Origin of the sequence: Bacillus halotolerans (assembly GCF_001517105.1) — a bacterium.
GTDB classification, from domain to species: Bacteria; Bacillota; Bacilli; order Bacillales; family Bacillaceae; genus Bacillus; species Bacillus halotolerans.
On the sequence record NZ_LPVF01000002.1, the window covers coordinates 1 to 55,557 of the forward strand.

At 42.8% G+C, this 55,557-nt stretch carries 59 protein-coding genes, 2 tRNA genes and 1 rRNA gene; 61 read left to right on the forward strand and 1 reads right to left on the reverse strand.

Annotation, left to right across the window (positions count from 1 at the left end):
• Positions 1-232 precede the first annotated feature (232 nt).
• The 13 genes from AU387_RS02105 (at position 233) to rsmI (ending at position 9,521) form a co-directional block, all read left to right on the forward strand.
• The gene (locus tag AU387_RS02105) at positions 233-427 is read left to right on the forward strand and encodes a sigma factor G inhibitor Gin (protein ID WP_024123601.1); all 195 of its coding nucleotides are present in this window, start codon (positions 233-235) and stop codon (positions 425-427) included.
• 141 nt (positions 428-568) lie between these two features.
• The gene (locus AU387_RS02110) at positions 569-1,183 is read left to right on the forward strand and encodes a 5-bromo-4-chloroindolyl phosphate hydrolysis family protein (RefSeq protein WP_059334650.1); all 615 of its coding nucleotides are present in this window, start codon (positions 569-571) and stop codon (positions 1,181-1,183) included.
• Between the two features lie 17 nt (positions 1,184-1,200).
• Positions 1,201-2,358, forward strand: coding sequence for a toxic anion resistance protein (locus AU387_RS02115; RefSeq protein WP_059334652.1), 1,158 nt, complete (start codon positions 1,201-1,203; stop codon positions 2,356-2,358).
• 83 nt (positions 2,359-2,441) lie between these two features.
• A complete protein-coding gene (locus AU387_RS02120; RefSeq protein ID WP_059334654.1) occupies positions 2,442-3,881 on the forward strand; it encodes an aminotransferase class I/II-fold pyridoxal phosphate-dependent enzyme in 1,440 nt (479 codons plus the stop codon).
• Complete coding sequence (gene tmk, locus AU387_RS02125; protein WP_024123605.1) at positions 3,878-4,516, forward strand: dTMP kinase; 639 nt, start codon at positions 3,878-3,880, stop codon at positions 4,514-4,516. The genes AU387_RS02120 and tmk overlap by 4 nt, the downstream gene beginning before the upstream one ends.
• Positions 4,517-4,590: 74 nt before the next feature.
• The gene (gene darA, locus AU387_RS02130) at positions 4,591-4,920 is read left to right on the forward strand and encodes a cyclic di-AMP receptor DarA (RefSeq protein ID WP_003218295.1); all 330 of its coding nucleotides are present in this window, start codon (positions 4,591-4,593) and stop codon (positions 4,918-4,920) included.
• A gap of 12 nt (positions 4,921-4,932) precedes the next feature.
• Positions 4,933-5,373, forward strand: coding sequence for a YaaR family protein (locus AU387_RS02135; protein WP_024123606.1), 441 nt, complete (start codon positions 4,933-4,935; stop codon positions 5,371-5,373).
• A gap of 11 nt (positions 5,374-5,384) precedes the next feature.
• Entirely contained in the window at positions 5,385-6,374 is a 990-nt protein-coding gene (gene holB / locus AU387_RS02140) for a DNA polymerase III subunit delta' (RefSeq protein ID WP_044153513.1), read from the forward strand.
• A 2-nt stretch (positions 6,375-6,376) separates the two neighbouring features.
• Positions 6,377-7,204 (forward strand): competence/sporulation regulator complex protein RicT, encoded by an 828-nt coding sequence (gene ricT / locus AU387_RS02145; RefSeq protein WP_010332686.1) that lies wholly within the window; start codon positions 6,377-6,379, stop codon positions 7,202-7,204.
• A gap of 14 nt (positions 7,205-7,218) precedes the next feature.
• Entirely contained in the window at positions 7,219-7,578 is a 360-nt protein-coding gene (gene yabA, locus AU387_RS02150; RefSeq protein WP_010332687.1) for a replication initiation-control protein YabA, read from the forward strand.
• A gap of 60 nt (positions 7,579-7,638) precedes the next feature.
• Complete coding sequence (locus tag AU387_RS02155; RefSeq protein WP_044153511.1) at positions 7,639-8,382, forward strand: tRNA1(Val) (adenine(37)-N6)-methyltransferase; 744 nt, start codon at positions 7,639-7,641, stop codon at positions 8,380-8,382.
• Complete coding sequence (locus tag AU387_RS02160; protein WP_010332689.1) at positions 8,369-8,668, forward strand: GIY-YIG nuclease family protein; 300 nt, start codon at positions 8,369-8,371, stop codon at positions 8,666-8,668. Before AU387_RS02155 ends, AU387_RS02160 begins: the two co-directional genes overlap by 14 nt.
• Positions 8,643-9,521, forward strand: coding sequence for a 16S rRNA (cytidine(1402)-2'-O)-methyltransferase (rsmI, locus tag AU387_RS02165; RefSeq protein WP_059334656.1), 879 nt, complete (start codon positions 8,643-8,645; stop codon positions 9,519-9,521). Before AU387_RS02160 ends, rsmI begins: the two co-directional genes overlap by 26 nt.
• 49 nt (positions 9,522-9,570) lie before the next feature.
• On the opposite strand, the gene abrB is transcribed toward rsmI, so the two are convergent.
• Complete coding sequence (gene abrB, locus AU387_RS02170; RefSeq protein ID WP_003226760.1) at positions 9,571-9,861, reverse strand: transition state genes transcriptional regulator AbrB; 291 nt, start codon at positions 9,859-9,861, stop codon at positions 9,571-9,573.
• A 496-nt stretch (positions 9,862-10,357) separates the two neighbouring features.
• Between abrB and metG the strand changes: the two genes are divergently transcribed.
• From metG to AU387_RS02410, 48 genes are all read left to right on the forward strand, one after another.
• A complete protein-coding gene (gene metG, locus AU387_RS02175) occupies positions 10,358-12,352 on the forward strand; it encodes a methionine--tRNA ligase (RefSeq protein ID WP_059334658.1) in 1,995 nt (664 codons plus the stop codon).
• A 78-nt stretch (positions 12,353-12,430) separates the two neighbouring features.
• Positions 12,431-13,198, forward strand: coding sequence for a TatD family hydrolase (locus AU387_RS02180; RefSeq protein ID WP_059291676.1), 768 nt, complete (start codon positions 12,431-12,433; stop codon positions 13,196-13,198).
• A 245-nt stretch (positions 13,199-13,443) separates the two neighbouring features.
• Positions 13,444-14,667: a G5 and 3D domain-containing protein gene (locus AU387_RS02185; protein ID WP_232460832.1), complete on the forward strand. Its 1,224-nt coding sequence runs from the start codon at positions 13,444-13,446 to the stop codon at positions 14,665-14,667.
• 144 nt (positions 14,668-14,811) lie between these two features.
• A complete protein-coding gene (gene rnmV / locus AU387_RS02190; protein ID WP_059334662.1) occupies positions 14,812-15,372 on the forward strand; it encodes a ribonuclease M5 in 561 nt (186 codons plus the stop codon).
• Positions 15,365-16,243, forward strand: a complete 879-nt coding sequence (gene rsmA, locus AU387_RS02195; protein ID WP_024123614.1) for a 16S rRNA (adenine(1518)-N(6)/adenine(1519)-N(6))-dimethyltransferase RsmA — start codon at positions 15,365-15,367, stop codon at positions 16,241-16,243. Before rnmV ends, rsmA begins: the two co-directional genes overlap by 8 nt.
• 161 nt (positions 16,244-16,404) lie before the next feature.
• A complete protein-coding gene (gene prtG, locus AU387_RS02200) occupies positions 16,405-17,277 on the forward strand; it encodes a sporulation-specific protease PrtG (protein WP_024123615.1) in 873 nt (290 codons plus the stop codon).
• Positions 17,278-17,478: 201 nt separating this feature from the next.
• Positions 17,479-17,739 carry a biofilm formation stimulator Veg gene (gene veg, locus AU387_RS02205; RefSeq protein ID WP_024123616.1) on the forward strand — a complete coding sequence of 87 codons (261 nt, stop codon included), beginning with the start codon at positions 17,479-17,481 and terminating at the stop codon, positions 17,737-17,739.
• Between the two features lie 161 nt (positions 17,740-17,900).
• Positions 17,901-18,086 carry a small, acid-soluble spore protein, alpha/beta type gene (locus tag AU387_RS02210; protein ID WP_010332697.1) on the forward strand — a complete coding sequence of 62 codons (186 nt, stop codon included), beginning with the start codon at positions 17,901-17,903 and terminating at the stop codon, positions 18,084-18,086.
• 147 nt (positions 18,087-18,233) lie between these two features.
• Complete coding sequence (gene ispE / locus AU387_RS02215) at positions 18,234-19,103, forward strand: 4-(cytidine 5'-diphospho)-2-C-methyl-D-erythritol kinase (protein ID WP_044153497.1); 870 nt, start codon at positions 18,234-18,236, stop codon at positions 19,101-19,103.
• 55 nt (positions 19,104-19,158) lie between these two features.
• Positions 19,159-20,016 (forward strand): pur operon repressor, encoded by an 858-nt coding sequence (purR, locus tag AU387_RS02220; protein ID WP_024123618.1) that lies wholly within the window; start codon positions 19,159-19,161, stop codon positions 20,014-20,016.
• Positions 20,013-20,390: a 2-iminobutanoate/2-iminopropanoate deaminase gene (gene ridA, locus AU387_RS02225; protein ID WP_003226738.1), complete on the forward strand. Its 378-nt coding sequence runs from the start codon at positions 20,013-20,015 to the stop codon at positions 20,388-20,390. The genes purR and ridA overlap by 4 nt, the downstream gene beginning before the upstream one ends.
• 194 nt (positions 20,391-20,584) lie before the next feature.
• Positions 20,585-20,878 (forward strand): septation regulator SpoVG, encoded by a 294-nt coding sequence (gene spoVG / locus AU387_RS02230; RefSeq protein ID WP_003218346.1) that lies wholly within the window; start codon positions 20,585-20,587, stop codon positions 20,876-20,878.
• Positions 20,879-21,069: 191 nt separating this feature from the next.
• Positions 21,070-22,440 carry a bifunctional UDP-N-acetylglucosamine diphosphorylase/glucosamine-1-phosphate N-acetyltransferase GlmU gene (glmU, locus tag AU387_RS02235; protein ID WP_024123619.1) on the forward strand — a complete coding sequence of 457 codons (1,371 nt, stop codon included), beginning with the start codon at positions 21,070-21,072 and terminating at the stop codon, positions 22,438-22,440.
• Positions 22,441-22,462: 22 nt separating this feature from the next.
• The gene (locus tag AU387_RS02240; protein ID WP_003218353.1) at positions 22,463-23,416 is read left to right on the forward strand and encodes a ribose-phosphate diphosphokinase; all 954 of its coding nucleotides are present in this window, start codon (positions 22,463-22,465) and stop codon (positions 23,414-23,416) included.
• 84 nt (positions 23,417-23,500) lie between these two features.
• Complete coding sequence (locus AU387_RS02245; protein WP_044153494.1) at positions 23,501-24,118, forward strand: 50S ribosomal protein L25/general stress protein Ctc; 618 nt, start codon at positions 23,501-23,503, stop codon at positions 24,116-24,118.
• Between the two features lie 105 nt (positions 24,119-24,223).
• The gene (gene pth, locus AU387_RS02250) at positions 24,224-24,790 is read left to right on the forward strand and encodes an aminoacyl-tRNA hydrolase (RefSeq protein ID WP_059334664.1); all 567 of its coding nucleotides are present in this window, start codon (positions 24,224-24,226) and stop codon (positions 24,788-24,790) included.
• A gap of 60 nt (positions 24,791-24,850) precedes the next feature.
• Positions 24,851-25,081, forward strand: a complete 231-nt coding sequence (fin, locus tag AU387_RS02255) for an anti-sigma-F factor Fin (RefSeq protein ID WP_024123622.1) — start codon at positions 24,851-24,853, stop codon at positions 25,079-25,081.
• Positions 25,082-25,150: 69 nt separating this feature from the next.
• The gene (gene mfd / locus AU387_RS02260; protein WP_059334665.1) at positions 25,151-28,684 is read left to right on the forward strand and encodes a transcription-repair coupling factor; all 3,534 of its coding nucleotides are present in this window, start codon (positions 25,151-25,153) and stop codon (positions 28,682-28,684) included.
• Between the two features lie 135 nt (positions 28,685-28,819).
• Complete coding sequence (spoVT, locus tag AU387_RS02265) at positions 28,820-29,356, forward strand: stage V sporulation protein T (RefSeq protein WP_024123624.1); 537 nt, start codon at positions 28,820-28,822, stop codon at positions 29,354-29,356.
• Positions 29,357-29,537: 181 nt separating this feature from the next.
• On the forward strand, positions 29,538-31,136 hold the full coding sequence (locus AU387_RS02270) for a putative polysaccharide biosynthesis protein (RefSeq protein ID WP_059334667.1): 1,599 nt from the start codon (positions 29,538-29,540) through the stop codon (positions 31,134-31,136).
• The gene (gene yabN, locus AU387_RS02275) at positions 31,126-32,595 is read left to right on the forward strand and encodes a bifunctional methyltransferase/pyrophosphohydrolase YabN (RefSeq protein WP_059334669.1); all 1,470 of its coding nucleotides are present in this window, start codon (positions 31,126-31,128) and stop codon (positions 32,593-32,595) included. The genes AU387_RS02270 and yabN overlap by 11 nt, the downstream gene beginning before the upstream one ends.
• Before the next feature lies 1 nt (position 32,596).
• Positions 32,597-32,857 (forward strand): RNA-binding S4 domain-containing protein, encoded by a 261-nt coding sequence (locus AU387_RS02280; RefSeq protein WP_024123627.1) that lies wholly within the window; start codon positions 32,597-32,599, stop codon positions 32,855-32,857.
• Positions 32,858-32,935: 78 nt separating this feature from the next.
• Positions 32,936-33,238, forward strand: a complete 303-nt coding sequence (gene yabP, locus AU387_RS02285) for a sporulation protein YabP (RefSeq protein ID WP_024123628.1) — start codon at positions 32,936-32,938, stop codon at positions 33,236-33,238.
• Positions 33,235-33,870, forward strand: coding sequence for a spore cortex biosynthesis protein YabQ (yabQ, locus tag AU387_RS02290; protein ID WP_059334671.1), 636 nt, complete (start codon positions 33,235-33,237; stop codon positions 33,868-33,870). Before yabP ends, yabQ begins: the two co-directional genes overlap by 4 nt.
• 17 nt (positions 33,871-33,887) lie before the next feature.
• The gene (gene divIC, locus AU387_RS02295) at positions 33,888-34,265 is read left to right on the forward strand and encodes a cell division protein DivIC (RefSeq protein WP_010332711.1); all 378 of its coding nucleotides are present in this window, start codon (positions 33,888-33,890) and stop codon (positions 34,263-34,265) included.
• A gap of 80 nt (positions 34,266-34,345) precedes the next feature.
• On the forward strand, positions 34,346-34,732 hold the full coding sequence (locus AU387_RS02300; protein ID WP_059334673.1) for a S1 domain-containing RNA-binding protein: 387 nt from the start codon (positions 34,346-34,348) through the stop codon (positions 34,730-34,732).
• Positions 34,733-34,899: 167 nt separating this feature from the next.
• A tRNA-Met gene (locus tag AU387_RS02305) sits at positions 34,900-34,976 on the forward strand.
• A 9-nt stretch (positions 34,977-34,985) separates the two neighbouring features.
• Positions 34,986-35,057 (forward strand) — tRNA-Glu (locus AU387_RS02310).
• Between the two features lie 199 nt (positions 35,058-35,256).
• The gene (gene spoIIE / locus AU387_RS02315; protein ID WP_044153485.1) at positions 35,257-37,740 is read left to right on the forward strand and encodes a stage II sporulation protein E; all 2,484 of its coding nucleotides are present in this window, start codon (positions 35,257-35,259) and stop codon (positions 37,738-37,740) included.
• 84 nt (positions 37,741-37,824) lie between these two features.
• Positions 37,825-38,562: a vWA domain-containing protein gene (locus AU387_RS02320; protein ID WP_063623099.1), complete on the forward strand. Its 738-nt coding sequence runs from the start codon at positions 37,825-37,827 to the stop codon at positions 38,560-38,562.
• Entirely contained in the window at positions 38,528-39,550 is a 1,023-nt protein-coding gene (locus AU387_RS02325) for a protein kinase domain-containing protein (protein ID WP_059334677.1), read from the forward strand. The genes AU387_RS02320 and AU387_RS02325 overlap by 35 nt, the downstream gene beginning before the upstream one ends.
• Positions 39,551-39,653: 103 nt before the next feature.
• Complete coding sequence (gene tilS / locus AU387_RS02330; protein ID WP_059334679.1) at positions 39,654-41,066, forward strand: tRNA lysidine(34) synthetase TilS; 1,413 nt, start codon at positions 39,654-39,656, stop codon at positions 41,064-41,066.
• Between the two features lie 2 nt (positions 41,067-41,068).
• On the forward strand, positions 41,069-41,611 hold the full coding sequence (gene hpt, locus AU387_RS02335; RefSeq protein WP_038954341.1) for a hypoxanthine phosphoribosyltransferase: 543 nt from the start codon (positions 41,069-41,071) through the stop codon (positions 41,609-41,611).
• Between the two features lie 97 nt (positions 41,612-41,708).
• Positions 41,709-43,625 carry an ATP-dependent zinc metalloprotease FtsH gene (ftsH, locus tag AU387_RS02340; protein ID WP_059334681.1) on the forward strand — a complete coding sequence of 639 codons (1,917 nt, stop codon included), beginning with the start codon at positions 41,709-41,711 and terminating at the stop codon, positions 43,623-43,625.
• Positions 43,626-43,813: 188 nt separating this feature from the next.
• Complete coding sequence (locus tag AU387_RS02345) at positions 43,814-44,590, forward strand: type III pantothenate kinase (RefSeq protein ID WP_044153475.1); 777 nt, start codon at positions 43,814-43,816, stop codon at positions 44,588-44,590.
• Between the two features lie 11 nt (positions 44,591-44,601).
• Positions 44,602-45,477 (forward strand): redox-regulated molecular chaperone HslO, encoded by an 876-nt coding sequence (gene hslO, locus AU387_RS02350; protein ID WP_044153473.1) that lies wholly within the window; start codon positions 44,602-44,604, stop codon positions 45,475-45,477.
• A gap of 48 nt (positions 45,478-45,525) precedes the next feature.
• A complete protein-coding gene (locus tag AU387_RS02355) occupies positions 45,526-46,419 on the forward strand; it encodes a peptidyl-prolyl cis-trans isomerase (protein WP_059291665.1) in 894 nt (297 codons plus the stop codon).
• Positions 46,420-46,494: 75 nt separating this feature from the next.
• Positions 46,495-47,421 carry a cysteine synthase A gene (gene cysK / locus AU387_RS02360; protein WP_010332721.1) on the forward strand — a complete coding sequence of 309 codons (927 nt, stop codon included), beginning with the start codon at positions 46,495-46,497 and terminating at the stop codon, positions 47,419-47,421.
• A gap of 163 nt (positions 47,422-47,584) precedes the next feature.
• A complete protein-coding gene (locus AU387_RS02365; RefSeq protein ID WP_059334683.1) occupies positions 47,585-48,994 on the forward strand; it encodes an anthranilate synthase component I family protein in 1,410 nt (469 codons plus the stop codon).
• Between the two features lie 13 nt (positions 48,995-49,007).
• Complete coding sequence (gene pabA / locus AU387_RS02370) at positions 49,008-49,592, forward strand: aminodeoxychorismate/anthranilate synthase component II (RefSeq protein WP_059291664.1); 585 nt, start codon at positions 49,008-49,010, stop codon at positions 49,590-49,592.
• Positions 49,592-50,440 (forward strand): aminodeoxychorismate lyase, encoded by an 849-nt coding sequence (gene pabC, locus AU387_RS02375; RefSeq protein WP_059334685.1) that lies wholly within the window; start codon positions 49,592-49,594, stop codon positions 50,438-50,440. Before pabA ends, pabC begins: the two co-directional genes overlap by 1 nt.
• Positions 50,441-50,454: 14 nt before the next feature.
• Positions 50,455-51,312 (forward strand): dihydropteroate synthase, encoded by an 858-nt coding sequence (gene folP / locus AU387_RS02380; protein ID WP_044153463.1) that lies wholly within the window; start codon positions 50,455-50,457, stop codon positions 51,310-51,312.
• Positions 51,305-51,667, forward strand: a complete 363-nt coding sequence (folB, locus tag AU387_RS02385; protein ID WP_044153461.1) for a dihydroneopterin aldolase — start codon at positions 51,305-51,307, stop codon at positions 51,665-51,667. The genes folP and folB overlap by 8 nt, the downstream gene beginning before the upstream one ends.
• Positions 51,664-52,167, forward strand: coding sequence for a 2-amino-4-hydroxy-6-hydroxymethyldihydropteridine diphosphokinase (gene folK / locus AU387_RS02390; RefSeq protein WP_059334687.1), 504 nt, complete (start codon positions 51,664-51,666; stop codon positions 52,165-52,167). The genes folB and folK overlap by 4 nt, the downstream gene beginning before the upstream one ends.
• On the forward strand, positions 52,119-52,337 hold the full coding sequence (locus AU387_RS02395) for a helix-turn-helix domain-containing protein (protein ID WP_024123645.1): 219 nt from the start codon (positions 52,119-52,121) through the stop codon (positions 52,335-52,337). Before folK ends, AU387_RS02395 begins: the two co-directional genes overlap by 49 nt.
• A 13-nt stretch (positions 52,338-52,350) precedes the next feature.
• Positions 52,351-53,352, forward strand: coding sequence for a tRNA dihydrouridine synthase DusB (dusB, locus tag AU387_RS02400; protein WP_024123646.1), 1,002 nt, complete (start codon positions 52,351-52,353; stop codon positions 53,350-53,352).
• A 91-nt stretch (positions 53,353-53,443) separates the two neighbouring features.
• Positions 53,444-54,943, forward strand: a complete 1,500-nt coding sequence (lysS, locus tag AU387_RS02405) for a lysine--tRNA ligase (RefSeq protein ID WP_059334689.1) — start codon at positions 53,444-53,446, stop codon at positions 54,941-54,943.
• A gap of 305 nt (positions 54,944-55,248) precedes the next feature.
• A 16S ribosomal RNA gene (locus tag AU387_RS02410) occupies positions 55,249-55,557 on the forward strand; the annotation flags it as partial.

A 55,557-nucleotide genomic window follows, 5' to 3' on the forward strand; every position in this document is an offset into this window, starting at 1 on the left:
GCGCCGATGGTAGTCGGGGGGTTCCCCCTGTGAGAGTAGGACGCCGCCAAGCAAGGGTAAAACCCAGCTCATTGAGCTGGGTTTTTTGTTTGTCCAAATACAAGTGAAATCAAAACAATACAAACACCGACAGCTTATATAGCCCATATACTGATCTCAAGATTCCAAAAGATCTAAATAATGTATACAATAACAGGTTTCAGGAAAGGCTAATTGTACGGAGGTGGGGACGATGGACGAAACGGTTAAACACCATCAAACATGTATTATTTGCGAACAAGAGAAAAGCAGAGGGATTCATCTTTATACAAAATTCATATGCTTAGATTGTGAGAGAAAAGTAATTTCTACAGCAACTTCCGATCCTGACTATGCCTTTTATGTCAAAAAACTAAAGAGCATTCATACACCGCCATTATATTCTTAGACCTGAGAAGGTCTTTTTTTGTACCATTTTTCACTTTATATAAAGCAGTGGATACGATAAAAGAACATGAAACTTGTTTAGGGACTAAACGTAGTAGATAATAATGTTAAATATGAAATACACACAGGAGTCGATGAAGTGATGCATAGATTTCTTCAATTTTTGATATGGAGTTTCACAAGCAGTGCGACTTTTGTTTTCATAGGATTATTGAGTTTTTTTGGTTTTAACCAATCACTCTTTTTATCTTTTGTATATGGCGTCTCATCAGCAGCTCTCGTATACACAGCGGGTTTGTGGAATTCGAGACGGTTATTTCTTAAAAAACATGAACTGACGGGAAGAGAATATGCGTACATCAAGAAAAACCTTGAGGAAGCAAGGCAAAAAATAATCCGTCTTAGAAAAGCTTTATTTCAGGCAAAAAGTATCCAGATGTTTAAGCAAAATGCAGAGATGCTGAGACTTGTCAGAAGGATCTATATATTAACCAAAAAAGAGCCAAAACGGTTTTATCAGGCTGAGCGTTTCTTTTATCAGACTCTAGATTCTGTTGTGGAACTGACTGAGAAATATGCTTTTCTTTCTTCCCATCCGAAAAAAAACAAAGAGCTTTCGATGTCGTTGAGTGAAGTGCGTATCACACTTGCTGAATTGACGAAGCGTTTAGAAGAAGATTTAACTCAATTAATGGGCGACGAAATTGGTGAACTGCAATTTGAATTAGATGCAGCGAAGCATTCTTTGAAAAAATAACGGAAGGGGTAAGGACGGTGAATAAGGATCGAAGCGAACTTCAAATGGACGGATTGTTGGCAGACCCTTTTGGGGATATCGAAATACCAAAGGGGGAGGCTGTCGAATCAGAAAAGCAGTCAGTGCGGCTTGTCGATGTTCTGCCAGAAGAAAACAAAGAAAAAGCATACCAGCTGGCTGAACAGATTAATCATAACAATATGAACAGTATTGTCTTATACGGTTCACAAGCTCAGTCTAAGCTGCTGAATTTTTCTCATACGATGATTGATCATGTTCAAAAGAAGGATGTCGGTGAAATCGGTGAAATCCTTGGTGAGCTGATGAAAAAGCTGGAGCAAGTAAATCCAGATGAACTGCAGTCTAAGAAAAAAGGTTTCTTGGCACGCATGTTTGGGAAAGTGTCTCATTCTCTTCAGGAGGTACTGTCAAAGTATCAAAAGACCAGTGTGCAGATAGATAGAATCAGTTTAAAACTTGAGCATTCAAAAAATGCATTACTCAGTGATAATAAGCTGTTAGAGCAGTTATATGATAAAAACAAAGAATATTTTTCTGCACTGAATATTTATATTGCTGCTGGGGAATTAAAGCTGGATGGATTAAGAACGAAAACAATTCCTGAACTGAAACGACAGGCCGAATCAAGTGAACATAATCAAATGGCCGTTCAAGAAGTAAACGATTTGATCCAATTTGCTGATCGACTGGATAAAAGAGTGCACGATTTGCTCTTGAGCAGGCAAATTACCATACAAAGCGCTCCGCAAATCAGGTTAATTCAAAATACGAATCAGGCATTAGCTGAAAAAATCCAGTCATCCATTGTAACCGCAATCCCGCTTTGGAAAAACCAAGTAGCGATTGCATTGACACTCTTACGGCAGCGAAACGCTGTGAATGCCCAGCAAAAAGTATCCGATACAACAAATGAACTTTTGCTAAAAAACGCGGAGCTTTTAAAAACCAATACAATTGAAACAGTGAAAGCAAATGAACGAGGGCTTGTTGATATTGATACGTTAAAGAAGGTACAGGAAAGCTTAATCAGTACGCTTGAAGAAACGCTGACGATTCAAGAAGAAGGGCGGCTTAAACGCCGACAGGCTGAAGAAGAGCTCATGATGATGGAAGGCGATTTGAAGCAAAAGCTGCTTGCGATAAAGGAAAGATAGTTTACCAGTAAGTCTTAGCTTTAAGTTCTGTCATAGGAACGATATAATAAAGAGTAAGAATACACATTCAAGGGATTGTTTTAATGAACACACCTTTATATCATGCACTGATTCAACATGCGAGAAGAAATTCTCATTCATTTCACGTTCCGGGACATCACAATGGAGATGTCTTTTTTGATGAGGCTAAGACCATATACAACCCGCTTCTTACAATTGACCTGACTGAACTATCGGGGCTTGATGATTTGCATCATCCTTCAGGTGTGATTAAGGAAGCCCAAGATCTTGTCAGCCAATTGTATGGATCGGCAGAAAGTTTTTTTCTTGTGAACGGCACGACTGTCGGAAACTTAGCGATGATTTTATCAGTTTGTGATCCTGGAGATACGATCCTGATCCAAAGAAACTGCCATAAATCTGTCTTTCATGCTGTTGATTTGGCTGGAGCTGAGCCGGTTTATCTCGCACCTGACATTGATGAAATAATGCATGTGCCTACGCATGTTCCGCTTGGTACGATAAAAGAAGCTTTAAAGGCATATCCAAATGCGAAGGGGTTGGTGCTGACCAATCCCACATACTATGGACATAGCGCGGATTTGACTGAAATCATTTCAGAGGCCCATCAATACGGGATTCCTGTGCTGGTGGATGAAGCGCATGGCGCACACTTTGTTTTAGGGGAGCCTTTCCCGGCTTCAGCATTGCAAATGGGAGCAGATATTGTTGTTCAGTCGGCGCACAAAACACTGCCTGCCATGACGATGGGGTCTTATTTGCACCTCAATAGCAACAAAATTGAACGGAACCGGGTAGCGGATTACTTGAATCGTTTACAAAGCAGCAGCCCGTCTTATCCGATAATGGCTTCATTGGATCTTGCCCGCGCTTATCTGCAGTATATGATAGAGGAACAAAAGCTTCCTGACGTTCTGCAGCATATTCAATCGATTAAACAAACGTTTGATTCACTTGGATATGCTGAAGCGGTTGAACCGGCCAATCAACGGATTACAACGGATCCGCTGAAACTCACCATTCGTTCCAAATGTGGCCATTCAGGTTTTACACTGCAAAAAATATTAGAGCGTGTCAACATATTCACAGAGCTTGCCGATGAAAATCAGGTTTTGCTTGTTCTCCCTTTGGGAGGAAAACAGAGAATCGATTCTGAAACAATTAAGAAAATTGATCATGAAATCGAAAAGACTCCAACGGACCAGATGAATGTTTCTCCAGAATGGGAAGCACAGCCTATTACTGTAATGCCTTATCCGAAAAAGGTTTTAAACACGTTACAGAAAGAATATGTGGGTTTTGATAAAGCGGCAGGCCGGCTGAATGCAGAGGATGTTATACCTTATCCGCCGGGAATTCCGATGATTATGGCAGGCGAAAGAATCACAAGGGAAAGCGTGCAAAAGCTCAGCCGCTTGATCAGCATGAAAACGCATGTTCAAGGGAATATGAAAATCAATGAGAAGCAATTACTTGTTTATATAGAAGAGGAGAAATCATGAGCGGTTTATTTATTACATTTGAAGGTCCTGAAGGCGCGGGAAAAACGACTGTATTGCAGGAAATAAAAAAGATACTGGCAGCAGAAGGCCTTCAGGTTACAGCAACACGGGAACCAGGCGGCATAGATATCGCAGAACAAATTCGAGAAGTTATTCTAAACGAGAACAACACGTTAATGGACCCAAAAACAGAAGCTCTCTTATATGCAGCTGCAAGACGTCAGCATTTAGTTGAAAAAGTAACACCTGCTTTAGAGCAGGGGCATATTGTACTTTGTGACAGATTCATAGACAGTTCACTCGCATACCAAGGATATGCAAGAGGCCTTGGGATTGATGAGGTTCTTTCGATTAACCAATTCGCCATTGGAGATATGATGCCTCATGTCACAATTTATTTTTCAATTGATCCGGAAGAAGGCCTGAAGCGTATTGATGCGAACGGCTCTCGGGAGAAAAACCGGCTCGATCTGGAAAAGTTGAGCTTCCATACAAAGGTTCAGGAAGGTTATCGGGAGCTGATGAAACGTTTTCCAGAAAGATTTCATTCAGTTGATGCAGCACAATCGAAAGACCTCGTTGTTCAGGACGTTCTAAAGGTTATCAATGAAGCGTTGAAAAAAATTCAATTGTGACCTGTTTCTCATTAGTTGATATAATAATGTAAACGAGATCATTGTTGTTTCCAATCTAAAGGAGGCCTTTACAGATGAAATTAATAGTGGCAGTTGTACAAGATCAGGACAGCAACAGACTTTTGAAAACTTTAACAGATCACAACTTTAGAGTCACAAAGCTTGCGACGACGGGAGGATTTCTTAAATCAGGCAATACAACGTTTATGATTGGTGTCGAGGATATACGCGTCGATAAAGCATTGAGCCTCATTAAAGAAAACGGACAGAAACGGGATCAGATGATTGCTCCTGTATCTCCAATGGGCGGAAATGCTGATTCATATGTCCCTTATCCAGTCGAAGTTGAAGTTGGCGGAGCGACAGTGTTTGTCCTTCCAGTCGATGAATTTCATCAATTTTAAGGATTTGAAACTGTGAAAATTAATAAAGATATACGCACATTTATAGATAATAAGCAGCTTCCTTCTATGAAGACAGCTGAGATTTCAGCATCTTTTAAAACATCAATGGAGAACCAAAGCAGCAAATTGAAGTTTGATCAGCTCACCAGGATGTTAACGGACATAGAAGCGTTTGGGAAAAGACTGACGAAATCACGGAATTTTAAAGACTTGGCAAGATTTAAAGGGCTTGTGAAACGTTTTGTCAAAGAAGCTGTTGACAGCGGCCTATCACATGAAACGTCGAAAAGCTTTGATCTTTACGGAAACAGCAGAACGCTGGGACTTGTGAAAGAAATAGACGAGAAATTGATAAAGCTTACTGAAGAGATGATGGATCAGGAAAAACCGGCAATTGATTTGCTGGAGCGTATTGGCGAAATAAAAGGTTTATTGATTAACCTTTACACATAGAGAGTGATACAATGGCAATATCCTGGAAGGAAATGACCGAGCTTCAGCCCAGAGTAATGAAGCTTTTATATAATAGTATTGAGAAGGACAGACTATCACATGCTTATTTATTTGAGGGCAAAAAAGGAACAGGCAAGCTGGAGGCCGCAATGCTTCTTGCGAAAAGCTTTTTTTGTCTGGAAGACGGAGCAGAGCCTTGTGAGAACTGCAGAAATTGTAAGCGGATTGAGTCGGGAAACCACCCTGATCTCCATCTGGTCCAGCCTGATGGGTTATCGATTAAAAAGGCGCAAATTCAAGCGCTGCAAGAAGAGTTTTCTAAAACAGGGCTTGAATCGCATAAAAAGCTGTACATCATATCCCATGCAGATCAAATGACGGCTAATGCGGCAAACAGCCTGCTGAAGTTTTTAGAGGAACCGAACAGAGACACAATGGCCATCCTTATTACTGAGCAGCCTCAAAGGTTATTGGATACCATCATTTCAAGATGCCAAACCCTTCCTTTTCAGCCTTTGCAGCCCAAAGCAATTGAAGACAGACTGATAGAACAGGACGTCTCGCCTCATATGGCGAGGCTCCTGGCGAACATGACCAACAATGTAGCAGAAGCAGTCGAATTAAGTCGAAATGATGAGTTTGCAGAGTCTAGAGCGAAAGTGATAAAATTGTATGAAGTCTTACACCAGCGGAAAGGACATGCCTTTTTCTTTATTCAAGATCAATGGATGCCCTTTTTCAAAGAAAAAACCCATCAAGAAATGGGTCTTGATATGCTCTTATTGATATATCGCGATGTGTTGTCCATCCAAATAGGAAATGAAGATAAATTGATTTATCAAGACTTATTCCAATCAATAAAACAGCATGCGCTACAATCAACACAACAAAGCGTTACGAACCAGATACTTGCTGTTTTAGAAGCAAAGAAACGGCTTCATTCCAATGTGAATGTGCAGGGATTAATGGAGCACTTGGTGTTAATGTTGCAGGAGGGATAAGCTTGTACAATGTAATTGGCGTCCGCTTTAAAAAAGCGGGTAAAATATATTATTTCGATCCGAATGGATTTCATATAGAACAAGACAGCTGCGTAATTGTAGAAACTGTCAGAGGTGTTGAGTACGGCCAGGTTGTTGTCGCGAATAAACAGGTGGATGAGCATGATGTTGTGCTTCCGCTCCGTAAAGTGATACGCGTGGCTGACGAGCGCGATCTTCTCATTGTAGAAGAAAATAAACAAGAAGCTTTATCAGCATTTGAAATATGCCAAAAGAAAGTGATAGATCACGGCTTGGATATGAAGCTGGTCGATGTGGAGTTTACGTTCGACCGTAATAAAGTGATTTTTTACTTCACTGCTGACGGCAGAGTAGATTTCAGAGAACTTGTAAAGGATTTAGCCTCCATCTTTAAAACAAGGATTGAGCTTCGCCAGATTGGGGTAAGAGATGAGGCAAAAATGCTCGGAGGAATCGGCCCTTGCGGCAGAATGCTTTGCTGTTCAACATTCCTCGGAGATTTTGAACCTGTGTCCATTAAGATGGCGAAGGATCAGAACCTATCCTTAAATCCAACAAAGATTTCTGGTCTTTGCGGACGTCTGATGTGCTGTCTGAAATACGAAAACGATGAGTATGAGACTGCAAAGGAACAGCTTCCGGATATTGGGGAAATGATTACGACAGCAAACGGGCCTGCAAAAGTCGTCGGGCTGAATATTCTGGAACGGGTGCTTCAGGTGGAACTGATGAACCGTGAAAAAGTGATAGAATATACTTGGGAAGAGCTCTTGGAAGAGGGCGTCGTATCCGCACAAACCACAGATTAACGAGGTGTGGAACCTTGGATAAAAAAGAGTTATTTGATACCGTCATTAACTTAGAAGAACAAATCGGCTCGCTTTACCGGCAGCTGGGGGATTTAAAGCAGCATATCGGTGAGATGATTGAAGAAAATCATCATTTACAGCTTGAAAATAAGCATTTGCGTAAACGGCTGGACGATACGACGCAGCAGATTGAAAAGTTTAAAGCTGATAAAAAAGAATCAAAAACACAGAAGACAGAGCAAGCTGATATAGGGGAAGGATATGATAATCTGGCACGTCTGTATCAGGAAGGATTCCATATCTGTAACGTCCACTATGGAAGCGTCAGAAAAGAAGATTGTCTTTTCTGTCTGTCATTCTTAAATAAAAAATAAGGAAAAAGGCTTCCGCATCAGACGGAAGCCTTTTTCAAAGGTGCTGGAAAGGATAAGAAAATGGTTTCATTACATGACGATGAAAGATTAGATTATTTGCTGGCAGAGGATATGAAGATTATACAAAGTCCAACGGTGTTTGCTTTTTCATTGGACGCTGTGCTTCTCTCCAAATTTGCGTATGTTCCGATTCAAAAAGGAAAAATTGTTGATTTGTGCACTGGCAACGGCATTGTGCCGCTGCTGCTGAGTACAAGGTCAAAAGCAGATATCATTGGTGTTGAAATTCAGGAAAGATTGCATGATATGGCTATCCGCAGTGTGGAATATAACAAACTGGAGGATCAAATTCAAATCATACATGATGACCTGAAAAACATGCCTGAAAAGCTGGGGCATAATAGATATGATGTTGTTACCTGCAACCCGCCTTATTTTAAAACACCCAAACAGGCCGAACAAAATTTGAATGAACATCTCCGTATCGCAAGACATGAAATTCACTGTACATTGGAAGATGTCATTTCAGTCAGCAGTAAATTGCTAAAGCAAGGAGGAAAGGCAGCGCTCGTTCACCGGCCGGGCCGGCTTCTCGAAATTTTTGAATTGATGAAGGCTTATCAAATTGAGCCGAAGCGTGTTCAGTTTGTCTATCCGAAACAAGGGAAGGAAGCCAATACCATTTTGGTTGAAGGCATAAAAGGCGGGCGTCCAGATTTGAAAATACTTCCTCCGCTGTTCGTTTATAACGAACAAAATGAATATTCAAAAGAAATCAGGACCATTTTATATGGAGACAAATAACCATTTCTTTTATGTTGTACAGTGCAAAGACAACAGCTGGTATGCAGGGTATACCAACGATCTGCAGAAACGGCTGAAAACTCACAACGATGGAAAGGGCGCAAAGTATACAAAAGCAAGACGCCCGGTTGATTTAATTTTTGCTGAGGCATTTGCAACGAAGCGGGAAGCCATGCAGGCGGAATATTACTTTAAAAAACTGACCCGCAGAAAAAAAGAGCTTTATATAGAAGAAAAACGGAACAGCAAGGAGGCTGTATATGTTAAGGCGCCAGATGAGCTTTAATGGAAAGTCGGATATGGGGATTCTTTATTTGGTTCCGACACCTATCGGAAATTTAGAGGATATGACATTTCGCGCGATCGAAACGCTGAAATCAGTGGATGCGATTGCTGCAGAAGATACGAGGCAAACAAAAAAGCTTTGCCATGTATATGAAATTGAAACACCGCTTGTCAGTTATCACGAACACAATAAAGAAAGCAGCGGCCACAAAATCATTGAATGGCTGAAGTCCGGGAAAAACATAGCGCTGGTCAGTGACGCCGGACTGCCGACGATTTCTGATCCTGGAGCGGAAATCGTCAAGGACTTTACGGAAATGGGCGGTTATGTTGTTCCTCTGCCGGGAGCCAATGCCGCATTAACAGCGCTTATCGCTTCAGGAATTGTACCGCAGCCTTTCTTTTTCTACGGATTTCTCAACAGGCAGAAAAAAGAAAAGAAGAAAGAACTCGATGTCCTCAAAAAACGGCAAGAAACGATTATTTTTTATGAAGCACCTCACCGATTGAAGGAAACCCTGTCTGTGATGTTAGACATATTAGGAGATCGGGACATTGCGGTGACGCGTGAACTTACTAAGAAATATGAAGAGTTTATAAGAGGAACGATATCCGAAGTGATAGACTGGGCAAATGAGGATCAGATCCGCGGTGAGTTTTGTCTTGTAGTCGAAGGCAATAAAGCTGAGGAAGCAGATGAAGAAACACATTGGTGGGAGAACCTATCTGCAAAAGAACATGTCGAGCATTACATCTCAAAGGGAGCGACATCAAAAGAAGCCATTAAAAAAGCGGCTGTAGATCGTAACGTCCCAAAACGTGAAATGTATGATGCATACCATATTCAGCAATAAAAAAAACGTTCTTGTGTCATAACAAGAACGTTTTTTGTGTAAAAAATGATTATTTAAGGTTTTGAAGCTGGTTTTGGATTTCGCTGATGATTTGCTCAGCGCCTTCTTTGCTTAGCACCAATTTGCCGCCAGCAAGTTTAAGGTTATCGTCAGAAACTTCACCAGTTACTTGGCAAGTCATATTTGGCTTATATTTTTTAAGGATGATTTTTTCATCATCAACGTAAATTTCAAGAGCATCTTTTTCTGCGATTCCAAGAGTACGACGCAGTTCGATAGGAATCACTACACGTCCTAATTCATCAACTTTACGTACAATACCAGTAGATTTCATAAACATTCTCCTCCCAAGAGATAATTATTGTTTAAATTATATTTTTCTTCGTCATTATTCGACAAAATCCTTACCTTCATAGCATAACAAGGTTTCCAATAATCGTCAATCCTTTTGTTTACTATTGATTGTAAGATTTAGTTCTTATAGTCAGTAATGGCTTTGAAAATACCGGAATAACAGCATTTTATAATTTTCTAATAAAGCTATTATCCTATGAAAAATCCTTTTAAATCAAGACTTTCGAACCAAGGTTTTTTATACCGTAAGATTATATACGACAAAATTCGACATGAACAGACTTTTTTTACTTTCATTAAACATTTTTAATTTTAATTATTCTTTTTAGGGGCATACGTATATATCCTTGATCTTAAAGGCTAAGATGGTATCATAGATAAAGGATAAATATAAAAATAGGTAATCATATATGATTTGCACTTATCGCCGCTCTCGTCCTTTGGGCGGGAGCTTTTTGACATTCTGATTGGGAGGTTTCAAGATGCCGCAAGAAAACAATACATTTTACATTACAACACCGATTTATTATCCGAGCGGAAAATTACATATCGGCCATGCGTATACAACAGTCGCGGGTGACGCAATGGCTCGCTACAAACGATTAAAAGGCTTTGATGTTCGCTATTTAACGGGAACGGACGAGCATGGGCAGAAGATCCAGCAAAAAGCTGAACAGGAAAACATTACGCCTCAGGAGTATGTGGATCGCGCAGCGGCAGATATTCAGAAACTGTGGAAACAGCTTGAAATCTCAAACGATGACTTTATCCGCACAACTGAAAAACGGCATAAAGTCGTCATAGAAAAGGTGTTTCAAAAGCTTCTTGATAACGGGGACATCTATCTTGATGAATACGAGGGCTGGTACAGTATCCCTGATGAAACATTCTATACGGAAACTCAGCTTGTGGATATTGAACGAAATGAAAAGGGTGAGGTTATTGGCGGGAAAAGCCCTGACAGCGGGCACCCTGTCGAATTGATCAAAGAGGAATCCTATTTCTTCCGTATGGGGAAATATGCTGACCGTCTTTTAAAGTTCTATGAAGAAAACCCAACCTTCATTCAGCCGGAGTCACGTAAAAATGAGATGATTAACAACTTCATCAAACCCGGCCTTGAGGATTTAGCTGTTTCACGCACGACATTTGATTGGGGTGTGAAGGTGCCGGAAAATCCAAAACATGTTGTGTATGTTTGGATCGACGCACTATTCAACTATTTAACAGCACTCGGTTATGATACAGAAAATGATGAGCTATATCAAAAATATTGGCCTGCCGATGTTCATTTAGTTGGTAAGGAAATTGTGCGATTCCATACCATTTATTGGCCGATTATGCTGATGGCTCTGGATCTTCCGCTGCCGAAGCAAGTATTTGCACATGGCTGGCTTTTGATGAAAGATGGAAAAATGTCGAAATCCAAAGGCAATGTTGTTGATCCAGTCACACTCATCGAACGCTACGGTTTAGATGAGCTTCGTTATTATCTGCTTCGCGAAGTTCCATTTGGATCTGACGGTGTCTTCACGCCGGAAGGTTTTGTTGAACGGATTAACTATGACTTAGCGAATGATTTAGGTAACCTTTTGAATCGTACTGTTGCTATGATCAATAAATATTTTGACGGACAAATCGGTTCTTATAAAGGTGCCGTAACGGAATTTGACCAGACGCTTTCTTCCGTGGCTGAGGAAACAGTGAAATCATATGAAAAAGCAATGGAAAATATGGAATTCTCGGTGGCTCTTTCAACGTTATGGCAGTTGATCAGCCGTACAAATAAATACATTGACGAAACGGCTCCATGGGTTCTTGCCAAAGATCCTGAAAAAGAAAAAGAACTGCAGTCGGTTATGTATCACCTTGCTGAATCATTGCGTATTTCAGCCGTACTGCTTCAGCCGTTCCTGACAAAAACACCGGTAAAAATGTTTGAGCAGCTGGGCATCACGGATGATGCATTAAAAGCCTGGGACAGCATTACAGTTTTCGGCCAGCTTAAAGATACAAAAGTGCAAAAAGGCGAACCGTTATTCCCGCGTTTAGAGGCAGAAGAAGAAATTGCGTACATCAAAGGGAAAATGCAGGGCTCAGCTCCAGCTAAAGAAGAGAAAAAAGAAGAAGAGTCGCAAGAGGTAGACCGTTTACCTGAAATTACGATCGATCAGTTCATGAATGTAGAACTTCGTGTGGCAGAGGTCATCGAAGCAGAGCCAGTGAAAAAAGCAGACCGCTTACTGAAGCTCCAGCTTGATCTGGGCTTTGAGAAACGCCAAGTCGTATCCGGCATTGCAAAACATTATAAGCCTGAGCAGCTTATTGGAACAAAACTCGTATGTGTAACAAATCTAAAACCGGTTAAGCTGAGAGGAGAGCTTTCTCAAGGAATGATCCTTGCAGGAGAAGCAGACGGCGTATTAAAAGTCGTATCTATTGATCAGTCCTTACCGAAAGGCACAAGAATTAAATAATGATAAACAAAAGGTGTTTCACGTGTAACAATTCGTCGAACACCTTTTGTGTTTCGACAAGAAAGGAGTTTTTCATTTATGTTATTTGACACACATGCACATTTAAATGCAGAACAATACAATACAGATCTAGAAGAGGTTATTGAGCGGGCGAAAACTGAAAAAGTGGACCGTATTGTAGTTGTCGGTTTTGACCGGCCGACCATTACCCGGGCGATGGAAATGATTGAGGAATATGATTTTATTTATGCTGCTATCGGCTGGCACCCAGTTGACGCCATTGACATGACAGAGGAAGATTTGGCTTGGATTAAAGAGCTTTCTGCTCATGAAAAAGTGGTAGCGATAGGAGAAATGGGTCTGGATTATCATTGGGATAAATCTCCTAAGGACGTTCAAAAAGAAGTATTCAGAAAACAAATTGCCTTGGCGAAAGAGGTCAATCTCCCTATTATTATTCACAACCGTGATGCGACAGAGGATGTTGTTACCATTTTGAAAGAGGAAGGCGCAGACGAAGTCGGCGGCATCATGCATTGCTTTACGGGCAGTATCGAAGTTGCAAGAGAATGTATGAAAATGAATTTTTATTTGTCATTTGGCGGTCCTGTCACCTTCAAAAATGCGAAGAAACCGAAGGAAGTTGTAAAGGAAATTCCGAATGATAGGCTGCTGATTGAAACTGACTGTCCGTTTCTTACACCAACTCCTTTTCGAGGGAAAAGAAATGAGCCAAGCTATGTAAAATATGTGGCGGAGCAGATTGCTGAATTAAGAGGAACAACCTTTGAAGAAATTGCATCAATCACGACTGAAAATGCAAAAAGACTTTTCCGTATAAACTGACAACAAACGCTAGCGGGTTTTGTAAGAGCTTGTCCGTTCCGGCGTTTTTCCATAAAAGTTCTACATGCTTTCTTCTCCTCATAGGATAGGTTTGTCGACAAGTCTTTCTTCCGTTTCTCGGTGTGTTTCAGGATAATGAAGAAGACACTGAGCTTTTAGGAGAAGGAGAAGGGAGGGTTGACAGCCTTTTAGATACTCTATATAATCTCTCCGAGGAGAAGGAGGCGTTTTTCATCACACAAAAAATGAAAAAGCTGTTTTCCGTAAAGCTTAGCAAAAGCAAAGTCATTCTGGTTGCTGCTTGTTTGCTGCTGGCGGGAAGCGGGACTGCGTACGCAGCTCATGAGCTGACGAAACAATCAGTCTCAGTTTCTATCAACGGCAAAAAGAAAAATATACGCACACATGCAAAAACAGTCGGTGATCTTTTAGAAACACTCGATATAAAGACAAGAGACGAGGATAAGATCACACCTGCTAAAAAGACACAAATAACAGCAGATATGAATGTTGTGTATGAGGCTGCAAAACCTGTGAAGCTTACTTTAAACGGGGAAGAAAAGACATTATGGTCAACAGCAAAAACGGTCGGTGCATTACTGGACGAACAAGATGTTGATGTGAAAGAACACGATCAAATTGATCCTGCAATAGATACAGAAGTTTCGAAAGACATGAAAATTAACATAGAACCTGCGTTCCAAGTCACTATGAACGATGCGGGGAAAGAAAAGAAGATCTGGACGACTTCGACTACGGTCGCTGACTTTTTAAAACAGCAAAAGATGAACATAAAAGACGAAGATAAAATCAAGCCTGCGTTAGACGAAAAGCTAACGAAAGGAAAGGCTGATATTACAATAACTCGTATCGAAAAGGTCACCGATGTAGTTGAAGAGAAAATAGCGTTTGATGTGAAAAAACAAGAAGACGCATCTCTTGAAAAAGGGCAAGAAAAGGTCGTTCAAAAAGGAAAAGAAGGCAAGCTCAAAAAACATTATGAAGTCGTAAAGGAAAACGGCGAAGAAGTTTCCAGAGAGCTTGTAAAAGAAGAAACAGCCGAGCAAAGCAAAGATAAAGTGGTTGCGATCGGCACAAAGCAAAGCAGTCCGAAGATTGAAAAGGTCAGTGCTTCTGGCGATTCAAAACCAGTTGTGTCGCGGAGCAATGAATCAACCGGTAAAGTCATGACAGTATCATCTACGGCTTATACGGCAAGCTGCAGCGGATGTTCAGGACATACGGCTACAGGCGTTAATCTGAAAAATAATCCTAATGCAAAAGTCATCGCAGTAGATCCAAATGTCATTCCGCTAGGCTCAAAAGTCCACGTTGAAGGATATGGATACGCTGTTGCTGCTGATACGGGCTCAGCGATTAAAGGCAATAAAATAGATGTCTTTTTCCCTGAGAAATCATCGGCTTACCGATGGGGAAATAAAACAGTTAAAATTAAAATCTTGAATTAATATATACTTATCTGTACAGAGGGTTTTGCGCCCTCTGTTTTTTTCGTTATAATAGACGAAGTGTATTTTCTGCTTATTAGACGCTCGAAATATGAAAAAGTTTCATCAATATACAAAAGTTTTTATTTTGTCTTGGAGGAAATAATGAAAATTAAAGAGATCATTGTTGTCGAGGGGCGTGACGATACGGCCCGCATCAAATTGGCTGTTGATGCAGACACAATTGAAACAAATGGTTCAGCCATCGGTGATCATGTGATTGAACAAATCCGTTTGGCTCAGGAAACCAGAGGAGTCATTATCTTAACGGATCCGGATTTCCCGGGAGAAAAAATAAGAAAAACCATTTCCGAGGCTGTACCTGGCTGTAAGCATGCATTTTTGTCAAAGCATCTGGCGAAACCTAAGAACAAACGGGGAATTGGCGTAGAACACGCATCGATTGAAAGCATCAGGGCATGTTTAGAAAACGTGCACGAAGAAATGGAAGCACAGCCGAGTGAAATTTCTGCGGAAGACCTGATTCACGCCGGGCTGATTGGCGGATCTGAAGCAAAACGCCGCCGTGAACGTCTTGGTGATTTGCTGAAAATCGGATATACAAATGGCAAACAGCTTCAAAAACGGCTGCAAATGTTTCAAATTAAAAAAAGTGATTTTATGAGTGCGCTCGATACCGTCATGCGGGAGGAACAGAATGAATAAAGATATTGCGACACCGATTAGAACGAAAGAGATACTGAAGAAATACGGTTTTTCTTTTAAAAAGAGTTTGGGACAGAATTTCTTAATCGATACGAACATTTTAGACAGAATTGTCGACCACGCCGAAGTGACAGAGAAAACCGGTGTCATTGAAATCGGCCCGGGAATCGGGGCTTTGACTGAACAGCTTGCCAAGCGGGCGAAAAAGGTCGTTGCATTTGAAATTGATCAGCGTTTATTGCCGATCCTTAAAGACACGCTCTCCCCTTATGACAATGTCACTGTCATTCATCAAGATGTGCTTAAGGCTGACGTCAAATCGGTCATTGAAGAGCAATTTAAGGACTGTGATGAGGTGATGGTTGTAGCCAACCTTCCTTATTATGTGACAACGCCGATTATCATGAAGCTGCTTGAAGAAAACCTTCCGCTGAAGGGGATTGTCGTTATGCTGCAAAAGGAAGTGGCCGAACGTATGGCAGCTGATCCTTCATCTAAGGAATACGGTTCACTTTCTATTGCTGTGCAATTTTATACAGAGGCCAAAACGGTGATGATCGTTCCGAAAACGGTATTTGTTCCTCAGCCTAATGTAGATTCAGCAGTCATTCGGCTGATTCGCCGCGACGGCCCGGCAGTGGATGTAGAAAACGAAGCCTTTTTCTTTCAATTAATTAAGGCGAGTTTTGCTCAGCGCCGTAAAACATTGCTTAATAACTTAGTGAACAATCTGCCTGATGGAAAAGCAAAAAAACCAACGATCGAGCAAGTGCTGGAAGAAACGAATATTGATGGCAAGCGCCGAGGTGAATCCTTGTCTATTGAGGAGTTCGCTGCGCTGTCTAACGGATTGTACAAAGCCCTTTTTTAAAAGGGCTTTTTGTTTTCGCACCACATGGACTGACGCTACATAGGCTAGAGAAGGACCTTAAAATCCAATGATTAGAAAAACTTGCACTCAGCGAAAAAAGGCGCTTTTCTCAAGGCTCTTTCTTTCATGATGAGGCTTAGTCTATGTGTGGAGTGAGGAACGTGCAATTTCAAATAGGGGATATGGTAGCCAGAAAATCCTATCAAATGGATGTTTTGTTTCGCATTATAGGGATAGAGCAAACAAGTACAGGAAATTCAATCGCCATTTTGCATGGTGACGAAGTCAGGCTGATTGCTGATGCGTATTTTTCTGATTTGGTGGCCGTGCAAAAAGATGAGCAGCTGATGCGAAAAAAGAAAGATGAAAGCAGAATGAATGAATCACTTGAGTTGCTCCGTCAGGATTATAAACTGCTGAGAGAAAAACAGGAGTACTATGCAACAAGCCAGTATCAGCATCAGGAGCACTATTTTCATATGCCGGGCAAGGTGCTTCATATGGACGGTGATGAGGCGTATTTAAAAAAATGCCTGAGTGTCTATAAAAAAATCGGTGTGCCGGTTTACGGCATTCATTGCCACGAAAAGAAAATGTCTGCTTCTATAGAAGAATTGCTCGACAAATATCGACCTGACATCCTGGTGATTACCGGGCATGATGCATACTCCAAGCAAAAGGGCGGCATTGATGATTTGAGCGCATACAGACATTCAAAACACTTTGTCGAAACAGTTCATAAAGCACGAAAAAAAATCCCTCACTTAGATCAGCTTGTTATTTTTGCGGGGGCTTGCCAATCCCACTTTGAATCACTAATAAGAGCGGGGGCGAATTTCGCGAGTTCTCCTTCAAGAGTAAACATTCACGCTCTTGATCCTGTATATATCGTAGCGAAAATCAGCTTTACGCCTTTTATGGAACGAATCAATGTATGGGAAGTGCTTCGGAATACACTGACAAGAGAGAAAGGACTTGGAGGCATTGAAACAAGAGGAGTACTGAGGGTCGGAATGCCTTATAAGTCCAATTAACCCCGGATAGATGATTTATTCGGGGTTTTTATTTTGCATAATGATACATAATTTACCGAAACTTGCGGAAAATATTTGAGGAATCATAGAATTTTGTCAAAATAATTTTGTTGACAACGTCTTATTAACGTTGATATAATTTAAATTTTATTTGACAAAAATGGGCTCGTGTTGTACAATAAATATAGTGAGGTGGATGCAATGGCGAAGACGTTGTCCGATATTAAAAGGTCGCTTGATGGAAATTTAGGTAAAAGGCTGACGTTAAAAGCAAACGGTGGCCGCCGAAAAACGATTGAGCGCTCGGGCATTTTAGCTGAGACGTACCCTGCTGTTTTTGTGATACAACTAGATCAAGACGAGAACTCGTTTGAAAGAGTTTCATACAGTTATGCTGATATTTTGACTGAGACTGTTGAGCTGACATTTAATGATGACGCGGCAAGCTCAGTAGCATTTTAACGGGCAGTGAACTTTTTGTTTACTGCTTTTTGTTTTGCCTTTTTTTGGTTTCCATTAATTCTCTCGATATTTTCACTGTCATTAAACAAAAGATAAAAACGGTCACATTTTATCGTGACGTGCACGAATCGTTATCATCTCTAAAAAAGGAGTTGTTTCGTTTGGGCAGACGTCGTGGAGTTATGTCAGATGAGTTTAAATATGAGCTGGCTAAGGACCTTGGTTTTTATGACACTGTAAAAAATGAAGGTTGGGGCGGCATTCGTGCCCGCGATGCCGGTAATATGGTAAAACGGGCAATTGAAATCGCCGAACAGCAAATGGCTCAGAATCAGAATAACCGATAAGGAATGTGACCCGGGGGACGTATAGTTCCCCGGTTTTTGATTTTGGATGTAAATACATAATAGCTCCAATATGGATATGTTCATCCCGTACTTCAAATGTGATACAATGTTCATACTTATGTTTAGATGGAGAAGTAGGTGAAAGCTATGCGTATTTTAGAAAAAGCGCCAGCCAAGATCAATCTGTCACTCGACGTTACCCGAAAGCGCCCGGATGGTTATCATGAAGTCGAAATGATTATGACGACAATTGATTTAGCAGATCGGATTGAATTGACGGAGCTGGCAGAAGATGTAGTGAGGGTTTCATCCCACAACCGCTTTGTGCCCGATGACCAAAGAAACTTAGCTTATCAGGCTGCCAAGCTCGTCAAAGACAGATACAACGTGAAAAAGGGAGTTTCCATTATGATCACTAAGGTGATCCCGGTGGCTGCCGGCCTTGCTGGCGGTAGCAGTGATGCGGCGGCAACGCTCAGAGGACTGAACAGACTGTGGAATTTAAATCTTTCTGCAGAAACACTGGCGGAGCTGGGAGCGGAAATTGGCTCAGACGTCTCGTTTTGCGTCTATGGCGGAACTGCGCTTGCCACCGGACGCGGTGAAAAGATCAAACACATCAGCCCGCCTCCGCATTGCTGGGTCATTTTGGCGAAACCGACAATCGGCGTTTCCACGGCCGAGGTCTACAGACAGCTGAAGCTTGATGAGGTGGAACACCCGGATGTAAACGGTATGATTGACGCGATTGAGGAAAAGAGCTTTCCAAAGATGTGCAGCCGTTTAGGCAATGTGCTTGAGTCTGTAACGCTTGATATGCATCCTGAAGTCGCGATGATCAAAAACCAGATGAAACGCTTTGGTGCAGATGCTGTGTTAATGAGCGGAAGCGGTCCGACTGTGTTTGGACTGGTTCAGTATGAGTCTAAGGTACAGAGGATTTATAACGGGTTAAGAGGCTTCTGCGATCAGGTATATGCGGTGAGAATGATCGGCGAACAGAACGCTCTTGATTAAATCCGTATGTTAAGTTATATTGATCTTAAAATATTCGGATTTTGGGGGTAAGTTCATGAAGTTTCGTCGCAGCGGCAGATTGGTGGACTTAACAAATTATTTGTTAACCCATCCGCACGAGTTAATACCGTTAACCTTTTTTTCTGAGCGGTATGAATCTGCAAAATCATCGATCAGTGAAGATTTAACAATTATAAAGCAAACCTTTGAGCAGCAGGGGATCGGTACCTTGCTTACTGTTCCCGGTGCTGCCGGAGGTGTCAAATATATTCCGAAAATGAAGCAGGCTGAAGCTGAAGAGTTCGTTCAGACACTTGGACAGTCATTGGCAAATCCTGAGCGTATCCTTCCGGGCGGTTATGTGTATTTAACGGATATCTTAGGAAAGCCATCTGTTCTCTCCAAGGTTGGAAAGCTGTTTGCTTCTGTATTTGCGGACCGCGAAATTGACGTTGTCATGACCGTTGCCACGAAAGGCATCCCTCTTGCGTATGCAGCTGCGAGTTATCTGAATGTGCCTGTCGTCATTGTGCGCAAGGATAACAAGGTAACGGAGGGCTCCACGGTAAGCATTAATTACGTGTCAGGCTCCTCAAACCGCATTCAAACGATGTCACTTGCAAAAAGAAGCATGAAAACGGGTTCAAACGTACTCATTATTGATGACTTTATGAAAGCAGGCGGCACAATTAATGGTATGATTAACCTGTTGGATGAGTTTAATGCGAATGTCGCGGGGATCGGCGTCTTGGTCGAAGCCGAAGGAGTAGATGAACGTCTTGTTGATGAATATATGTCACTTCTAACTCTTTCAACGATCAACATGAAAGATAAGTCCATTGAAATTCAGAATGGCAATTTTCTGCGTTTTTTTAAAGACAATCTTTTGAAGAATGGAGAGACGGAATCATGACAAAAGCAGTCCACACAAAACATGCCCCAGCAGCAATTGGGCCTTACTCACAAGGGATTATCGTCAATAATATGTTTTACAGCTCAGGCCAAATTCCTTTGACACCTTCAGGCGAGATGGTAAACGGTGATATTAAGGAGCAGACGCATCAAGTATTCAGCAACTTAAAAGCGGTGTTGGAAGAAGCGGGTGCTTCTTTTGAAACAGTTGTAAAGGCAACTGTATTTATCGCGGACATGGAACAGTTTGCGGAAGTGAACGAAGTGTACGGACAATATTTTGACACGCACAAACCGGCGAGATCTTGCGTTGAAGTTGCGAGACTTCCAAAGGATGCATTAGTCGAAATCGAAGTGATTGCGTTAGTAAAATAATAAGAAAAGTGATTCTGGGTAAACTCGGAATCACTTTTTTATTTACCTTATGCCCGAAATAAAAGCGTTATGACCTAATTGTGTATTTATATCCTATTTTTTCAAAAAATATTTTAAAAAACAGCAGGAATTCAGAAAAAATCGTGGAATTGATAAACTAATGCTTTTATATAGGGAAAAGGTGGTGAACTACTGTGGAAGTTACTGACGTAAGATTACGCCGCGTGAATACCGATGGTCGCATGAGAGCGATTGCATCCATCACGCTGGATCACGAATTTGTTGTTCATGATATTCGTGTGATTGATGGAAACAATGGTCTTTTCGTTGCGATGCCGAGTAAACGCACCCCTGATGGAGAGTTCCGCGATATTGCTCATCCTATTAATTCAAGCACGCGAGGAAAGATTCAAGATGCCGTGTTAAATGAGTATCATCGTCTGGGTGACACTGAAGCATTAGAATTCGAAGAAGCTGGAGCTTCTTAAAAAATAACCAAAAAGCAAGGACTGCTGATAGGGCTGAGACAAGCCTTTTTCCGGCAGTCCTTTTTTAATTCTGATTTTTCAAACTAAAATGCACCCATAGAAAATTCTTGCACTTCATGAAGTCTCCTTGAAATCAACTGATATTTAGGATATATTTTTCTATGGATAAAAGGGATATTGGAGGCCATTAAATGGATAAGCGGTTTGCAGTTGTTTTAGCGGCTGGACAAGGAACGAGAATGAAATCAAAGCTTTACAAAGTCCTTCATCCAGTTTGCGGTAAGCCTATGGTAGAGCACGTCGTAGACGAAGCCTTAAAGTTATCTTTAACGAAGCTTGTCACGATTGTCGGACATGGTGCGGAAGAAGTGAAAAAGCAGCTTGGTGATAAAAGCGAGTATGCGCTTCAAGCAGAACAGCTTGGCACTGCTCATGCTGTAAAACAGGCACAGCCATTTCTTGCTGACGAAAAAGGTGTAACGATTGTCATTTGCGGAGATACGCCGCTTTTAACAGCGGAGACAATGGAAGCGATGCTGAAAGAACATACACAAAAAGAAGCAAAAGCTACGATATTGACTGCAGTTGCAGAAGATCCGACTGGATACGGCCGAATCATTCGCGGTGAGAGCGGAGCGGTTCAAAAAATCGTGGAGCACAAGGACGCTTCAGAGGAAGAACGTCTTGTGACTGAAATCAATACTGGAACGTATTGTTTTGATAATGAAGCTCTATTCCGGGCCATTGACCAAGTATCGAACGATAATGTTCAAGGCGAGTATTATTTGCCGGATGTGATAGAGATTCTCAAAAATGAAGGCGAAACTGTTGCCGCTTACCAGACTGGTAACTTCCAAGAAACGCTCGGAGTTAATGATAGAGTTGCTCTTTCTCAGGCTGAATTGTTTATGAAAGAGCGGATTAATAAACGGCATATGCAAAATGGCGTTACGCTGATTGACCCGATGAATACGTATATTTCTCCTGAAGCTGTCATCGGAAGCGATACTGTGATTTATCCTGGAACTGTGATTAAAGGTGAGGTGCAAATCGGAGAAGATACGATTATCGGCCCTCATACTGAGATTATGAATAGTTCAATTGGCAGCCGTACTGTGATTAAACAATCGGTAGTCAATAACAGTAAAGTGGGGAATGATGTAAACATAGGACCTTTTGCTCACATCAGGCCTGATTCTGTCATCGGGAATGAAGTGAAGATCGGGAATTTTGTTGAAATCAAAAAGACGCAATTCGGAGACCGAAGCAAGGCTTCTCATTTAAGCTATGTCGGGGATGCCGAAGTAGGCACAGACGTCAACTTGGGCTGCGGTTCAATTACTGTGAATTATGATGGAAAGAATAAATATTTGACGAAAATTGAAGACGGCGCATTTATCGGCTGCAACTCCAATTTGGTTGCCCCTGTTACAGTCGGAGAAGGCGCTTATGTAGCGGCAGGCTCAACTGTTACGGAAGATGTACCTGGAAAAGCACTTGCTATTGCCAGAGCGAGACAAGTAAATAAAGACGATTATGTGAAAAATATTCATAAAAAATAATCCTAAATTCGGAGGTTTATCCATGTCTAATCAATACGGAGATAAGAATTTAAAGATTTTTTCTTTGAATTCTAATCCAGAGCTTGCAAAAGAAATCGCAGATATAGTTGGAGTTCAATTAGGGAAGTGTTCTGTCACAAGATTTAGTGATGGGGAAGTCCAAATTAATATCGAAGAAAGTATTCGCGGATGTGACTGTTACATCATCCAGTCTACAAGTGACCCCGTTAACGAGCATATTATGGAACTGTTGATTATGGTAGATGCGTTGAAACGCGCTTCTGCAAAAACCATTAACATTGTTATTCCTTATTACGGTTATGCGCGTCAAGACAGAAAAGCTAGATCCCGTGAGCCAATCACAGCAAAGCTTTTCGCAAACCTGCTTGAAACTGCCGGTGCGACTCGTGTCATTGCGCTTGATCTGCACGCACCGCAAATTCAAGGATTCTTTGATATACCGATTGACCACTTAATGGGTGTTCCGATTTTAGGAGAATATTTTGAAGGCAAAAACCTTGAAGATATCGTCATTGTTTCACCGGACCACGGCGGTGTGACACGTGCCCGCAAACTGGCTGACAGACTAAAAGCGCCGATTGCGATCATTGATAAGCGCCGTCCGAGACCGAATGTGGCAGAAGTCATGAATATTGTAGGTAATATCGAAGGGAAGACCGCTATCCTTATAGATGATATCATCGATACTGCCGGCACCATTACACTTGCAGCTAATGCGCTTGTTGAAAACGGAGCAAAAGAAGTTTATGCATGCTGTACACATCCGGTACTATCAGGACCTGCTGTTGAACGGATTAATAACTCAACAATTAAAGAGCTTGTTGTGACAAACAGCATCAAGCTTCCTGAAGAAAAGAAAATTGAACGGTTTAAGCAGCTTTCAGTCGGACCGCTTCTGGCTGAAGCGATTATTCGCGTTCATGAGCAGCAATCTGTCAGCTACCTTTTCAGCTAAACCGATTTTGAAAGGTTTAAACCTTTATCGTTTTGGGTATTGTTTCTAATAGGACAATAAAACGATAATAGGATGGTGCTGAATATGGCAACGTTAACGGCAAAAGAAAGAACAGGTTTCACCCGTTCGTCTCTTCGGGATATCCGTACTTCAGGACATGTTCCAGGTATCATTTATGGAAAAGACACGGCAAACAAACCGGTATCCTTAGACAGTGTGGAACTTATCAAAACACTGAGGGATGAAGGCAAGAATACAGTCATTACACTCGACGTCAACGGAGAGAAGCACGCTGTCATGGTAACAGAGCTGCAAACGGACCCGCTGAAAAATGAGGTCACTCATGCCGACTTCCAAGTAGTCAATATGAGTGAAGAAATTGAAGTGGAAGTGCCGATTCATCTGACCGGAGAAGCAATTGGAGTGAAAAATGGAGGCGTATTGCAACAGCCGCTTTACGCTCTTACTGTGAAGGCGAAGCCAAAAGCAATTCCGCAATCGATCGAGGCAGACATTTCTGGTCTTGATGTAAATGATGTACTCACGATTGAGGACTTGCCTGCCGGCGGTGACTACTCCTATAATCACGAATCAGATGAAGTTGTGGCTTCTATTCTTCCTCCGCAGCAGCAGGATGCTGCAGAAACAGACGCTGAGGAAACTGCCGATGCTCAGCCTGAAGGTGAAAACGAAAATCAATAATAGCTTAAGGCGTAACCCTCCCGCGGTTACGTCTTTTGTGCTAGAATGAGAAGAATTATAGCCCGTGTTAGAGCGGGAGCTTATGTGACTAAGGGAGGATTTGCCATGCTTGTAATTGCTGGCCTCGGAAACCCGGGAAAGAACTATGAAAATACAAGGCATAATGTCGGATTTATGGCAATAGACCAGCTTTCGAAGGAATGGAACATTGAGCTGAACCAGAGCAAATTTAACGGATTATACGGAACCGGATTTGTTTCCGGCAAAAAGGTTCTACTTGTTAAACCGCTTACATATATGAATTTATCAGGAGAATGTTTGCGGCCTTTAATGGATTATTATGATGTAGACAACGAAGATTTAAAAGTCATTTACGATGACCTTGATCTGCCGACTGGCAAGATTCGTCTAAGAACGAAAGGCAGTGCCGGCGGGCATAATGGCATCAAATCATTGATTCAGCATCTCGGAACACCTGAGTTTGATCGCATCCGCATCGGAATCGGGCGGCCAGTGAACGGGATGAAGGTGGTTGATTATGTTTTAGGTGCTTTTACAAAGGATGAAACACCAGCAATTGATGAAGCGATTGGAAAGTCCGTTAAGGCTTGTGAGGCTTCTCTCAGCAAACCATTTTTAGAGGTTATGAACGAATTCAACTCGAAGGTATAAAATACATAATCAAAGTCCATACTACACCAAAATGACTTTTTCATCAGGAGGGTCCCTTGTATGGCTTTGCATTATTATTGTCGTCATTGCGGAGTAAAAGTTGGAAGTCTGGAATCTTCCATGGTATCGACAAACTCACTTGGATTTGAGCACTTAACAAACGAGGAAAGAAACGATATGATTTCATATAAAGACAATGGAGATGTCCATGTTCTTACAATATGTGAAGATTGCCAAGAGGCGCTCGAACGAAATCCGCATTACCACGAACATCACACATTTATTCAATAAAAAGCTTTGGTGTAGACACTAGACCAAAGCGTTTTTCTGTTCTTACAGAAAACAGAGAGGAGGGGCCATATGGACAACATTCAAACCTTTATTAAAGAAAGCGATGACTTCAAATCCATCGTCAACGGTTTAAACGAGGGGCTGAAGGAACAACTGCTCGCAGGTCTTTCAGGTTCCGCGCGTTCTGTTTTTACTGCTGCTCTGGCTAATGAAACGAATAAGCCTATCTTTCTAATCACCCATAATTTATACCAAGCTCAGAAAGTAACGGATGATCTGACTTCACTTCTTGGGGATCGGTCTGTCCTTCTGTACCCCGTCAATGAACTCATATCATCAGAAATCGCGGTGGCTAGCCCTGAACTGCGGGCGCAGCGCTTAGATGTCATTAATAGATTAACAAACGGAGAAACGCCTATAGTTGTTGCTCCAGTAGCGGCTGTCAGAAGAATGCTGCCGCCGGTAGAGGTATGGAAAAACAGCCAAATGCTCATTCAGGTGGGGCATGATATCGAACCGGATCAGCTGGCATCCCGACTGGTAGAGGTGGGATACGAGCGATCTGATATGGTTTCTGCACCCGGTGAATTCAGTATTCGCGGCGGAATTATCGACATTTATCCGCTGACCTCTGAGCATCCGGTCAGAATCGAATTATTCGACACCGAGGTTGATTCCATCCGCAGCTTTAACTCCGATGATCAGCGGTCAATTGAAACCTTGACCTCCATCAGTATCGGTCCGGCAAAGGAACTGATTATCAGAGCTGAAGAAAAAGCACTTGCTATAGAGAAGATGGATAAAGGCCTTGCCGACAGCTTGAAAAAATTAAAGCTCGACAAGCAAAAAGAAATCCTGCATATGAATATTTCTCATGATAAAGAGCGTTTATCTGAAGGCCAGACAGATCAGGAACTGGTGAAGTACCTTTCATATTTTTATGAAAAACCTGCTAGTTTGCTAGATTATACACCTGATAACACGCTTCTTATTTTGGACGAAGTCAGCCGGATTCATGAAATGGAAGAGCAGCTTCAAAAGGAAGAAGCGGAGTTTGTCACAAATCTTCTGGAGGAAGGGAAGATTTTGCATGACATCAGTCTGTCATTCAGCTTCCAAAAAATAGTTGCTGAACAAAGACGGCCTTTGCTGTACTATTCTTTGTTTTTACGCCATGTTCAGCATACGAGCCCGCAAAATATCGTAAATGTATCCAGCAGACAAATGCAGAGCTTCCACGGGCAAATGAATGTACTTGCCGGTGAAATGGAGCGGTTTAAAAAATCAAACTTCACCGTTGTGTTTTTGGGAGCAAATAAGGAACGTACACAAAGACTGTCTTCTGTTTTGGCCGATTATGAAATCGAAGCGGCGATGACTGACAGCAAAAAGGCGCTTGTTCAGGGACAGGTTTATATCATGGAAGGCGAGCTTCAATCAGGATTTGAGCTGCCGTTAATGAAGCTTGCTGTCATTACTGAAGAAGAATTGTTTAAAAACCGCGTGAAAAAGAAGCCTCGAAAACAGAAGCTTACGAATGCAGAGCGCATCAAGAGCTATTCCGAGCTTCAAATTGGTGATTATGTCGTTCATATTAATCACGGGATCGGAAAGTATTTAGGGATCGAAACCCTTGAGATCAATGGAATTCACAAAGACTATTTGAACATTCACTATCAGGGAAGCGACAAGCTTTATGTGCCGGTTGAACAAATTGACCAGGTACAGAAGTATGTCGGCTCTGAAGGAAAAGAACCGAAGCTGTATAAGTTAGGCGGCAGTGAATGGAAGCGGGTTAAGAAAAAAGTAGAAACATCCGTTCAAGACATCGCTGATGACTTAATTAAACTGTATGCCGAAAGGGAAGCGAGCAAGGGCTACGCGTTTTCTCCTGATCATGAAATGCAGCGTGAATTTGAATCGGCGTTCCCTTATCAAGAGACGGAAGATCAGCTCCGCTCTATTCACGAAATCAAAAAAGACATGGAAAGAGAGCGGCCGATGGATCGCCTGCTTTGCGGAGACGTAGGGTACGGGAAAACAGAGGTTGCCATCCGTGCGGCGTTTAAGGCAATCGCTGATGGAAAACAGGTCGCACTGCTTGTCCCGACAACCATTTTGGCTCAGCAGCACTATGAGACCATTACAGAGCGCTTTCAGGACTACCCGATGAATATCGGCCTGCTTAGCCGATTCAGAACAAGAAAAGAAGCAAACGAAACGATCAAAGGATTGAAAAACGGAACGGTTGATATCGTCATTGGGACACACCGACTGTTATCAAAAGATGTTGTTTATAAAGACTTAGGGCTGCTCATCATTGATGAGGAGCAGCGTTTTGGTGTCACCCATAAAGAAAAGATCAAACAGATTAAAGCCAATGTGGATGTATTAACATTAACAGCGACACCGATTCCGCGTACGCTGCATATGTCTATGCTTGGCGTAAGGGATCTCTCGGTGATCGAGACGCCGCCGGAAAACCGCTTCCCTGTACAGACGTATGTTGTGGAATACAATGGTGCCCTAGTCAGAGAGGCGATTGAGCGCGAGCTTGCGCGCGGTGGCCAAGTCTATTTCTTATACAACAGGGTAGAGGATATCGAACGGAAAGCAGATGAGATTTCAATGCTTGTCCCTGACGCGAAGGTTGCGTATGCCCACGGGAAAATGACAGAAAATGAATTAGAAGCTGTCATGCTGAGTTTCCTGGAAGGGGAATCAGACGTTCTCGTCAGCACAACAATCATTGAAACGGGTGTAGATATTCCAAACGTGAATACGCTGATCGTGTTTGACGCCGACAAGATGGGTCTTTCCCAGCTTTATCAGCTGCGTGGACGTGTCGGCCGTTCTAACCGTGTAGCGTATGCGTATTTCACGTATCGCCGGGATAAAGTGCTTACTGAAGTAGCTGAAAAAAGACTGCAGGCGATTAAAGAATTTACGGAGCTGGGATCTGGTTTTAAAATCGCCATGCGCGACTTAACGATTCGCGGAGCCGGAAACCTTCTTGGCGCTCAGCAGCACGGCTTTATCGATTCGGTCGGATTTGACCTCTATTCGCAAATGCTGAAGGAGGCCATTGAAGAGCGGAAAGGCGATACAGCGAAAACGGAGCATTTTGAAACAGAAATTGATCTTGAGCTTGATGCGTACATTCCGGAAACTTACATTCAAGACGGCAAACAGAAAATTGATATGTATAAACGCTTCAGATCTGTGGCTTCAATTGAAGAGAAAAATGAACTTCAAGATGAGATGATTGACAGGTTTGGAAATTATCCAAAAGAAGTTGAATACTTGTTTACCGTAGCTGAAATGAAGGTTTATGCGAAAAATGAACGGGTCGAATTGATTAAGCAAGATAAAGATGCAGTCAGGCTGACCATTTCTGAAGAGGCTAGTGCTGATATTGACGGCCAGAAACTGTTTGAGCTTGGCAACAAATACGGCAGACAAATCGGACTGGGAATGGAAGGGAAAAAACTCAAAATTTCCGTTCAAACGAAAGGCAAGGCTGCGGATGAATGGCTCGAAACCGTGCTGGGCATGCTGAAGGGCCTTAAAGATGTGAAAAAACAAACCATTTCATCAACGTAAATTTTGTTACTCTCTGGTGTATATTACATTTGATGTGACGGATACTAATTTCAAGCGAGGCGGAAGGTACATAAAGTAACTGCTTTAGGTCTTTCCCACATTGTATAACCATCAAATGAAAGAGAGGCACCAGAGATGAAAGCAACCGGTATCGTACGTCGTATTGATGACTTAGGACGGGTCGTGATTCCTAAAGAAATTCGCAGAACGCTGAGAATCAGGGAAGGCGATCCGCTTGAGATTTTTGTAGATCGTGACGGAGAAGTTATTTTGAAAAAATACTCTCCGATAAGTGAACTTGGAGACTTCGCAAAGGAGTATGCAGACGCGCTTTATGACAGTCTTGGCCACTCAGTGCTTATCTGTGACCGTGATGTCTACATTGCCGTCTCCGGAAGTTCCAAAAAAGACTACTTAAACAAGCCGATCAGCGAAATGCTGGAAAAAACAATGGATCAGAGAAGTTCCGTGCTTGAGAGTGATGCAAAATCCGTGCAGCTTGTGAATGGCATAGATGAAGATATGAGTTCGTATACTGTCGGTCCGATTGTGGCGAATGGCGACCCGATAGGTGCGGTCGTGATTTTTTCAAAGGATCAGACGATGGGCGAAGTAGAGCATAAAGCCGTTGAAACAGCAGCTGGGTTTTTGGCTCGTCAAATGGAACAGTAGGTCTTATTACAATTATCAAAATAGGTATAGAAAGAACAGCTCTCCTTGGGACGCTGTTCTTTTTTGTGCAGGCCGAAAAAGGATTCCAAGGGTTGGGATATGGTATAATAACCTCGTTTTTATTTGTACCAAGGTCATTGCACACTCTGCATGGCCCCTGACGTTGGGAAGGAGCTTTTGGATGGATGATTCAATACGCGTCAAACGGCATTGGATGTGGCAGGGGGCATTTGTTTTAATTCTGGCAGGCGTTATTTCAAAAATACTAAGCGCCGTTTACAGAGTCCCATTTCAAAACATTGTCGGCGATGTTGGATTTTATATATATCAGCAGGTATACCCTTTTCTCGGTATTGCCGTCATGCTTTCAACATCAGGATTTCCGGTGATTATTTCTAAACTGATGAATGATTATAGTGAAAAAAGCCATAACACCATAATGAAAATTTCAGCGCTGGTTTTATCGGTAATAGGTGTTTTTTTATTTCTGTGTTTATATATGGGAGCTGTTCCGATCGCTCTGTTTATGGGTGATTCGCATCTCGCCCAGTTAATACAAGTAACTGCCTATGCGTTTCTTCTGTTTCCATTTGTCGCGCTGCTCAGAGGCGTTTTTCAAGGGAGGCACAATATGCTTCCGTCCGCTTTATCGCAAATCATGGAACAGTTTCTGCGGGTAGCGGTGCTTTTAGGATTATCTTTTTGGCTCATCAAAAAGGGTGCCTCGCTTTATACTGCGGGAGCGGCAGCTGCTTCTGGTTCTCTTGCCGGAAGTTTGATTGCGCTAATCATCCTCGTCTTTTTTTGGTTCAAAACGAAAAAGCCTGAAAAAGCGGAAATAGAAAAAGAAAATCACATTACAACAAATCAATTAATTAAGAAACTGCTTTTATATTCGGTCACGATCTGTGTCAGCAGCCTGCTGCTTTTGTTTATTCAGCTTGTCGATGCGCTGAATTTATATTCTTTGCTGTCTGGCGGTGAGGTGAGTGAAGAAGCAAAGCGGCTGAAAGGAATTTATGACCGGGGGCAGCCTCTTTTGCAGCTCGGTTCTGTTTTCGCAATGGGCATCGGGACCTCACTCGTACCGTTGATTTCAAAGGCGGTAAAGGACAATCAGATGCTGGTGATGAAACAAAGAGTGACGTCTTCCTTAAAGCTGTGTCTTGCGATTGGCGTTGCGGCGTCTGCCGGTCTCATCTGCATCCTCAAGCCGGTCAACATTATGCTGTTTCAAAATGGTGAAGGAACAGCTGCGTTACAGATATTTAGCTGCTCCATTTTGTTTGCGTCCTTGGCGGTCACGGCTGCTGCTGTCTTACAGGGAACGGGAAACACGGTGTTTCCTGCAATAGCGGTAGGCGCAGGCGTGGCTGTGAAATGGGTGTTAAATACCTTTTTGGTTCCGCGTTATGGAATTGAAGGGGCTTCATTTGCGACAGCGGCTACCTTTGCGGCTGTCGCCGGCCTTAATTTATATCGCTTGCGGCAAAAAGAATGGCTGGACAAGCTGAGAGGCGTTATGCTTCCGATTATTGGGTCCGCTTTATTGATGTCGGCTGTCTTGCTTGCTTATTTACGCCTTTGGTCTTTTCTGTTTGATGCGGAAGGAAGAGGATATGCGGCGGTTGAAAGTGTTTCTGCTGTCGCCATTGGAGGCGCGGTGTTTATTTATTGTATGATGAAATTGGGAATATTTACGGATGAAGAGCTCAACAGTGTGCCTTTTGGCAGCAAGTTAAGCAAACTCACAAGAAGGAGAGAACAAAATGGCAGGTAACATTACAGTCGTCGGGCTTGGCGCCGGAGACATGGACCAGTTGACAATTGGCATACATAAGCTGCTGACAAAGGCGGACACTCTGTTTGTCAGAACAAAAGACCACCCTTTAATTCAGGAGCTAGAAAGCGAAGCGAAGAACATTCGTTATTTTGATGATATATATGAGAAGCATGACCAGTTTGATGCGGTATACGAAGAAATTGCTGACATTCTCTTTGGAGAAGCGAAGCATCAGGACGTTTTTTATGTGGTTCCGGGGCATCCATTTGTAGCGGAAAAAACAGTACAGCTGCTGACGGAGCGGCAGGAAGAAAAAAACATTCAGGTGAAAGTCGCGGGAGGACAAAGTTTTCTTGATGCCACTTTTAATGCCTTGCAAATTGATCCCATTGAAGGCTTTCAATTTGTGGATGCCGGCACATTGAGCGCGGATGAGCTTGAGCTCAGACATCACCTGATCATTTGTCAGGTTTACGACCAAATGACTGCATCCGAAGTGAAGCTGACATTAATGGAGAAGCTGCCGGATGATTATGAAGTTGTGATTGTAACGGCCGCCGGAAGCCGCGATGAGGATATTCGGAGAGTGCCTTTATTTGAATTGGACCGTAATGTCGCCATGAATAACTTAACAAGTGTGTATATTCCGCCGATTAAAGAAGAGAAGCTGCTGTACCGGGAGTTCTCCGCGTTTCGGCGCATCATCAGAGAGCTTCGCGGGCCTAACGGCTGTCCGTGGGATAAAAAGCAGACTCATCAGTCATTAAAACAATACATGATTGAAGAGTGTTATGAACTTCTCGAAGCAATTGACGAAGAAGACACAGACCATATGATCGAAGAGCTTGGCGACGTTTTGCTTCAGGTCCTGCTTCACGCGCAAATCGGTGAAGATGATGGTTATTTCACAATAGATGATGTGATTAAAGGGATCAGTGAAAAAATGGTCCGAAGACATCCCCATGTGTTTAAAGATGTTAAGGTTCAGGATGAAAACGATGTTTTGGCAAATTGGGAAGATATTAAAAAAGCCGAAAAACATACATCTGAAGAATCCTTGTTAGACAACGTCCCGAAAACCCTTCCTGCTCTTTCTAAAGCTGCTAAACTTCAGAAAAAAGCGGCAAAAGTCGGTTTTGACTGGGAAGATGTGAGTGATATTTGGGAAAAGGTGAATGAGGAGATGGAGGAATTTTCTTCGGAGGTTTCTGAAGACCCTCTTGAACACAATCTCAAGGCCGAATTTGGCGACGTTCTCTTCGCCTTGGTAAATGTAGCCCGCTTCTACAAAATAGAACCGGAGGAAGCATTGGCGATGACAAACGATAAATTCCGGAGACGTTTCTCTTATATTGAGCAAACAGCGAAGGAAAAGGGAATCGAGCTGGCTACTATGTCTCTTGAGGACATGGACAATCTGTGGAATGAAGCAAAAGAAACTGAGAGGAGATCGTAATATGAGATTAGATAAATTTTTAAAAGTATCACGGCTGATTAAACGACGTACACTAGCGAAGGAAGTAGCTGATCAAGGCAGAATCTCCATTAACGGAAATCAGGCTAAAGCAAGCTCAGACGTAAAACCTGGAGATGAATTAACGGTCCGCTTCGGCCAAAAGCTTGTAACGGTACAAGTGAATGAGCTCAAAGACACGACGAAAAAAGAAGAAGCCGCAAACATGTATACGGTGCTAAAGGAAGAAAAACTCGGCGAATAGGCTTGTTCTAAAAGAATCCCCCTCCTCATACAATGCAGTAATAATGCTAAAAGTATCGAGGATATGGGGGCTGAATAGATGAATTCATATTATGAACAAAAAGGTTCTTCTTCTGTTCCGGAACAGCACGATGTGACAATGAAAGGCCGGAAACATTTAGATATTTCTGGGGTTAAGCAAGTTGAAAGCTTTGATAACGAAGAATTCCTGCTGGAAACAGTGATGGGAATGCTCTCAGTCAGAGGCGAAAACCTTCAAATGAAAAATCTTGATGTAGAAAAAGGGATTGTTTCGATCAAAGGCAGGGTATTTGATTTAGTGTATTTAGACGAGCAACAAGGGGATAAAGCTAAAGGGTTTTTTAGCAAGTTGTTTAAATGACGCTGACGACACAATTCTATACAATGCTGGCGATGTCCGGTATGGGCCTCTGGCTTGGCGCGTCGCTTGATACGTACAGGCTCTTTGTCATTCGTGCCAGAACAGCCAGGTGGCTTTTATTTATTCATGATATTCTTTTCTGGATTTTGCAGGGGCTGCTCTTCTTTTATGTCTTGCTTCATGTAAATGAGGGAGAATTCAGGCTGTACATTTTTTTGGCGGTTCTGCTGGGCGTTGCGACGTATCAAAGCCTTTGCAAACGAATCTATATAAAAATACTGAAATTCGTCATTTATCTTGTTGTTTCTGTTTATCAATTCTTTAAAAAGCTCATTCAGCACGTGTTATTTCGTCCTATTGTGTGGACATGCGGAGTCATCATCTGGCTGGTCACGTTTCTCTTTCAGAGAACATACCGCCTGATCGGTTTTCTCATGTTATGTCTTTATAAAATAGTCATGGTTCTGTGTTTTCCGATCCGCTTTATCGTTAAACAATGTATGAAACTTCTTCCTGAAAAACTGCGTCTAACTTTCAGACGATATTTTCAAAAAGGTGCAGGATTTCTAAAAAAGAAGAAGAAACTATTGGTAACCATAAGAACGACCATTACACGTTTTTTGAAGAGATGAAAGGAGGACCGTCTGATTTGAATTTTTCCAGGGAACGAACGATAACTGAAATACAAAACGACTATAAAGAAAAAGTAGAGCGGCAAAATCAGCTGAAGAAAAGAAGAAGAAAAGGGCTGTACAGACGGTTGACTGTATTCGGCGCCCTCGTATTTCTGACGGCAATTGTACTGGCAAGCTCTGTATGGAGCCAAACATCTTCCCTTAGCGCAAAAGAAGAAAAGAAAGAACAGCTTGAAAAAGAACTGAAGAATTTAAAGACAAAGCAAACGGATTTAAAAGAAGAAATATCCAAATTAAAAGATGAAGATTACGTCACAGAGCTTGCCAGAAGAGACTTATTCATGTCTGGAGACGGTGAAATAATCTTTAATGTGGAGAAGAAGAACAAGTAGCCTTGTTGACACTTAAATTTTTATTTAGGTATAATTAAGCAAACGATCTTTTTATAAGCCTAAGGAGGAGCACTTTTTTTATGTCGATTGAAGTGGGCAGCAAGTTGCAAGGGAAAATTACAGGTATTACAAATTTTGGAGCATTTGTTGAATTGCCTGGAGGCTCAACCGGTCTCGTTCATATCAGTGAGGTAGCCGATAATTATGTTAAAGACATTAATGATCACTTAAAAGTCGGCGACCAAGTTGAAGTGAAAGTCATCAACGTTGAAAAAGACGGGAAAATTGGTTTATTTATTAAAAAAGCTAAAGACCGTCCGCAAGCCAGACCTAGAAATGATTTCCGTCCGAAAGAATCTTTTGAACAGAAAATGAACAAGTTTTTAAAAGATAGCGAAGATCGCTTGTCATCTTTAAAACGCAATACGGAATCAAAACGTGGAGGGCGCGGAGCAAGAAGAGGATAACTTGCTGCTTTCTATAAATAAATGAAGCATCCGTTCGTCCCAACGGGTGCTTTTTTTATATGCTCCCTCAAGGTAAGAGTCAGAAAATTATAACATTAAAGTTTCTGTTGACGAAAAGGACAAACCTTTGTATTATATAACTTGTGCTTAGAAGCACAAAACAATATGGCGGTGTAGCTCAGCTGGCTAGAGCGTACGGTTCATACCCGTGAGGTCGGGGGTTCGATCCCCTCCGCCGCTACCATATTTGTTAGGCCCGTTGGTCAAGCGGTTAAGACACCGCCCTTTCACGGCGGTAACACGGGTTCGAATCCCGTACGGGTCATACTGAAAAATCGGTTTCTGTTACAGAAGCCGATTTTTTTCATTTTTAGACATCTTTCTGGAAATTCTCCGCATAAACGAATTTCAGGGCAGAAACCGTCGAAGACTTCTTTGGTATACTTACCTTCTTTTGACAAAATCCTATCTGTGCTTTCGCTATAATGACAGGCAACGAATATAACAGGTGGGAGATGAGAGAAATGGAAAAAGCAGAAAGAAGAGTGAACGGGCCAATGGCGGGACAAGCTTTTGAAAAACTCCAATCGTTTTTTAACAGGGGAGCGAAGCTGGTGACTCATCATTTGCATTCACTGTTTTTCTATAAAGGATTCATTTATGTCGTCATCGGGTTTTTGCTTGGACGAGCTTTCATATTATCCGAGGTCCTTCCTTTCGCCCTTCCTTTCTTTGGGGCAATGCTTCTGATCAGAAGAGACAAGGCGCTGTATGCAGTGCTGGCTGTGCTTGCAGGTGCAATGACAATTTCTCCAAAGCACTCATTACTCATATTAGCGGCGTTGCTTGCATTCTTCGTGTTTTCTAAAGTAGCATCCTTCATCACAGATGATCGTGTGAAAGCCCTTCCGGTTGTCGTGTTCCTCTCCATGGCGGCGGCAAGAGCGGGTTTTGTTTACGCTCAGAATGGCGCGTTTACAACCTATGATTATGTGATGGCTGTTGTAGAAGCGGGGCTGTCCTTTATTTTAACGCTGATTTTCCTCCAAAGCCTTCCGATTTTTACAGTGAAGAAAGTAAAACAATCCTTAAAAATAGAAGAAATCATTTGCTTTATGATTCTGATTGCTTCGGTGCTGACTGGACTTGCAGGCTTGTCCTATCAAGGGATGCAGGCAGAACATATCCTGGCCCGTTATGTTGTATTAAGCTTTTCCTTCATCGGCGGTGCAAGCATCGGCTGTACAGTGGGTGTCGTGACAGGCCTGATTCTCGGCTTAGCCAATATCGGAAATCTCTATCAAATGAGTCTGCTCGCTTTTTCGGGCTTATTAGGCGGTTTGCTGAAAGAAGGAAAAAAAGCGGGTGCGGCAATCGGGCTGATTATCGGCTCGCTTCTTATTTCTTTATATGGAGAAGGCTCTGCCGGTCTGATGACAACGCTCTATGAGTCATTGATAGCAGTCGGCCTGTTTCTGCTCACGCCTCAGTCCATTACAAGAAAAGTGGCGAGATATATTCCGGGCACTGTGGAACATCTTCAGGAGCAGCAGCAATACGCGAGAAAAATCAGAGATGTCACTGCTCAAAAGGTGGATCAGTTCTCCAATGTATTTCATGCATTGTCAGAAAGCTTTGCAACCTTTTATCAAGCGTCTGACGAACAAACAGATGACAGCGAGGTCGATCTGTTTTTAAGCAAAATTACAGAGCATTCCTGTCAAACGTGCTACAAGAAAAACAGGTGCTGGGTTCAGAACTTTGATAAAACATATGATTTAATGAAACAAGTTATGCTGGAAACAGAGGAAAAAGAGTATGCTTCAAACAGAAGGCTGAAAAAAGAGTTTCACCAGTATTGCTCTAAATCGCGTCAGGTTGAAGAGTTGATAGAGGATGAACTTGCCTATCATCATGCGCATTTAACCCTTAAGAAAAAAGTGCAGGACAGCAGGCGGCTTGTAGCTGAACAGCTCTTGGGTGTTTCAGAGGTCATGGCAGACTTTTCTCGGGAAATAAAAAGGGAGAGGGAGCAGCACTTTATCCAAGAAGAACAAATTATTGAGGCTCTTCAGCATTTTGGAATAGAGATTCAGCAGGTGGAGATTTACAGCCTTGAACAGGGAAACATTGATATTGAAATGACAATCCCATTCAGCGGGCATGGAGAAAGTGAAAAAATCATAGCACCTATGCTTTCTGACATTTTGGAAGAGCAAGTTCTTGTGAAAGCCGAGCAGCATTCTCCGCATCCAAATGGATACAGCCATGTCGCGTTTGGATCAACAAAATCGTACAGAGTGTCTACGGGTGCGGCTCATGCGGCGAAGGGCGGCGGCCTTGTCTCCGGCGACAGCTACAGCATGATGGAGCTAGGCGCAAGAAAATATGCAGCTGCTATCAGCGACGGCATGGGCAATGGCGCGAGGGCTCACTTTGAAAGCAATGAAACGATAAAACTTCTTGAAAAGATCCTTGAATCAGGAATTGATGAAAAAATAGCGATCAAAACGATCAACAGCATACTGTCTCTGCGGACAACCGATGAAATATATTCCACGCTCGATCTTTCTATTATCGACCTTCAGGATGCGAGCTGTAAGTTTTTAAAGGTTGGATCAACACCGAGCTTTATCAAACGGGGTGAGCAGGTGATGAAAGTCCAAGCGAGCAATCTGCCAATCGGCATTATTAACGAATTCGACGTTGAGGTTGTGAGTGAGCAGCTGAAGGCGGGAGACCTCCTGATCATGATGAGTGACGGTATTTTCGAAGGCCCTAAACACGTGGAAAATCATGATTTATGGATGAAGCGCAAAATGAAAGGGTTAAAAACAGATGATCCGCAGGAAATTGCTGACTTACTTATGGAGGAAGTGATTCGCACAAGATCAGGCCAAATTGATGATGATATGACGGTTGTTGTCGTCCGAATTGATCACAATACACCAAAGTGGGCGTCTATTCCCGTTCCGGCTATCTTTCAAAGCAAACAAGAAATTTCATAACGCTTCCGTATAAATCAATTTTCTTCTGGCGAAGATGGAACTATATGAATCTGAGAATCATCGTATTCTCCAGGAGGAATGAATGTGAACAACGGACGTTTGAATCAAATTCTGCTGATAACGGATGGCTGCTCAAATCATGGTGAAGACCCGCTTGCTATGGCTGCTTTTGCTAAAGAGCAAGGGATTACAGTAAATGTCATAGGTATAATGGAAGAAAACAAAATTGACCACGAGGCTATGAAAGAAGTCGAAGGGATTGCGCTTGCTGGAGGCGGCGTGCATCAGGTCGTTTACGCATCACAGCTTTTGCAAACGGTTCAAATGGTAACGAAAAAAGCAATGACGCAAACCCTGCAAGGGGTGGTGAATCAAGAACTGAAGCAAATCCTGGGAAAGAATGTGGAAATGGAGGAGCTTTCTCCGGAAAAACGCGGCGAAGTCATGGAAGTGGTAGATGAACTGGGAGAAACGGTGCATCTTCAGGTTTTGGTTCTCGTTGATACAAGCGCTAGTATGGCGCCAAAGCTGCCTACAGTGAAAGAAGCACTGATTGACTTGTCCGTGAGTCTTAACTCCCGAATAGGGAATAACGAATTTGCGATGTGTATATTTCCCGGGAAAAAACAAGAGGTCGAGCTTGTGCTGAATTGGACACCGAAGCTGCAGTCTCTTTCCACACTCTTTGCGAAGCTATCGACAGGCGGCATCACGCCGACAGGTCCGGCGATTCGTGAAGCGACACAGCAATTCGAAAAAATCCGCTCAAGAAGGAGCATGCTGGCAGATGATGAACGACACTTTGACGAGTTTGGCATGTAGCCTCAAGCCAGGAACGAGAGTAAAGGGCAAGTGGAATGGAAATACTTACACACTGCGTAAACAGCTTGGAAAAGGGGCCAATGGAATTGTGTATTTGGCAGAAGCATCAGATGGACATGTTGCCTTAAAGGTAAGTGATGACAGCCTGTCTATTACTTCTGAAGTGAATGTCTTAAAATCTTTTTCAAAGGCCCAGTCCGTAACGATGGGGCCTTCTTTTTTTGACACTGATGATGCCTTTATTCCCAGTGCTAATACAAAAGTTTCATTTTATGCAATGGAATACATAAAAGGCCCGCTGCTTTTACAGTTCGTCAGTGACAAAGGAGCAGAATGGATTCCGGTCTTGATGATTCAGCTGTTAACCAGCTTATCCGTGCTTCATCAGCAAGGGTGGATATTCGGCGACCTTAAGCCGGATAATCTGATTGTCACCGGCCCGCCGGCCAGAATCCGCTGCATAGATGTAGGCGGAACAACCAAGGAGGGCCGAGCGATAAAAGAGTATACCGAGTTTTACGATAGAGGATATTGGGGGTATGGGACAAGAAAAGCAGAGCCCTCTTACGACTTGTTTGCGGTTGCTATGATTATGATCAACTGTGTACATAAAAAGGAATTCAAAAAAACAAGCCAGCCAAAGGACCAGCTGCGATCTCTAATCGAGGGCAGTCCGGTGCTGCAAAAGTATAAAAAAGTGCTTATTTCTGCTTTAAATGGCCATTATGATTCCGCTGACGAGATGAAAAGAGAGATGCTCGCAGCAGGGCAAAAGGCAGCGCAAAGAAAACAGGCTGGAAAAACGCCAACTTCGGCGCAATCTATCTCAAGACAAAGACAGCAAAACATGCGTCAGGGTAAAGTAACACAGACGAGATATGCACCTAAAAAGAAGGGCGCTAAGTCCGGAGGGTTATTCGAAACCGCTCTTATCGTAATCAGTGTTTTGGCGCTTTATTTCGCTTACATTATCTTTTTCCTTATTTGACAGCCGCAATCTGCAATACCCATGCTTCTTCTTTGCTTGGAAGGATTGAAAGTGATAGGATATGAATATCTTTAAAATACCTGCTCATTGTGAGGAGGACATTGTGAACAGTGTCAAAGATTTTTTTATCAAACACAATCTTACGTTAAAAGGGGCGACAATTATTGTAGGCGTTTCCGGCGGTCCGGATTCGATGGCTCTCCTTCACGCGCTTCATGCGTTATACGGCCGTTCAGCCAATGTGATTGCGGCTCACGTAGACCACCGGTTCAGAGGGGCGCAATCTGAGGAAGACATGCGTTTTGTCCAAGCGTATTGTGAGGCTGAACACATCAAATGTGAAACGGCTCAAATCAATGTAACTGCGTATGCTGAGAAAAACGGTCTCAACAAGCAGGCAGCTGCCCGTGATTGCCGATATCAGTTTTTTAAGGAAGTGATGTCCAAGCATCAAGCGGATTATCTTGCACTTGCTCATCATGGAGATGATCAGGTTGAAACAATGCTTATGAGGCTGGCCAAAGGCACACTCGGAGCTGGACTTGCCGGAATGCAGCCGGTAAGACGGTTTGAAACGGGACAGATGATCAGACCATTTCTAGCCATTACAAAAGAAGAGATTCTTCATTATTGCCATGAAAACGCTTTGAGCTACCGGACGGACGAAAGCAACGCCAAAGATGATTACACTAGAAACAGATTCAGAAAAGCAGTGCTCCCTTTTTTGAAACAGGAATCACCGGATGTGCATAAAAGGTTTCAGAAAGTAAGCGAAGCACTGACTGAAGATGAGCAATTCTTACAGTCATTAACGAAAGAAGAAATGAATAAAGTAATCACAAGCCAGTCTAAAATATCAGTTGAAATCAATTCCTCTCAATTGCTTGCCCTCCCGATGCCTTTGCAAAGAAGAGGAGTTCAACTAATATTAAACTATCTTTATGAAAACGTTCCATCATCCTTTTCAGCTCATCATATTCAGCAGTTTTTGGATTGGGCGGATAAGGGCGGTCCTTCAGGAGTACTGGACTTTCCGAAAGGACTGAAGGTGGTCAAATCATATCAGACATGTTTGTTTACATTTGAACAATGGCAGTGCAAAAAGGTTCCCTTTGAATATCAAATAAGCGGAGCTGCCGATGAGACGGCAGTGCTCCCAAACGGATTTCTGATAGAGGCAAAGCGAAACGCGGAACCTCTTGAAGGACATGGGAATTCTGTTTTTATTACAAGTCAAGATAAGGTGAGATTTCCCTTGACGATCCGGACAAGAAAAGCCGGCGATCGGATAAAACTAAAAGGGATGAACGGCTCGAAAAAGGTAAAGGATATATTTATTGATAAGAAATTGCCTCTGCAAGAAAGAGACAACTGGCCGGTTGTGACGGATGCAAGCGGTGAAATTATCTGGATACCGGGCTTGAAAAAATCCATTTTTGAAGATCTTGTGATTCCAAACAGTGACCGCATTGTATTACAATATAGACAGCATGAAAAGTGTAGGGGGCAAGCATAATCATGATGAAACATGATATTGAAACAGTTCTGATCTCAGAGGAAGAGATACAAGAGAAAGTAAAAGAGTTAGGTGCAGACTTAACAAGTGAGTATCAAGATAAATTTCCGTTGGCAATCGGTGTGTTAAAAGGAGCTCTTCCTTTTATGGCGGATCTTATCAAGCATATTGATACATATTTGGAAATGGATTTCATGGATGTATCAAGCTACGGAAAATCTACGGTTTCATCTGGAGAAGTAAAAATCATTAAAGATTTGGATACATCTGTAGAGGGCCGGGACATCTTAATTATTGAAGATATCATCGACAGTGGGTTAACCTTAAGTTATCTAGTAGAGCTCTTCCGATACCGTAAAGCAAAATCAATTAAGATTGTTACCCTTTTGGATAAACCAAGCGGAAGAAAAGCGGACATTAAAGCAGACTTCGTAGGCTTTAAAGTTCCTGACGCGTTTGTAGTGGGTTACGGACTTGATTATGCTGAGCGCTATCGCAATCTGCCTTATATCGGAGTGTTAAAACCGGCAGTTTATGAAAGCTGATCGGCAGCCTGCTTCCGAGATGGTTATTGGTTGTATTGGAATGATTTTCTATGGTACTATTGAACATAGTTGTGCTTACTGTGGGAGGAGGTAAGGAATGAATCGGGTCTTCCGTAATACCATTTTTTATTTACTTATTTTATTAGTAGTAATCGGGGTTGTGAGCTACTTCCAGACCTCAAATCCGAAAACAGAAAATATGTCGTACAGCACGTTCATCAAAAACCTGGATGACGGGAAAGTTGATAGCGTGTCGGTTCAGCCTGTCAGAGGTGTTTATGAGGTAAAGGGACAGCTGAAAAATTACGACAAGGATCAATACTTTTTGACTCATGTTCCTGAAGGAAAGGGAGCAGACCAGATCTTTAATGCTATAAAAAAGACAGATGTAAAGGTTGATCCCGCTCAAGAAACAAGCGGATGGGTGACGTTCCTGACGACCATCATCCCATTTGTCATTATCTTTATTCTGTTCTTCTTCCTGCTCAATCAAGCTCAAGGCGGCGGCAGCCGTGTCATGAACTTTGGTAAGAGTAAGGCGAAGCTATATACAGAGGAAAAGAAACGCGCCAAATTCAAAGACGTTGCAGGGGCAGACGAGGAGAAACAAGAACTTGTGGAAGTTGTTGAATTTCTGAAAGATCCCCGCAAGTTTGCCGAGCTTGGCGCAAGAATCCCTAAAGGTGTGCTTTTAGTCGGACCTCCGGGTACCGGTAAAACACTTCTTGCAAGAGCATCAGCCGGTGAAGCCGGTGTACCTTTCTTCAGCATCAGCGGATCTGATTTCGTTGAAATGTTTGTAGGTGTCGGTGCTTCCCGTGTGCGTGACTTGTTCGAAAACGCGAAAAAGAATGCGCCGTGTTTGATCTTCATTGATGAAATTGACGCAGTCGGACGCCAGCGTGGAGCGGGTCTCGGCGGCGGACACGATGAACGTGAACAGACGCTCAACCAATTGCTTGTTGAAATGGACGGATTCAGTGCCAATGAAGGAATTATCATCATTGCCGCAACGAACCGTGCGGACATCTTGGACCCAGCCTTACTTCGTCCGGGACGTTTTGACCGTCAAATCACAGTGGACCGCCCAGATGTAATTGGACGTGAAGCTGTATTGAAAGTCCATGCGAGAAACAAACCGCTGGATGAAACGGTAAACCTGAAATCGATTGCCATGAGAACACCTGGTTTCTCAGGCGCTGACTTAGAAAACCTATTGAATGAAGCTGCTCTTGTGGCGGCTCGTCAAAACAAGAAAAAAATCGATGCTCGCGACATTGATGAAGCTACGGACCGTGTTATTGCCGGACCAGCTAAGAAAAGCCGCGTCATCTCCAAGAAAGAACGCAATATCGTGGCATATCACGAAGGCGGACACACCGTTATCGGACTCGTTTTAGATGAGGCTGATATGGTTCATAAAGTAACGATTGTTCCTCGGGGCCAGGCTGGCGGTTATGCAGTTATGCTACCAAGAGAAGACCGTTACTTCCAGACAAAGCCGGAGCTGCTTGATAAAATTGTCGGTCTCTTGGGCGGACGTGTTGCTGAAGAAATTATCTTTGGTGAAGTCAGCACAGGAGCGCACAATGACTTCCAGCGTGCGACAAATATTGCAAGACGAATGGTTACAGAATTCGGTATGTCAGAAAAACTGGGACCGCTGCAATTTGGACAGTCTCAGGGTGGCCAGGTATTCTTAGGCCGTGATTTCAACAACGAACAAAACTACAGTGATCAAATTGCCTACGAAATTGATCAGGAAATTCAGCGCATTATCAAAGAGTGTTACGAGCGTGCGAAAACAATCCTGACAGAAAATCGTGACAAGCTTGAATTGATTGCTCAGACGCTTCTGGAAGTTGAAACACTGGATGCTGAACAAATCAAACACCTTGTCGATCACGGAACATTGCCTGAGCGTAAGTTCTCTGATGATGAGAAGAACGATGATGTCAAAGTAAACATTCTGTCAAAAACAGAAGACGAAAAGAAAGACGATACGAAAGAGTAACGCTTTCTGATAAAAACTGCCGGCTGACGCTGGCAGTTTTTTTATGTGAATCCCGCCTCTGCTGCCGCCTTTTCAATCATCCAATTATGGTATCGATTTGTTTACAAATGAGCCGCCGATCGTGTATGGTATTGTAGAATGTTTGTAAAAGTAATGATAGAGAAACTATTCAAAAGTGGTGATAGAGGTTGTTACTTGTTATTGATGTGGGGAACACCAATACTGTACTTGGTGTATATCATGATGGTGAATTAGAATATCACTGGCGTATAGAAACAAGCAGGCATAAAACAGAAGATGAGTTTGGGATGATTCTGCGCTCTTTATTTGATCATTCAGGTCTCATGTTTGAACAAATAGAAGGCATTATTATTTCTTCAGTTGTGCCGCCAATCATGTTTGCGTTAGAGAGAATGTGCACAAAATACTTTCATATCGAACCGCAAATTGTCGGTCCCGGTATGAAAACCGGTTTAAATATAAAGTACGACAATCCGAAAGAAGTAGGCGCTGACAGAATCGTAAATGCTGTTGCGGCCATTCACTTGTACGGCAATCCTTTGATTGTTGTTGATTTCGGTACAGCCACAACGTACTGTTATATCGATGAAAACAAACAATATATGGGCGGAGCGATTGCGCCTGGAATTACAATTTCGACTGAGGCGCTGTACTCGCGTGCGGCAAAGCTTCCGCGTATTGAAATCGCCCGGCCTGACAATATTATCGGAAAAAGCACTGTAAGCGCGATGCAATCAGGAATTTTATTTGGCTATGTCGGCCAAGTGGAAGGAATCGTAAAACGCATGAAATGGCAGGCAAAACAAGAACCGAAAGTCATTGCGACAGGCGGTCTTGCGCCATTAATCGCAAACGAATCAGATTGTATAGACATCGTTGATCCATTCTTAACCCTAAAAGGGCTGGAATTGATTTATGAACGAAACCGCGTGGGAAGTGTATAGGAGGTTTTGCAATGGATTATTTAGTAAAAGCGCTGGCGTATGACGGAAAAGTTCGCGCATATGCTGCAAAAACGACTGATATGGTGAATGAAGGACAGAGACGGCATGATACATGGCCGACAGCATCCGCTGCACTAGGCCGTACAATGACAGCTTCACTAATGCTTGGTTCTATGCTGAAAGGTGATGATAAGCTGACAGTGAAAGTGGAAGGCGGCGGGCCAATCGGCGCGATTGTTGCTGATGCGAATGCTAAAGGGGAAGTCAGGGCATATGTCTCAAACCCGCATGTTCATTTTGACTTGAATGAACACGGCAAGCTGGATGTCAGACGAGCTGTTGGAACAGATGGAACATTAAGTGTTGTAAAAGATTTAGGGCTGCGCGAGTTCTTCACAGGGCAAGTAGAAATCGTTTCCGGAGAACTGGGGGAAGATTTTACGTACTATCTTGTATCATCGGAGCAGGTTCCTTCTTCTGTAGGTGTCGGCGTGCTTGTTAACCCAGACAACACCATTTTGGCGGCAGGAGGTTTCATTCTTCAGCTCCTTCCGGGAACAGATGATGAAACCATTACAAAAATTGAACAGCGTTTATCTGTAGTAGAACCTATTTCTAAACTGATTCAAAAAGGGCTTACACCGGAAGAGATTTTGGAAGAAGTCTTAGGAGAAAAGCCTGAGATTTTGGAAACCATGCCTGTTAAATTCCATTGCCCTTGTTCAAAAGAGCGTTTTGAAACAGCCGTTTTAGGACTAGGCAAAAAAGAAATTCAAGATATGATAGAAGAAGATGGACAAGCCGAAGCAGTATGCCATTTTTGTAATGAAAAGTACTTATTTACAAAAGAAGAGCTGGAGGAGCTTCGAGACCAAACGACCCGCTAAGCTCTTTAGCGGGTTTTTTGAATTTAAGAAAAGGGGCTGACAGTAAATTTGAAATCAAGAACAATCTGGACAATCATTTGGGGCGCGCTGCTGGTATGCTGTATCGCAGTGGCATATACACTGACGAAATCTCAAGCCAGTGCTTCTCCGTCCAACGAGTCCATTGCTACTATTGGAGGCAAAAGCGTCACAAGAGAAGAATGGCTGAAGGAAATGGAAGATGAATACGGAAAATCAACACTTGAAGATATGATCAATGTCCGAGTGGTAGAGCAGCTTGCCAAAAAGAACAATCTCAAAGTATCTAAAAGCGAAATTGATCGGGAATTTCTGCTGATTAAGGCGGTGAATAATTCATTTTACGAAGACGAGCATACAACTGAAAAAGAGTGGAAAGACCAAATTCGCTATAATATTCTTCTTGAGGAATTATTAACAAAGGATATTGATATTTCAAAGACAGAAATGAAATCATTTTATAATCAAAATAAAGAACTGTATCAGTTTGATGATTCGTATCGTATTCGGCATATTGTTGTAAAGGATGAAGAGGAAGCCAAACAAGTTTTAAAAGAGCTTGAAGGCGGCTCGAGCTTTGAAGCTGTTGCGGCGGAACGGTCCACAGACAGGTATACGTCACCGTACGGGGGAGATTTAGGGTTTGTCACCGAGGCATCAGACAACATTCCGTCATCATACATTGAAGAAGCAAAGACACTAAAACAAGATGAATGGTCAAACGAACCGATAAAGGTAAACAACGGTTATGCAATTATACAACTGAAAGAAAAGTTAAATGCGAGAACGTTCTCATATGATGAAGTAAAGAATCAGATTAAACGCCAGATCGCAATGGATCAGTTAGGTGATAAAGCAACTGTAAAATCACTTTGGAAAGAAGCTGACGTGTCTTGGTTCTATGGGGAAAAAAGTACTAAATGATTGACAAAAAATTTTGAAATTGATAGATTATATACATAATACCAATACAAATAGTCGGAAATTGAGGTGTCGAGAATGGTACGTGTAGCAAACTCCATTACTGAATTAATTGGGAATACGCCAATCGTTAAATTAAATCGCCTTGTTGATGAAAACAGTGCGGATGTATATTTGAAGCTTGAATACATGAACCCTGGAAGCAGTGTAAAAGACCGTATCGGTTTAGCGATGATTGAAGCGGCTGAAAAAGAAGGGAAATTAAAAGCTGGCGATACAATCATTGAACCGACAAGCGGAAATACAGGAATCGGGCTTGCAATGGTTGCTGCGGCTAAAGGTTTAAAAGCGATTTTGGTTATGCCTGACACCATGAGCATGGAGCGCCGCAACCTTCTGCGCGCATATGGTGCTGAGCTTGTGCTGACTCCGGGTGCGGAAGGCATGAAAGGCGCCATTAAGAAAGCGGAAGAGCTTGCTGAAAAACACGGATACTTCGTGCCGCAGCAGTTTAACAATCCATCGAACCCTGAAATCCATCGCCAAACAACAGGTAAAGAAATCGTTGAGCAATTCGGTGATGACCAGCTTGATGCATTTGTAGCCGGAATCGGAACAGGCGGAACGATTACAGGAGCGGGTGAAGTCCTGAAGGAAGCATATCCTTCCGTCAAAATCTACGCTGTTGAACCGTCAGATTCCCCAGTGCTTTCAGGAGGAAAACCAGGCCCTCACAAAATTCAGGGAATCGGAGCTGGCTTTGTGCCCGACATCTTAAACACTGAAGTATACGATGAAATTTTCCCTGTGAAGAATGAAGAAGCATTTGAATATGCACGCAGAGCTGCACGTGAAGAAGGAATTCTCGGAGGCATCTCATCAGGTGCGGCCATTTATGCTGCTATTCAAGTAGCGAAAAAACTCGGAAAGGGCAAAAAAGTATTGGCTATCATTCCGAGTAACGGCGAACGTTATTTGAGTACGCCGCTGTATCAATTCGATTAAAAAGCTCGAAAAAACTCCCGGTGCCCGGGAGTTTTTTTATTTGAGCATCAAATATGCCGTGTGCGCGACGAATCTTATCCTTGGAAGAGAAATTCACTTTTTTCACTCATGATATTGCTTTACAATAAAAAAAGCAGAAAAAGAAAACAGAGGAATGATATAAATGGCACAACGCAGACCGGCAGGCAGAAAAGTACCTTTTCAAAAAGATTCATTCTTGCAACAATATGAGAAACTTTCACAATCCAGAAAACAGCACGTGCTTCTTGAAAGTGCAAGAGGCGGCAGATACAGTATAGCCGGTCTTGATCCAATTGCGGCTGTCAAGGGAAAAGACGGAATTACAACCATTAAGCATGGGGATGAGACACTGTTTAAAGAGGGTGACCCATTACGCGCTTTCCACAGTTGGTTTAAAACGCTGGAAACCGAAACGGATGAAGAACTGCCTGATTTTCAAGGGGGAGCAATCGGTTTTCTTAGCTATGATTACGCACGCTACATTGAAAATTTTAAAATGCTCTCATTAGATGACCTGGAGACACCTGATATCTATTTTCTTGTCTTTGATGATATAGCCGTCTATGACCATGAAGAACAGGCTCTTTGGCTGGTCACTCATGTGAATGATGAGAACGAATCAGCGGACGAAAAGCTGTCCCAGCTCGAACATATGTGGCTGTCTGAGCTTCCCGGTGAGCCGTTACAAGAGATGACATATACAGCTGACGGTTCCTTTGCAGCGCCTTTTACTGAAGAAGGCTTTTCTCAGGCTGTAGAGAAAATCAAGCAATACATTGCCAGCGGAGATGTTTTTCAAGTCAATCTATCGATCAGGCAGTCGCAGTCGCTGTCTGCTCACCCGTATGAGATCTACAAAAAGCTGAGAGAAGTGAATCCTTCTCCATATATGGCATATTTAGAAACACCAGATTTCCAAATTATTTGCGGATCTCCTGAACTTCTTGTCAGCAAAAAGGGCAAACTATTAGAGACTAGACCGATTGCTGGCACTCGTTCCAGAGGAAAAACGGATGAGGAAGACGAAACGCTCGCAAATGAATTAATCCATAATGAAAAAGAACGCGCTGAGCATGTCATGCTAGTTGATCTAGAACGAAATGATCTGGGCAGAGTTTCCCGTTACGGATCAGTGCGGGTTAATGAATTCATGGCAATTGAAAAATACTCCCACGTCATGCACATTGTGTCTAATGTCCAAGGTGAACTGCAGGATGGATACGACGCTGTAGATATTATTCATGCTGTATTTCCAGGAGGAACGATTACAGGTGCTCCTAAAGTAAGGACAATGGAAATTATAGAAGAACTTGAGCCGACACGCCGTGGGCTTTATACTGGATCTATAGGGTGGTTTGGGTATAATCAGGATCTTCAATTTAATATCGTGATCCGAACCATTTATGCAGCCGGAGGGCAGGCGTTTATGCAATCCGGGGCAGGAGTTGTGATTGATTCTGTTCCTAAGCATGAATACAGAGAATCATTCAAAAAAGCTTTTGCGATGCAAAAGGCGTTAGAGCTGAGCGAAGTAGAGACAAAAATTAGATGAGGTGAGCGGAGAAATGATTTTAATGATTGATAACTATGATTCTTTCACGTACAACTTAGTACAGTATTTGGGCGAGCTTGGAGAAGAGCTGATTGTAAAACGCAATGACGATATCACAATAGAGCAAATTGAAGAGCTGTCACCGGATTTCTTAATGATTTCACCCGGACCGTGCAGTCCTGATGAAGCTGGAATCAGCCTTGAAGCAATTAAATACTTCGCAGGCAAAATTCCCGTTTTTGGCGTGTGTCTCGGACATCAGTCTATCGCACAGGTGTTTGGCGGAGACGTGGTCAGAGCAGAGCGGCTGATGCATGGAAAAACCTCAGAAATCGAGCATGACGGCAAGACGATCTTTAAAGGTTTGCAAAACCCGCTTGTGGCGACACGATACCACTCGCTGATCGTAAAACCTGATACGCTGCCAAACTGTTTCACAGTAACCGCACAAACGAAAGAAGGAGAAATCATGGCTATTCGGCACAATGATCTTCCGATAGAAGGCGTTCAATTTCATCCAGAGTCTATTATGACTTCCTTTGGAAAAGAAATGCTCAGAAATTTTATTGAAACGTACCGCAAGGATGTCATTGCGTGATGATATATGTAAACGGCCGGTTTATAGAGGAGAAAGATGCAGTTCTTTCTCCTTTTGACCATGGTTTTTTATATGGGATCGGTGTGTTTGAGACCTTCAGGCTTTATGAAGGCCGGCCGTTCCTGCTTGATTGGCATATAGAACGGCTTGAACGCGCACTTAAGGATCTGCAAATCGAATACACTGTGACAAAGCAAGAGATGATTGAAATGCTGGACAAGCTGCTCGGGCTGAATGATATCAAAGACGGCAATGCCCGCGTCAGGCTGAACATATCAGCCGGCATCAGCGATAAAGGCTTCGCTGCTCAAACTTACGATAACCCGACTGTTTTATGTTTTGTTAATCAGCTAAAACCAGAAAGTCTTCCTTTGCAAAAGGAAGGAAAGGTGTTATCGATACGGAGAAACACACCGGAGGGGCCGTTCCGGTTAAAATCACATCATTATTTAAATAATATGTATGCGAAACGGGAGATCGGAAATGATCCGCGGTTTGAAGGGATCTTTTTAACGGAGGATTGCGCTGTAGCAGAGGGCATCATTTCAAATGTCTTCTGGAGAAAAGGCGGCACTATCTTTACACCATCACTTGATACCGGAATTCTTGACGGCGTCACGAGACGTTTTGTCATGGAGAACGCAAAGAAAATAGGGATGGATGTCAAAACAGGCCGGTACCAGCTTGAAGCCCTTTTGACGGCAGATGAAGCATGGATGACCAACTCGGTTCTTGAGATCATTCCGTTTTCTAAAATAGAAGAAGTGAACTATCCGGGCCGAAACGGAGAAATAACTTCCGCTTTACAAACGCTATACCACCAAGAAATAAAGAACATGAATTCATGACAGGGAGGAAGAGAATGGCCCAGCAAACGATAGACCAAACACAAGTAATCCATACCAAACCCAGCGCATTATCATATCGAGAAAAGACGCTGGTGATGGGGATTTTAAACGTAACGCCTGACTCTTTCTCGGATGGCGGAAAATATGACAGCCTGGACAATGCCCTGTTGCACGCGAAAGAGATGATTGATGACGGTGCGCATATCATTGATATCGGAGGCGAGTCGACAAGACCCGGCGCCGAATATGTGTCCGAGGACGAAGAAATGTCCAGAGTAATTCCTGTGATTGAGCGGATTACAAAAGAGCTCGCAGTGCCGATCTCTGTAGATACGTACAAGGCTTCTGTCGCAGATGAAGCTGTTAAAGCCGGCGCTTCGATCATCAATGATATTTGGGGAGCGAAGTATGACCCGAAAATGGCTTCTGTTGCAGCTGAACACAATGTTCCGATCGTTCTCATGCATAACCGCAAAGAGAGAAACTACAACGATTTAATACCGGATATGCTGTCGGACTTAATGGAAAGTGTAAAGATTGCTGTTGAAGCAGGTGTAGAGGAAAAGAACATTATCCTCGATCCCGGCATAGGTTTTGCGAAGGACTATCACGATAATCTGGCAGTCATGAACAAGCTTGAAGTTTTCAGCGGACTTGGCTATCCGGTTCTTCTTGCAACCTCCCGGAAAAGATTTATCGGCCGTGTCCTGGATCTTCCGCCTGAGGAGCGGGCTGAGGGCACAGGCGCAACCGTGTGTCTAGGCATTCAAAAAGGCTGTGACATTGTGAGGGTCCATGATGTAAAACAAATAGCCAGAATGGCGAAAATGATGGATGCAATGCTGAACAAGGGAGGGATGCATCATGGATAAAATCTACGTAGAAGGCATGGAGTTTTACGGCTACCATGGTGTGTTAAAAGAGGAGAACAAGCTCGGACAGCGTTTTAAAGTCGATTTAACCGCAGAATTGGATTTAAGCAAAGCGGGACAAACAGACGACCTTGACCAAACCATTAACTATGCCGAGCTTTACCACGTATGTAAAGATATCGTTGAAGGTGAGCCTGTGAAACTAGTGGAAACACTGGCAGAACGTATTGCGGACACTGTCCTGAAGAAATTTCATCAGGTGCAGCAATGTACTGTAAAAGTGATTAAGCCAGATCCGCCAATTCCCGGCCACTATAAATCAGTAGCAATAGAAATCACGAGAAAAAAATCATGAACAATACAGCTTATATAGCCCTTGGATCTAATATTGGAGATAGAGAAACGTATTTACGGCGAGCGGTGGCGATGCTGCATCAACATGAGGCAGTGACAGTCACAAAAGTGTCTTCTATTTACGAAACAGACCCAGTCGGATACGAAGCTCAAGATGAATTTTTAAATATGGCAGTTGAAATCGAGACGGCGCTGAATCCGCTTCAGCTCCTTGAGCTCACGCAGCATATAGAAAATGAATTGGGCAGGACGAGAGAAGTCAGATGGGGTCCGCGGACGGCAGACCTTGACATTTTACTGTTTAATCGTGAAAATATTGAAACAGAGCAACTAATTGTTCCGCATCCGAGAATGTATGAGCGTTTATTTGTCCTCGCACCGCTTGCGGAAATATGCACGCGGGTTGAAAAAGAGGCAAAAAGCGCGGAAACCGACCAAGAAGGTGTAAGAGTATGGAAGCAGAAATCTGGGGTAGACGAATTCGTGCATTCAGAAAGCTGAAAGGTTATACTCAAGAAGGATTTGCGAAAGCGTTAGGTATATCAGTTTCTATTCTCGGCGAAATTGAACGCGGAAACCGATTGCCGTCAGCTGCCATCATTCAAAGCGCAGCAGATGTTTTAAATATAAGCGCGGACGAATTAGCGCCGCCAGAAAATAATAACAAATGAAAGGAGGGGAAAAATGTTTAAAATCGGTGATATTCAATTAAAAAACCGGGTTGTGCTGGCCCCTATGGCTGGTGTCTGCAACTCAGCATTCAGATTGACTGTAAAGGAATTCGGAGCCGGATTGGTCTGCGCTGAAATGATCAGTGACAAAGCGATCCTTTACAACAATGCCAAAACAATGGGTATGCTTTACATTGATGAACGTGAAAAACCGCTCAGCCTTCAAATCTTCGGAGGAAAAAAGGAAACCCTTGTGGAAGCGGCGAAGTTTGTAGACCAGAACACAACTGCTGATATCATTGATATTAACATGGGATGCCCAGTGCCGAAGATTACAAAATGTGATGCGGGAGCAAAATGGCTTCTCGATCCCGATAAGATTTATGAAATGGTTTCTGCAGTAGTGGATGCCGTCGATAAACCAGTCACAGTGAAAATGAGAATGGGCTGGGATGAAGACCACATTTTCGCGGTGAAAAACGCACAGGCTGTCGAGCGTGCGGGCGGAAAAGCAGTTGCACTTCACGGCCGTACAAGAGTACAGATGTACGAAGGAACTGCAAACTGGGATATTATCAAAGAAGTAAAACAATCTGTATCGATTCCGGTTATCGGGAACGGCGATGTCAAGACGCCGCAGGATGCTAAGCGTATGCTTGATGAAACAGGAGTAGACGGGGTCATGATCGGCCGTGCCGCATTAGGCAATCCGTGGATGATTTACCGTACGGTTCAATACCTTGAAACAGGTGAATTAAAAGAAGAGCCGCAAGTACGCGAAAAAATGGCGGTATGCAAACTGCATCTTGACCGCTTGATTAACTTAAAGGGTGAAAATGTAGCGGTAAGAGAAATGAGAAAACACGCTGCATGGTATCTGAAAGGCATAAGAGGCAATGCGGAGGTTCGTAATGGAATCAATCATTGCGAGACAAGAGAAGAGCTTGTACAGCTTTTAGATGCATTTACTGTTGAAGTTGAGGCAAAAGAGCTTCAAGACGCAAAAGTAGGATAACACTCACCTCTATTTGCTGCTCACTGCCAGTTTTACGCTGGCAGTTTTTCTGCTTTTTTCATGAAACAATATCTGTAATGGAGTGATAACAATGAGTCAAGAAGAGCATAATCATGAAGAATTGAACGACCAGCTGCAAGTCAGACGCGACAAAATGAATCAGATGAGAGAAAACGGCATAGATCCATTCGGCGCACGTTTTGAAAGAACTCATCAATCTGAGCAAATTATTGCGGCATATCAAAATCTAACGAAAGAAGAGTTAGAGGAAAAAGCGATTGAAGTGACAATCGCAGGCCGTATGATGACAAAACGCGGCAAAGGGAAAGCCGGCTTCGCGCACCTTCAAGATTTAGAAGGTCAAATTCAAATCTACGTAAGAAAAGACAGTGTCGGTGACGACCAATATGAAATCTTCAAATCTTCCGACCTTGGCGACCTTATCGGCGTAACCGGAAAAGTGTTCAAAACAAATGTAGGCGAACTGTCTGTAAAAGCAACATCATTTGATTTGCTGACAAAAGCGCTTCGTCCGCTGCCGGATAAATACCATGGTTTAAAAGACGTTGAGCAGCGCTACCGTCAACGCTACTTGGATCTTATCGTAAATCCAGACAGCAAACATACGTTCATCACACGCAGCAAGATCATTCAAGCGATGAGAAGATACCTTGATGATAATGGATACTTAGAAGTAGAAACGCCAACTATGCACAGCATTCCAGGGGGAGCCTCCGCGCGTCCGTTCATTACCCATCATAATGCTTTAGATATTCCGCTCTACATGCGTATTGCGATTGAACTGCATCTGAAACGCTTGATTGTCGGCGGTTTGGAAAAAGTATATGAAATCGGCCGTGTTTTCCGTAATGAAGGCGTCTCTACACGCCATAACCCTGAATTTACAATGATTGAATTATATGAAGCGTATGCTGACTATAAAGATATCATGAGCTTAACTGAAAACCTTGTCGCTCATATCGCGCAAGAAGTGCTTGGCACGACGACAATCCAATACGGGGAAGAACAAATCGAACTGAAACCTGAGTGGAAAAGAATCCATATGGTTGACGCAGTCAAAGAAGCGACAGGCGTTGACTTCTGGGAAGAGGTAACTGTTGAGCAAGCCCGTGAATATGCAAAAGAGCATGGTGTAGAGATTAAAGACTCTATGACAGTGGGCCACATTATAAACGAATTCTTCGAACAAAAAATTGAGGAAACGCTTATCCAGCCAACGTTTATTTATGGACATCCAGTAGAAATTTCTCCTCTTGCTAAGAAAAACCCAGAGGATCCGCGCTTCACAGACCGTTTTGAACTGTTTATCGTAGGCCGTGAGCATGCAAATGCATTCACAGAGCTAAATGATCCTATTGATCAGAGAGAACGCTTTGAAGCCCAATTAAAAGAACGCGAAGAGGGTAATGATGAAGCTCATTTAATGGATGAAGACTTCGTTGAAGCTCTGGAGTATGGCATGCCGCCAACAGGAGGCTTAGGCATCGGGATCGATCGCCTGGTCATGCTGCTTACGAATGCTCCTTCGATTCGAGATGTACTGTTATTCCCGCAAATGAGACAGCGCTAATTTAAAAGAGCGTCAACCTTTCTAATAGAAGGATGACGCTCTTTTATAATTCCTTAGGTTTTTCTTCAAAAAACTATTGCACTATTATTTACAAGGTGGTATATTATTATTCGTTGCCGCTAAACAAGGCGATGACAAAAAAATAACTTCAAAAAAAGTTATTGACTTCAATGATTCAACGAGTTATAATAATAAAGTCGCTTAAACGAAGTGACAAAATGATCTTTGAAAACTAAACAAGACAAAACGCACCTGTTAATTCAAGTTTTATTAGCACAGTGATGTGCGTAGTCAGTCAAACTACTTTATCGGAGAGTTTGATCCTGGCTCAGGACGAACGCTGGCGGCGTGCCTAATACATGCAAGTCGAGCGGACAGATGGGAGCTTGCTCCCTGATGTTAGCGGCGGACGGGTGAGTAACACGTGGGTAACCTGCCTGTAAGACTGGGATAACTCCGGGAAACCGGGGCTAATACCGGATGCTTGTTTGAACCGCATGGTTCAAACATAAAAGGTGGCTTCGGCTACCACTTACAGATGGACCCGCGGCGCATTAGCTAGTTGGTGAGGTAACGGCTCACCAAGGCAACGATGCGTAGCCGACCTGAGAGGG

Bases quoted from the DNA above. Each gene is read 5' to 3' on its own strand.
- AU387_RS02105 (WP_024123601.1), top strand. From the start codon at position 233: ATGGACGAAACGGTTAAACACCATCAAACATGTATTATTTGCGAACAA.
- AU387_RS02110 (WP_059334650.1), top strand. From the start codon at position 569: ATGCATAGATTTCTTCAATTTTTGATATGGAGTTTCACAAGCAGTGCG.
- AU387_RS02120 (WP_059334654.1), top strand. From the start codon at position 2,442: ATGAACACACCTTTATATCATGCACTGATTCAACATGCGAGAAGAAAT.
- tmk (WP_024123605.1), top strand. From the start codon at position 3,878: ATGAGCGGTTTATTTATTACATTTGAAGGTCCTGAAGGCGCGGGAAAA.
- darA (WP_003218295.1), top strand. From the start codon at position 4,591: ATGAAATTAATAGTGGCAGTTGTACAAGATCAGGACAGCAACAGACTT.
- holB (WP_044153513.1), top strand. From the start codon at position 5,385: ATGGCAATATCCTGGAAGGAAATGACCGAGCTTCAGCCCAGAGTAATG.
- AU387_RS02155 (WP_044153511.1), top strand. From the start codon at position 7,639: ATGGTTTCATTACATGACGATGAAAGATTAGATTATTTGCTGGCAGAG.
- AU387_RS02160 (WP_010332689.1), top strand. From the start codon at position 8,369: ATGGAGACAAATAACCATTTCTTTTATGTTGTACAGTGCAAAGACAAC.
- rsmI (WP_059334656.1), top strand. From the start codon at position 8,643: ATGTTAAGGCGCCAGATGAGCTTTAATGGAAAGTCGGATATGGGGATT.
- abrB (WP_003226760.1), bottom strand. From the start codon at position 9,861: ATGTTTATGAAATCTACTGGTATTGTACGTAAAGTTGATGAATTAGGA.
- metG (WP_059334658.1), top strand. From the start codon at position 10,358: ATGCCGCAAGAAAACAATACATTTTACATTACAACACCGATTTATTAT.
- AU387_RS02180 (WP_059291676.1), top strand. From the start codon at position 12,431: ATGTTATTTGACACACATGCACATTTAAATGCAGAACAATACAATACA.
- AU387_RS02185 (WP_232460832.1), top strand. From the start codon at position 13,444: ATGAAAAAGCTGTTTTCCGTAAAGCTTAGCAAAAGCAAAGTCATTCTG.
- rnmV (WP_059334662.1), top strand. From the start codon at position 14,812: ATGAAAATTAAAGAGATCATTGTTGTCGAGGGGCGTGACGATACGGCC.
- rsmA (WP_024123614.1), top strand. From the start codon at position 15,365: ATGAATAAAGATATTGCGACACCGATTAGAACGAAAGAGATACTGAAG.
- veg (WP_024123616.1), top strand. From the start codon at position 17,479: ATGGCGAAGACGTTGTCCGATATTAAAAGGTCGCTTGATGGAAATTTA.
- ispE (WP_044153497.1), top strand. From the start codon at position 18,234: ATGCGTATTTTAGAAAAAGCGCCAGCCAAGATCAATCTGTCACTCGAC.
- purR (WP_024123618.1), top strand. From the start codon at position 19,159: ATGAAGTTTCGTCGCAGCGGCAGATTGGTGGACTTAACAAATTATTTG.
- ridA (WP_003226738.1), top strand. From the start codon at position 20,013: ATGACAAAAGCAGTCCACACAAAACATGCCCCAGCAGCAATTGGGCCT.
- glmU (WP_024123619.1), top strand. From the start codon at position 21,070: ATGGATAAGCGGTTTGCAGTTGTTTTAGCGGCTGGACAAGGAACGAGA.
- AU387_RS02240 (WP_003218353.1), top strand. From the start codon at position 22,463: ATGTCTAATCAATACGGAGATAAGAATTTAAAGATTTTTTCTTTGAAT.
- AU387_RS02245 (WP_044153494.1), top strand. From the start codon at position 23,501: ATGGCAACGTTAACGGCAAAAGAAAGAACAGGTTTCACCCGTTCGTCT.
- pth (WP_059334664.1), top strand. From the start codon at position 24,224: ATGCTTGTAATTGCTGGCCTCGGAAACCCGGGAAAGAACTATGAAAAT.
- fin (WP_024123622.1), top strand. From the start codon at position 24,851: ATGGCTTTGCATTATTATTGTCGTCATTGCGGAGTAAAAGTTGGAAGT.
- mfd (WP_059334665.1), top strand. From the start codon at position 25,151: ATGGACAACATTCAAACCTTTATTAAAGAAAGCGATGACTTCAAATCC.
- spoVT (WP_024123624.1), top strand. From the start codon at position 28,820: ATGAAAGCAACCGGTATCGTACGTCGTATTGATGACTTAGGACGGGTC.
- AU387_RS02270 (WP_059334667.1), top strand. From the start codon at position 29,538: ATGGATGATTCAATACGCGTCAAACGGCATTGGATGTGGCAGGGGGCA.
- yabN (WP_059334669.1), top strand. From the start codon at position 31,126: ATGGCAGGTAACATTACAGTCGTCGGGCTTGGCGCCGGAGACATGGAC.
- AU387_RS02280 (WP_024123627.1), top strand. From the start codon at position 32,597: ATGAGATTAGATAAATTTTTAAAAGTATCACGGCTGATTAAACGACGT.
- yabP (WP_024123628.1), top strand. From the start codon at position 32,936: ATGAATTCATATTATGAACAAAAAGGTTCTTCTTCTGTTCCGGAACAG.
- yabQ (WP_059334671.1), top strand. From the start codon at position 33,235: ATGACGCTGACGACACAATTCTATACAATGCTGGCGATGTCCGGTATG.
- AU387_RS02300 (WP_059334673.1), top strand. From the start codon at position 34,346: ATGTCGATTGAAGTGGGCAGCAAGTTGCAAGGGAAAATTACAGGTATT.
- spoIIE (WP_044153485.1), top strand. From the start codon at position 35,257: ATGGAAAAAGCAGAAAGAAGAGTGAACGGGCCAATGGCGGGACAAGCT.
- AU387_RS02325 (WP_059334677.1), top strand. From the start codon at position 38,528: ATGATGAACGACACTTTGACGAGTTTGGCATGTAGCCTCAAGCCAGGA.
- hpt (WP_038954341.1), top strand. From the start codon at position 41,069: ATGATGAAACATGATATTGAAACAGTTCTGATCTCAGAGGAAGAGATA.
- ftsH (WP_059334681.1), top strand. From the start codon at position 41,709: ATGAATCGGGTCTTCCGTAATACCATTTTTTATTTACTTATTTTATTA.
- hslO (WP_044153473.1), top strand. From the start codon at position 44,602: ATGGATTATTTAGTAAAAGCGCTGGCGTATGACGGAAAAGTTCGCGCA.
- cysK (WP_010332721.1), top strand. From the start codon at position 46,495: ATGGTACGTGTAGCAAACTCCATTACTGAATTAATTGGGAATACGCCA.
- AU387_RS02365 (WP_059334683.1), top strand. From the start codon at position 47,585: ATGGCACAACGCAGACCGGCAGGCAGAAAAGTACCTTTTCAAAAAGAT.
- pabA (WP_059291664.1), top strand. From the start codon at position 49,008: ATGATTTTAATGATTGATAACTATGATTCTTTCACGTACAACTTAGTA.
- pabC (WP_059334685.1), top strand. From the start codon at position 49,592: ATGATATATGTAAACGGCCGGTTTATAGAGGAGAAAGATGCAGTTCTT.
- folP (WP_044153463.1), top strand. From the start codon at position 50,455: ATGGCCCAGCAAACGATAGACCAAACACAAGTAATCCATACCAAACCC.
- folB (WP_044153461.1), top strand. From the start codon at position 51,305: ATGGATAAAATCTACGTAGAAGGCATGGAGTTTTACGGCTACCATGGT.
- folK (WP_059334687.1), top strand. From the start codon at position 51,664: ATGAACAATACAGCTTATATAGCCCTTGGATCTAATATTGGAGATAGA.
- AU387_RS02395 (WP_024123645.1), top strand. From the start codon at position 52,119: ATGGAAGCAGAAATCTGGGGTAGACGAATTCGTGCATTCAGAAAGCTG.
- dusB (WP_024123646.1), top strand. From the start codon at position 52,351: ATGTTTAAAATCGGTGATATTCAATTAAAAAACCGGGTTGTGCTGGCC.
- lysS (WP_059334689.1), top strand. From the start codon at position 53,444: ATGAGTCAAGAAGAGCATAATCATGAAGAATTGAACGACCAGCTGCAA.